This window comes from Halorhodospira halochloris, from assembly GCF_002356555.2.
GTDB classification, from domain to species: domain Bacteria; phylum Pseudomonadota; class Gammaproteobacteria; order Nitrococcales; family Halorhodospiraceae; genus Halorhodospira; species Halorhodospira halochloris.
On sequence record NZ_AP017372.2, the window covers coordinates 1,652,501 to 1,710,171 of the forward strand.

Annotated in this window: 47 protein-coding genes (1 of these 47 cut by a window edge); 17 read left to right on the top strand and 30 right to left on the bottom strand. The window is 55.3% G+C overall.

Annotated features, from left to right (window positions below; genetic code table 11):
- Both HH1059_RS07555 and HH1059_RS07560 read right to left on the bottom strand, forming a co-directional pair.
- On the bottom strand, window positions 1–1,701 hold the 5' portion of the coding sequence (locus tag HH1059_RS07555; protein ID WP_096409610.1) for a bifunctional acetate--CoA ligase family protein/GNAT family N-acetyltransferase. 936 nt of this gene lie to the left of the window's left edge; only the first 1,701 of its 2,637 coding nucleotides appear in the window; it begins with the start codon at window positions 1,699–1,701; its stop codon lies beyond the left edge, outside the window.
- A 42-nt stretch (window positions 1,702–1,743) separates the two neighbouring features.
- Window positions 1,744–2,457, bottom strand: coding sequence for a pseudouridine synthase (locus tag HH1059_RS07560; RefSeq protein ID WP_231901902.1), 714 nt, complete (start codon window positions 2,455–2,457; stop codon window positions 1,744–1,746).
- Between the two features lie 94 nt (window positions 2,458–2,551).
- On the opposite strand from HH1059_RS07560, the gene HH1059_RS07565 reads away from it, so the two are divergent.
- Window positions 2,552–3,904, top strand: a complete 1,353-nt coding sequence (locus HH1059_RS07565; RefSeq protein WP_096409612.1) for an MFS transporter — start codon at window positions 2,552–2,554, stop codon at window positions 3,902–3,904.
- Between the two features lie 60 nt (window positions 3,905–3,964).
- Here HH1059_RS07565 and nadA read toward each other — a convergent pair whose 3' ends face one another.
- The 9 genes from nadA to HH1059_RS07610 form a co-directional block, all read right to left on the bottom strand.
- The gene (nadA, locus tag HH1059_RS07570) at window positions 3,965–5,041 is read right to left on the bottom strand and encodes a quinolinate synthase NadA (protein ID WP_096409613.1); all 1,077 of its coding nucleotides are present in this window, start codon (window positions 5,039–5,041) and stop codon (window positions 3,965–3,967) included.
- 24 nt (window positions 5,042–5,065) lie between these two features.
- A complete protein-coding gene (locus HH1059_RS07575) occupies window positions 5,066–5,821 on the bottom strand; it encodes a competence/damage-inducible protein A (protein ID WP_231901903.1) in 756 nt (251 codons plus the stop codon).
- A gap of 1 nt (window position 5,822) precedes the next feature.
- Window positions 5,823–8,954: an efflux RND transporter permease subunit gene (locus HH1059_RS07580; RefSeq protein ID WP_096409614.1), complete on the bottom strand. Its 3,132-nt coding sequence runs from the start codon at window positions 8,952–8,954 to the stop codon at window positions 5,823–5,825.
- Window positions 8,955–8,957: 3 nt separating this feature from the next.
- A complete protein-coding gene (locus HH1059_RS07585) occupies window positions 8,958–10,235 on the bottom strand; it encodes an efflux RND transporter periplasmic adaptor subunit (RefSeq protein WP_096409615.1) in 1,278 nt (425 codons plus the stop codon).
- 27 nt (window positions 10,236–10,262) lie between these two features.
- The gene (locus tag HH1059_RS07590; protein ID WP_096409616.1) at window positions 10,263–11,240 is read right to left on the bottom strand and encodes a YbgA family protein; all 978 of its coding nucleotides are present in this window, start codon (window positions 11,238–11,240) and stop codon (window positions 10,263–10,265) included.
- Window positions 11,241–11,425: 185 nt separating this feature from the next.
- Window positions 11,426–12,145 carry an HAD family hydrolase gene (locus HH1059_RS07595; RefSeq protein WP_096409617.1) on the bottom strand — a complete coding sequence of 240 codons (720 nt, stop codon included), beginning with the start codon at window positions 12,143–12,145 and terminating at the stop codon, window positions 11,426–11,428.
- 1 nt (window position 12,146) lies between these two features.
- Complete coding sequence (gene dnaQ, locus HH1059_RS07600) at window positions 12,147–12,866, bottom strand: DNA polymerase III subunit epsilon (protein ID WP_096409618.1); 720 nt, start codon at window positions 12,864–12,866, stop codon at window positions 12,147–12,149.
- The gene (locus HH1059_RS07605) at window positions 12,866–13,711 is read right to left on the bottom strand and encodes a PHP domain-containing protein (protein ID WP_096409619.1); all 846 of its coding nucleotides are present in this window, start codon (window positions 13,709–13,711) and stop codon (window positions 12,866–12,868) included. Before HH1059_RS07605 ends, dnaQ begins: the two co-directional genes overlap by 1 nt.
- Before the next feature lie 18 nt (window positions 13,712–13,729).
- Window positions 13,730–15,520 carry an ABCB family ABC transporter ATP-binding protein/permease gene (locus HH1059_RS07610; RefSeq protein WP_096409620.1) on the bottom strand — a complete coding sequence of 597 codons (1,791 nt, stop codon included), beginning with the start codon at window positions 15,518–15,520 and terminating at the stop codon, window positions 13,730–13,732.
- A gap of 257 nt (window positions 15,521–15,777) precedes the next feature.
- On the opposite strand from HH1059_RS07610, the gene HH1059_RS07615 reads away from it, so the two are divergent.
- The 3 genes from HH1059_RS07615 to HH1059_RS07625 all read left to right on the top strand — a co-directional run bounded on the left by HH1059_RS07615 (window position 15,778) and on the right by HH1059_RS07625 (window position 19,920).
- Window positions 15,778–16,218: a VOC family protein gene (locus tag HH1059_RS07615; RefSeq protein ID WP_096409621.1), complete on the top strand. Its 441-nt coding sequence runs from the start codon at window positions 15,778–15,780 to the stop codon at window positions 16,216–16,218.
- A gap of 6 nt (window positions 16,219–16,224) precedes the next feature.
- A complete protein-coding gene (gene typA, locus HH1059_RS07620; RefSeq protein WP_096409622.1) occupies window positions 16,225–18,036 on the top strand; it encodes a translational GTPase TypA in 1,812 nt (603 codons plus the stop codon).
- Window positions 18,037–18,297: 261 nt separating this feature from the next.
- Entirely contained in the window at window positions 18,298–19,920 is a 1,623-nt protein-coding gene (locus HH1059_RS07625) for a methyl-accepting chemotaxis protein (protein ID WP_096409623.1), read from the top strand.
- Between the two features lie 105 nt (window positions 19,921–20,025).
- Here the strand turns inward: HH1059_RS07625 and HH1059_RS07630 are convergent, their stop codons facing one another.
- From HH1059_RS07630 to HH1059_RS07640, 3 genes are all read right to left on the bottom strand, one after another.
- Entirely contained in the window at window positions 20,026–20,499 is a 474-nt protein-coding gene (locus HH1059_RS07630) for an FKBP-type peptidyl-prolyl cis-trans isomerase (RefSeq protein WP_096409624.1), read from the bottom strand.
- A gap of 101 nt (window positions 20,500–20,600) precedes the next feature.
- A complete protein-coding gene (locus HH1059_RS07635; RefSeq protein ID WP_096409625.1) occupies window positions 20,601–20,981 on the bottom strand; it encodes a DUF6164 family protein in 381 nt (126 codons plus the stop codon).
- Between the two features lie 138 nt (window positions 20,982–21,119).
- Window positions 21,120–21,794, bottom strand: a complete 675-nt coding sequence (locus tag HH1059_RS07640; protein WP_096409626.1) for a haloacid dehalogenase type II — start codon at window positions 21,792–21,794, stop codon at window positions 21,120–21,122.
- Between the two features lie 46 nt (window positions 21,795–21,840).
- On the opposite strand from HH1059_RS07640, the gene HH1059_RS07645 reads away from it, so the two are divergent.
- Together HH1059_RS07645 and HH1059_RS07650 are read left to right on the top strand one after the other, a co-directional pair.
- Entirely contained in the window at window positions 21,841–22,644 is an 804-nt protein-coding gene (locus HH1059_RS07645; protein WP_096409627.1) for a TatD family hydrolase, read from the top strand.
- A gap of 1 nt (window position 22,645) precedes the next feature.
- Complete coding sequence (locus HH1059_RS07650) at window positions 22,646–23,299, top strand: hypothetical protein (protein WP_096409628.1); 654 nt, start codon at window positions 22,646–22,648, stop codon at window positions 23,297–23,299.
- Between the two features lie 167 nt (window positions 23,300–23,466).
- Here HH1059_RS07650 and HH1059_RS07655 read toward each other — a convergent pair whose 3' ends face one another.
- Entirely contained in the window at window positions 23,467–25,578 is a 2,112-nt protein-coding gene (locus HH1059_RS07655) for a putative bifunctional diguanylate cyclase/phosphodiesterase (RefSeq protein ID WP_096409629.1), read from the bottom strand.
- A 114-nt stretch (window positions 25,579–25,692) separates the two neighbouring features.
- Entirely contained in the window at window positions 25,693–26,361 is a 669-nt protein-coding gene (locus tag HH1059_RS07660) for a copper chaperone PCu(A)C (RefSeq protein WP_096409630.1), read from the bottom strand.
- Window positions 26,362–26,592: 231 nt separating this feature from the next.
- Between HH1059_RS07660 and HH1059_RS07665 the strand changes: the two genes are divergently transcribed.
- Window positions 26,593–26,940: a hypothetical protein gene (locus HH1059_RS07665; RefSeq protein ID WP_096409631.1), complete on the top strand. Its 348-nt coding sequence runs from the start codon at window positions 26,593–26,595 to the stop codon at window positions 26,938–26,940.
- Between the two features lie 51 nt (window positions 26,941–26,991).
- Here the strand turns inward: HH1059_RS07665 and HH1059_RS07670 are convergent, their stop codons facing one another.
- The 3 genes from HH1059_RS07670 to ilvD form a co-directional block, all read right to left on the bottom strand.
- On the bottom strand, window positions 26,992–27,807 hold the full coding sequence (locus HH1059_RS07670) for a DUF2189 domain-containing protein (RefSeq protein ID WP_096409632.1): 816 nt from the start codon (window positions 27,805–27,807) through the stop codon (window positions 26,992–26,994).
- 82 nt (window positions 27,808–27,889) lie between these two features.
- Window positions 27,890–28,327, bottom strand: a complete 438-nt coding sequence (locus tag HH1059_RS07675; RefSeq protein WP_096410372.1) for a CBS domain-containing protein — start codon at window positions 28,325–28,327, stop codon at window positions 27,890–27,892.
- A 48-nt stretch (window positions 28,328–28,375) separates the two neighbouring features.
- Window positions 28,376–30,064, bottom strand: coding sequence for a dihydroxy-acid dehydratase (gene ilvD / locus HH1059_RS07680; protein ID WP_096409633.1), 1,689 nt, complete (start codon window positions 30,062–30,064; stop codon window positions 28,376–28,378).
- A 115-nt stretch (window positions 30,065–30,179) separates the two neighbouring features.
- On the opposite strand from ilvD, the gene HH1059_RS07685 reads away from it, so the two are divergent.
- A complete protein-coding gene (locus HH1059_RS07685; RefSeq protein ID WP_096409634.1) occupies window positions 30,180–31,820 on the top strand; it encodes an AMP-binding protein in 1,641 nt (546 codons plus the stop codon).
- Window positions 31,821–31,831: 11 nt separating this feature from the next.
- Window positions 31,832–33,880 (top strand): mechanosensitive ion channel domain-containing protein, encoded by a 2,049-nt coding sequence (locus HH1059_RS07690; protein WP_420809700.1) that lies wholly within the window; start codon window positions 31,832–31,834, stop codon window positions 33,878–33,880.
- A gap of 179 nt (window positions 33,881–34,059) precedes the next feature.
- On the opposite strand, the gene HH1059_RS07695 is transcribed toward HH1059_RS07690, so the two are convergent.
- On the bottom strand, window positions 34,060–34,401 hold the full coding sequence (locus HH1059_RS07695) for an H-NS histone family protein (RefSeq protein ID WP_096409635.1): 342 nt from the start codon (window positions 34,399–34,401) through the stop codon (window positions 34,060–34,062).
- A gap of 172 nt (window positions 34,402–34,573) precedes the next feature.
- Here HH1059_RS07695 and HH1059_RS07700 point away from each other — a divergent pair, with 172 nt between their 5' ends.
- Entirely contained in the window at window positions 34,574–35,479 is a 906-nt protein-coding gene (locus HH1059_RS07700; RefSeq protein ID WP_096409636.1) for a TIGR01777 family oxidoreductase, read from the top strand.
- A 164-nt stretch (window positions 35,480–35,643) separates the two neighbouring features.
- Here HH1059_RS07700 and HH1059_RS07705 read toward each other — a convergent pair whose 3' ends face one another.
- From HH1059_RS07705 to HH1059_RS07730, 6 genes are all read right to left on the bottom strand, one after another.
- Window positions 35,644–36,249: a transglycosylase SLT domain-containing protein gene (locus HH1059_RS07705; RefSeq protein WP_207148217.1), complete on the bottom strand. Its 606-nt coding sequence runs from the start codon at window positions 36,247–36,249 to the stop codon at window positions 35,644–35,646.
- Window positions 36,250–36,428: 179 nt separating this feature from the next.
- Window positions 36,429–39,401, bottom strand: a complete 2,973-nt coding sequence (locus tag HH1059_RS07710; protein WP_109962875.1) for a response regulator — start codon at window positions 39,399–39,401, stop codon at window positions 36,429–36,431.
- A 255-nt stretch (window positions 39,402–39,656) separates the two neighbouring features.
- A complete protein-coding gene (locus HH1059_RS07715; RefSeq protein ID WP_096409638.1) occupies window positions 39,657–41,318 on the bottom strand; it encodes an electron transfer flavoprotein-ubiquinone oxidoreductase in 1,662 nt (553 codons plus the stop codon).
- Window positions 41,315–43,108 carry an acyl-CoA dehydrogenase C-terminal domain-containing protein gene (locus tag HH1059_RS07720; protein ID WP_096409639.1) on the bottom strand — a complete coding sequence of 598 codons (1,794 nt, stop codon included), beginning with the start codon at window positions 43,106–43,108 and terminating at the stop codon, window positions 41,315–41,317. Before HH1059_RS07720 ends, HH1059_RS07715 begins: the two co-directional genes overlap by 4 nt.
- 3 nt (window positions 43,109–43,111) lie before the next feature.
- On the bottom strand, window positions 43,112–44,053 hold the full coding sequence (locus HH1059_RS07725; protein ID WP_096409640.1) for an electron transfer flavoprotein subunit alpha/FixB family protein: 942 nt from the start codon (window positions 44,051–44,053) through the stop codon (window positions 43,112–43,114).
- Window positions 44,050–44,799, bottom strand: coding sequence for an electron transfer flavoprotein subunit beta/FixA family protein (locus tag HH1059_RS07730; protein ID WP_096409641.1), 750 nt, complete (start codon window positions 44,797–44,799; stop codon window positions 44,050–44,052). The genes HH1059_RS07725 and HH1059_RS07730 overlap by 4 nt, the downstream gene beginning before the upstream one ends.
- 142 nt (window positions 44,800–44,941) lie before the next feature.
- On the opposite strand from HH1059_RS07730, the gene HH1059_RS07735 reads away from it, so the two are divergent.
- The 6 genes from HH1059_RS07735 (at window position 44,942) to HH1059_RS07765 (ending at window position 52,448) form a co-directional block, all read left to right on the top strand.
- Complete coding sequence (locus HH1059_RS07735; protein ID WP_096409642.1) at window positions 44,942–45,967, top strand: DUF3108 domain-containing protein; 1,026 nt, start codon at window positions 44,942–44,944, stop codon at window positions 45,965–45,967.
- A 6-nt stretch (window positions 45,968–45,973) separates the two neighbouring features.
- The gene (locus HH1059_RS07740) at window positions 45,974–47,926 is read left to right on the top strand and encodes a hypothetical protein (protein WP_207148218.1); all 1,953 of its coding nucleotides are present in this window, start codon (window positions 45,974–45,976) and stop codon (window positions 47,924–47,926) included.
- A 496-nt stretch (window positions 47,927–48,422) separates the two neighbouring features.
- Window positions 48,423–49,664 carry an SAM-dependent methyltransferase gene (locus HH1059_RS07745; protein ID WP_231901905.1) on the top strand — a complete coding sequence of 414 codons (1,242 nt, stop codon included), beginning with the start codon at window positions 48,423–48,425 and terminating at the stop codon, window positions 49,662–49,664.
- A gap of 80 nt (window positions 49,665–49,744) precedes the next feature.
- Window positions 49,745–50,215, top strand: coding sequence for a Crp/Fnr family transcriptional regulator (locus HH1059_RS07750; RefSeq protein ID WP_096410377.1), 471 nt, complete (start codon window positions 49,745–49,747; stop codon window positions 50,213–50,215).
- Window positions 50,216–50,395: 180 nt separating this feature from the next.
- On the top strand, window positions 50,396–50,995 hold the full coding sequence (locus HH1059_RS13335) for a DUF4870 domain-containing protein (RefSeq protein WP_162549438.1): 600 nt from the start codon (window positions 50,396–50,398) through the stop codon (window positions 50,993–50,995).
- A 196-nt stretch (window positions 50,996–51,191) separates the two neighbouring features.
- On the top strand, window positions 51,192–52,448 hold the full coding sequence (locus HH1059_RS07765; protein WP_096409645.1) for a glycosyltransferase: 1,257 nt from the start codon (window positions 51,192–51,194) through the stop codon (window positions 52,446–52,448).
- Between the two features lie 256 nt (window positions 52,449–52,704).
- Here the strand turns inward: HH1059_RS07765 and HH1059_RS07770 are convergent, their stop codons facing one another.
- Window positions 52,705–54,150, bottom strand: coding sequence for a hypothetical protein (locus HH1059_RS07770; RefSeq protein WP_096409646.1), 1,446 nt, complete (start codon window positions 54,148–54,150; stop codon window positions 52,705–52,707).
- A gap of 182 nt (window positions 54,151–54,332) precedes the next feature.
- Here HH1059_RS07770 and HH1059_RS07775 point away from each other — a divergent pair, with 182 nt between their 5' ends.
- A complete protein-coding gene (locus HH1059_RS07775) occupies window positions 54,333–54,878 on the top strand; it encodes a porin family protein (RefSeq protein ID WP_096409647.1) in 546 nt (181 codons plus the stop codon).
- A 62-nt stretch (window positions 54,879–54,940) separates the two neighbouring features.
- Here HH1059_RS07775 and HH1059_RS07780 read toward each other — a convergent pair whose 3' ends face one another.
- From HH1059_RS07780 to HH1059_RS07790, 3 genes are all read right to left on the bottom strand, one after another.
- Window positions 54,941–55,414 (bottom strand): hypothetical protein, encoded by a 474-nt coding sequence (locus HH1059_RS07780; RefSeq protein ID WP_162549440.1) that lies wholly within the window; start codon window positions 55,412–55,414, stop codon window positions 54,941–54,943.
- Between the two features lie 173 nt (window positions 55,415–55,587).
- Window positions 55,588–56,031, bottom strand: a complete 444-nt coding sequence (csgH, locus tag HH1059_RS07785; RefSeq protein ID WP_096409649.1) for a curli-like amyloid fiber formation chaperone CsgH — start codon at window positions 56,029–56,031, stop codon at window positions 55,588–55,590.
- 196 nt (window positions 56,032–56,227) lie between these two features.
- Window positions 56,228–57,592, bottom strand: coding sequence for a hypothetical protein (locus HH1059_RS07790; protein ID WP_096409650.1), 1,365 nt, complete (start codon window positions 57,590–57,592; stop codon window positions 56,228–56,230).
- Window positions 57,593–57,671 lie beyond the last annotated feature (79 nt).

Genomic DNA, 57,671 nt, shown 5'->3' on the forward strand with positions numbered 1-57,671 from the left:
AAAACCGTCAAATGCCGCATTGTCACCGCTAACCTTATGCAGCCGCTCCAGCATGGCCTGGGCTTGGGCGTATACCGCCGCCCCCCCTTCTAAATCGAGCACGACACCACCGACTTGTGATTTTAATTCCACCTCCGGAGACATCAGCTTGAGCACTACCGGTTGATCAAACTCCTCGGCAACCTCCGCTGCCTGCTCTGGATCAGAAGCTCGCCGAGTCTCCACAGACGGTATGCCATAAGCACTCAGCAGACGCTGGGTCTGATATTCATTGAGTTGATCGCGTCCTGCGGTCAGAGCCGCGGAGAGGATAAGCCGGGCCTGTTCATAATCGGGAGTAAAATCTTCCGGCACTGAAGGTGGGGTCTGCATCAACAAAGTCTGGCTACGCCGGTATTGCAGCAGCCGGCTGAAGGCACGCACTGCCTCCTCAGGATACTCAAAAGCCGGCACCTTATCCTCTAGGAAGGCTTTGCCACTCTCTCCCGCCGAATTCCCCCATGCCGCCAGCAGCGGTTTGCGCAACCGCTTAGCGTGCTTAACAATGACCTCGGCAACCTCTTGGCCATCGTCGCTAGCGCCTGGCGACTTGATTGCCAAGATGCCGCTCACCTGACGATCTCCACCGAGGATATCCAGTGCCTTATCATATTCTGACGCCCCAGCATCGCCGCCAAGGTCGAGAGGATTATCACTAGCCTCAGGGTCGCGTGCTAAGCCGGCGAGCTTGTCACTACTTTCAGCGCTGATCCTCTGCGGGGAATTGTCATAACGACGCAGAGCGTTGCCGGCCAGCAAGCCCAGACTGCGGCTGTTGCCTATGATGCCGAGTGTTCCATCACGCCCTGGAGGGCGACTCGTCTCCAGGATCTCAACCGCGCTGAATAACTCCTCAAGATCATCTACCCGCACCACACCGGCTCGGCGGAAGGCGGCATCATAAACAAAATCATCTATCTCATCTGCTCCAACCTCGACTGGTTTAAGCACTATTACTGGCTTCATGCGCGCCAACCGGCGAAGCGCCGACATAAACTTGCGGGTTCGGCGCACCCGCTCCAGATAAACTATTACAGCTCGGGCGCGGTGATCGGTGGCGAGGTAATCGAAGCTATCACCAAGATCGACATCTACGGCACCGCCAATATGAATCACGTGAGACAGCCCAGCGCCATGTTCAGCGCACCACTGCAGCGCAGCGCCGGCCATGGCCGACGACTTGGTCACCAGAGCCGCCCGGCCCGGCTCCAGGGTGACCGGCATAGTTGAGGCGTGCAGACCTAGATGGGGCACACTCAGGCAGCTGCTACCTGGCCCAACAACCCTTATCATGTACGGCCGAGCTGCCTCCAATAGGGCCTGCTCCAACTCCTTACTGCGTTCATAGCTACAATCGGGCGATACAGAGCGCGCTACCATAACACCGCGAGTGCCTAATTCACCCAACCGTCTTATCCAGTCCGGGGCGTGCCCAACCGGCTGGGTGATTACTGCCAGATCGGGAATAGCCGGCAGCTGTTCGAGGCTGGAGTAAACTGGCACGGCGGCAAGTGAGCTAACGCCCTGCATTAGCGGCATCACCGGCCCTTGGAAGGGCTCACTGAGCAGATTGCGCAAGATCCGCCGATCGAGATCGCCACCTTCGCCGATCAGCACTACAGAGCGTGGCTGAAACAGCGCCTCAAGATTGCGTACCGTCATAGTTTTAAGATTCCGTAGTCGGAGAAACTTTTATGAGCCTTTTTAGCAAGCAATACCAAGCTGACGTAGCACATATTGCCACTCTTTATCAGGTTGTGCGGTTATCCGGATCGGCTGCGCATCCTCAGGATGCGGCAAGCATATCTCCGTTGCCATCAGCATCAGCCTCCAGACACCAAAAAGCTCGCGGAAGAGTGAGTTGTGGGCACTATCACCGTGTGTAGTGTCGCCAATGATGGGGTGGCTAAGCGACTTCAGATGGCGGCGCAACTGATGCCGTCTGCCACTGCGAGGCCATAGATCGATACAGGTATAACGAGCCGTCGAGTAGCGGGAGACCGGCGTAGGCAATTCAGCCCAAGCCAGGGGTTTAAACTCAGTGACCGCCGGCTGAGGATCGCCCCCCTCACCACGCCGCCCCCTGCCAAGTGGCTTATCGACACGACCGCCCTGCTCTATCCAACCACGGACAACGGCGCGGTATCGTTTAACAACCCTCTGCTCGCGAAACGCCGCGGCGATTTTGCCCGCCGCGTCAGGATCGAGAGCGAAGAGCAAAACCCCGGCAGTCGCCCGGTCTAAACGGTGAACTGGGTAGACCCACTGCCCGGCTAGCTGATCACGCACCAGTTGAACAGCTGCAACCCGATCACGGTCAATACCAGTCCTATGGACTAACAAATTATTTGGCTTATAGACCGCCACCATACGCTCATCCTTATAGAGGACTTGGAGCCTATGGCTATCGGTGATCACTGACTGGCAACCCAAAACTTAGCCCTGTCTTTTATACTAGCGTACAGGATAGTATCAGCATAACAAAAACCGCTTTTGGCTATAACCACAAATTATGTCAACTAGTCCGGCTGCAGTGCCAGTACATAACCGCACCGCCATTTTTGCCTACGCCATGCTTGGCCTACCGCCGGCAATCTGCCTGCCGGCATTTTACCTATACTTGGCGCCCCCTTTAATCGACACACCGCAGGTTTCAATACTATTCGTAGGGATAATTATCGCCATCCTGCGCATCGTCGATACAGTTACACCACTATTCTTTGGTTACTGGAGTGATCGTAACTCAATCCCCGCAGGGAGGCGAAAGCTCGGCTGGTTTTGCGGAGCAACGCTGATGATTATAGGACTTGCGGTGCCACTATTGATTGACGATCAATGGGGCAAGGCTCAGCTATTAGTTAGTGGCTGCGCTCTCACTTTTGGCTTGTCAATAATGCGCGTCAGTCAATTAGCTTGGCCTGCGGAACTGTCAGGTTATTATCATCAGCGCAGCAGATTTTATTTCGCCGGACAGACAACACTTACGATAGGGCTAATAGTTGGCTTGGCATTGCCATTTTTGGCTACGCAATCCGGAGTCCTAACCCAAGGGGTAGACCAAGCAATCTTTTGGTCTATAGTTTTGCTCAGCCTAGTCGCTAGCTTAATGATGCTAATCTACCTACCCGATCCTGGCTCAGCACCTGCACCGGAAAGATTTATGCAATCTTTTCGTAGGATCCGCGTCAGCCCCTCATGGCGCCGTCTTCTGATCGCCCACTCACTTAACATCTTCGCCAATAGCTTGCCGGTAATTCTGATATTCCATATAAGCATGGAAGTTGTCGGAACCAGCAACATAATCCTGCCAGTTGTCTTTACATATCTTGCGGCGGCGCTTGTAGGCTTGCCGATAGGGCTGGCACTGGCGCGCCGTTGCGGCAAGCATCAGAGCTGGTCAGCAGCACTTATCTACACTGCCGCAGTGTTGATTTGGATCCCCCTGCTCGCCGAGGGGGATACCCTGGTCATGCTGATTCTGACTGCACTGATTGGCTTCACTGCGGGCATGGACTGGGCCCTATCGGCCGCTATCCAAGCTGATACGGTAGACTCTGAGTCATTGCGAAACGACACAGCGCGCGCTGGTTTTCAGTTCGGGCTATGGCTATTTGCTGGCCGGTGCGCATTGGCCGTTGCTATCCTGTTCGCCGTTGGGGTCCTTGCCATAACCGGTGGCAGTGCCGCCATAACACCCGGAGCAGATAAGGCCTCTAATGAGCTTATCCTGATAACGGCAGGGCTGGGATCTGCCTTTGCCAAGCTGATAGCGGTAACTCAGATCTGGAACCTGCCCCTGGATGCGACCAAGCACAAAGAGATCCAGGAAAAACTCCGCGAGCGTCGGCAAAGCGCAGCGGAATGAACCATCTACCGTTGCAGCGCACAACTCACGCCATAGCCTGAAAGGCTAGGCGGGAGTAGTTCATGCATCACCAACACCGAGCACTTGAGCCGAACGCTGAGCAGCAAAATCGAGCATTCGCCCGAGTGAATGTTGTGCTTTGGCCACCACTTGCGGGTCAACATGGACCTCTGGAGCCCCCTGCTCCAAAGCGCTAGCCAGATTAACCAGGCCGTTCATAGCCATCCATGGGCAATGGGCACAGGAGCGACAGCTGGCACTATGCCCGGCAGTAGGGGCCGCGATTAGCTCCTTGCCGGGGGCGAGCTGCTGCATCTTGTGGAAAATACCGGCATCCGTGGCAACGATCAGCTGCGGCGCACTGCTATTTTGAGCTGCCTTAAGGAGCTGGGTTGTCGAGCCGACGACATCGGCCTGCTCAATAACCGCACCAGGTGATTCAGGGTGCACCAACACCTCAGCTTGCGGGTAATATTTACGCAGTTCAGTCAGCTCAAGAGCCCGGAACTCTTCATGGACGATACAGCTGCCCTGCCAAAGCAACATATCAGCACCGGTCTCCCGCTGCACGTACTCACCAAGATAACGATCCGGAGCCCAGAGTATCTTTTCACCTGACTCATGCAGGTGGCGCACAACATCTACAGCGATACTAGAAGTGACCACCCAGTCTGCCCGCGCCTTAACCTGCGCTGAGGTATTGGCGTAGACAACCACCGTGCGCTCTGGATGCTGATCACAAAAGGCGGCGAACTGCTCAGCGGGACAGCCGATATCCAACGAACAGGTAGCCTCAAGAGTAGGCATCAAAACACGCTTATGCGGGGTTAGTATCTTAGCGGTCTCGCCCATAAACCTCACGCCCGCCACTACAACAGTAGAGGCGGTATGCTCGGCACCGAACCTAGCCATCTCTAGAGAGTCAGAGACACACCCCCCGGTCTGATCGGCCATGCGCTGTATCTCACCATCGGTATAATAGTGGGCCACCAGTACCGCATCCTTCTCTTGCAACAGCCTAGGAATACGCTCGCGCAGCTCAGCGCGCTGCTCCTCACTCAACTGCTCAGCGGCGGTATAAGCCTGGGACCGAAAATACCGCGGGACAAACGGTGTTTTAATAGGAGAATCTGACATTAGCGACCTGCCCAAATAAATCTACTATTCCCAATTGTAGCCGTTCTCCGCCAACATATCAGTAAGCTGAGCAAAGGCCTGAGCTACCAATGGATTGGGACCACTTACTCCGAGCTCTACCTCAAAGCCACAGCCCTGTGCAGATGCGCTGGGTAAACAGGATATGCGCAGCTGCGGATAGGCCCCTTGCAGTCTTTCCAGGAGGGGGATCAAATCCCCCTCACGCGCCCCGATAACGCGCATGGTCCGCTGTTCTACATGTCCCGGCTGCTGTATATGGACATAATAGGTATCCATAACCCACTCAATCATAGGCCAGGCCATGCTCGGAAAACCGGGCACAAAGTGGTGGTCTTTGATGCTGAATCCAGCAACCTTATTGACCGGATTGGGGATCATAGCCGCACCCTGGGGAAAATCAACCATGCGCAGACGTTGCTCATCGGCCCTATCGCCAAAATGGTGCTGCATAGCCTGCTGTGCATCTATATGGCGCTGCAGTGGCACTGCTAGTGCTTTAGCACAGCATTGACGGGTACGATCGTCGGGGGTAGCCCCAATTCCGCCAAAACTTAAGACAATATCATCAGTAGCGAAAGTCTGCTGCAGGGTTTGAGTGAGCAATGCCGGATCATCCCCGAGTATGCGCACCCAAGCCAACTCCAGGCCGCGCTTGGCAAGTATTTCTATCAGCGCCGGTAGATGTTGATCTTGCCGCCTGCCGGTCAACAACTCATCGCCGATAATCAATGCACCAATGCGCACGCCAGTAAGCCCCACCCTACTCCATAATCCTTGCTCTACCACGGCCCTGAGCAATCCGCTCGGCAGCACCTTCGTATATGCTCAGCAGCGCCGGCATAAGGAAGAGCACGATAGCGGTTGCCCCAGCCAAACCGAATGCTATTGCTACCGCCATTGGTATCAGGAATTGTGCTTGCACTGAAGTCTCCGCTAGCAGCGGCAACAACCCACCAATGGTAGTAAGTGAGGTGAGAATCATGGCCCGCAAGCGCTGACAAGACGCCTGCACTAGGGCCTCGTCGACGGCAACCCCACTGGCCCTGATCTGGCGATAGAAGATGGTCAGGATTATAGCATTATTGACAGTGATGCCAGTCAGACCAAACAACCCAAACAACGAGAGCAGGGTAAGATCTATCCCCATCAGCCAGTGCCCCGCTAAGGCCCCGACAATCCCGAATGGGATGACCGCCATTACCAATAATGGCCAGCCGTAGGAAGCAAACACCCAAGCTAACACCAAATAGATAAGCCCCAGGGCCAAAAAGAGACCACTTTGCATATCGCCCAGGGTCTCCTCCTGCATATCAGCCCGGCCACCAAAGGAACTTTCAACACCGTAATCGTGCTCGAGCTGCGGTAGCACATTAGCGCTCAGATCGCGCCGGATATCACCAGCATTACCCATCTGGTCATCGACATCTGCGGTAATGCTAACTACTAAATCGCCGTTAAAGTGGCGCACAACTTCAAAACCGCGCCTGGAATCAAGATCGACTACGCTCTCTAGGGGCACCAACCCACCATCAGGTAGCCTGATCTGGGTATCTAGCAGAGCAGCTAGATTATCGCGCTCGGTCTTCGGCCGGCGCAGCCGAACCTCAACCTCATCGCGGCCCTGATGATAAATCTGCGCCAGATTGCCGGCGAAGGCATCCCGGATCTGGCGGCTGAGGTCATCAGTACTCAACCCTAGGGCGCGGCCTTCGGCATTGAGGCTATAGAGCAACTGCTCCTGACCATAAGGCAGGTCATCATCGACCCCTCTAACCCCCGAAAAGGTACTCAAGACCTCGCGCAGATCATCCGCAGCACTACGCAGAACTTCTGGCTCTGCACCACTAAGCCGGACATTGATATCCTCTCCTGGAGGGCCTGCCACCCGCTCGCGCATAACCAAGCGCTCGACTCCAGGATGGCGCTCAATGCTCTGCTCCCAGGCGGCGAGGATAGTCGAGTTGCGAACTTCGCGTAGTTCCGGAGAAATAAGCTCAACGACCACTCCGGCATAATGATCCCCGCGGCTGACCCTTTCCCCGCCGGCACTGTACGTCTCGCCTTGACGAACCACCCGCGAACGAACCAGCTCCTGTTCAGCAAGCTGCTCATCAACCTCGGTTAACTTGCGCTCTATATCGTGGATAAAGGCATCCACCCGCTCCGGCGGTGTCCCCGGGGCAAAACCGACATTGGCGTAAATGACCGTCCCTTCGGGCTCGGGGAAAAAGGTGAAATCTATCCGCCCTCCAGCCACCAAGCCGATCGCTGCAACCAACAAGGCACATGCGCTAGCCAGAGTACTCCAGCGCCAGCGTACCGCGGTGCTGACCCAGCGTCGGTAAACACCGTAACGGAAGTTGTCAAAACCACTTTCAACCGCCCGGCGCAGACGTGTCGGTGAGCGCCCGCGTTGCTGTCCCTCAAAGGAGCGGCGCAAGTGCCCAGGCAGAACTATAAAGGCCTCAATAAGCGAGGCGATAATCACGCAGATAACTACTAGCGGGATATCAAACATGATATTGCCCATAGTCCCGCCAATAGCCATTAAGGGAATAAAGGCCGCCACTGTGGTCAGCGATGACGCCATAACCGGCGCCAACATATCCCGCGCACCCCCCGCTGCTGCCTCACCGGGCGACTCGCCGCGCTCAAAGCGGGCCACTCCACGCTCACCAACCACAATGGCATCATCAACAATGATCCCCAAAGTCATAATGAGTGCAAACAGACTCATCATGTTGATCGTACCGCCCACCGCCCAGAGCACAGTCAAAGCGGCCAGAAAGGCCGCTGGGATACCCACAGTGACCCAGAAGGCAACTCGCGCGGTCAAAAACGTGAAGAGAATGGCCACCACCAGCAAAAGACCGGCAAGACCATTAACCAGCAGCAGCCCTATCCGCTCACTGACCAGCTCCCAGAACTGATCATAGAGAGTGATCTCCATGCTATCAGGCAGGCGTTGCTCGACATCCGCATACCATTCATCGAGGATGCGTGCCGCCTCCAGCGAATCCTGATCTTCGGCACGCTGGAGCAGCATCTCAATCGCCGGGAACTCACCGCGACGGACACTGACCTGCTGCTCCCGGGCGCGCAGCTCGATCTGCGCCAGATCTCCCAAGAGCAGTGGCAACCCATCATCTCCCACACTCACTTGAAGGTCGCGCAGCCCTTCGACACTGCGCCGCTGCTCTAGGCTGCGTAACTGCCGAGCGATATCCGCTGCGCCGACTTCACCGCCGGGCATGTCTAGGCTCTCGCTGGCGAGAAGATTGCCCAGCTCTCCGAAGGTCAGACCGCTATCAAGCAACCACCTTTGCTCTATCTCGACCGCCGCCTCCAGCTCGGCCATGCCGCTGATCTGCACATCTGCTACACCGCGACGCAGCAGCTCATCCTCCATATCCTGCGCCCACGCCCGCAGCGTCTGTGCTGAGACATCACCACTTATGGCTACCCTGGCTATAGGATCGAACCGTGGTGGGCGACGAATAGTAGGCTCCTCGGCCTCCTCGGGCAAGTTACGGATACCCGCCACACGATCCTTGACCGACTCCACGGCATCGGTCATATCCGTGCCCTCAGCAAACTCCAGGGTGATGCTCGCCAAGCCATCGGTTGAACTCGACTCCATCTCCCGCAGTCCCTGGACGTCACGCACCGCGTCTTCCAGTGGGCGGGTCAAAGATGCGGCAACATCCTCAGCAGTGGCACCGGTCCACGGCACCTCAACGGTCACCACCTCGAGCTCAAAGTTGGGGAAGAACTGGGTATTGAGCTGGGTTACCGCGTAGAAGCCGGAGACGAACATCAGTGCTAACACCAGATTCGCAGCAACTGGATGCTCGGCCAGCCAACGCATGGCATCACGGCGCGGTGCGGGCATGGCTTAATGCTCTTCCCGGACGCGCACCCGCAACCCGTCAGTGGCTTGGGGTATTTGAGTAGTAACTATCTCTGCTCCGGGCTCGAGCTGCGGCACACGAACCAGAGCACCTCTTTGTCGGCCTTCAGGAGAGCCTGCCAGCTTTGCCTCACCTAAACGTTGAACCTCTACTTCACGCAGTCTGTCATCTTCCCCTACAACAAAGATCCGATCCATGTCGTAGAGTGCTTCATAGGGTAGGACCAAGCTCTGCGGCTCGACCGGTAATTCCAGCTCAATTGTCGCAAAGCGGTCCAAGGCGACATCATCATGCCGCCCCTCAAGGGCAAATAGGGCCTCCACCCCGCCCTGATCACGCGGGCTTCGCCCAGCGAAACGATCCAATTCAACCTGTTTGGTGACTCCGTCTATATATGCTCGACCAGCTACCTCAACCCCGCCAGCAAGGGCGCGCTGCAACGAACCAAGGCGCGGCGAAGGAATCCGCGCTTGCACTTCAAGGTCGCCGGTATCGTAAATCTCTACCAGGCTCGAGCCGGGTGTTACCCGATCGCCAGCAGCTACCTCCACGCCACTTATCCGACCGCGGAACGGCGACTTTATCGAACTGCGCTCAACATCACGTCGAGCCTGATCGCGCGCAGCTTCAGCTGCATCCCGGCGCGCTTCGGCAGCTTGAATCCGGGCCTCACCATCATCAACCGCCTGTTGTGCCCTGGTAACCGCCTGGCGCCGTCGCTCCTTGGCCTCCTGCGCATCATCAAGCTCAGACGGCGATGCCGCTTCATCATCGACCAAACGCTCTAACCGCGACACCCGCCGCTTATCTATCTCCAGCAGCTTCTTTTCGGCACGCAGATCATCACCATCGGCTGCTACTGCACGCCGCTCCTGACGTAAAGCGGCCTCCAGCTCATCTAGCTCAGCCTGACGCTGGCGCAGGACATCGCGCAACTCGCCATCATCAAGCTCAACCAGCAACCCATCGCGCTTAATCAGACTCCCATCCCGGGCCGGAACATCCTTAACATCCGCTTCGACCGCCGATTTCACAGTCACCGCGCTGGGCGAAACGACATAGCCGTAGATACGAAGCAGTGGCTTGTGGGCCGCAGGCTCAGCGGTTGTAGTGGTAACCACCCAGTGCGGCTCTGCCGGCTCGCGTTCTACAGGCTGCGGGCGAGTTGCAACAAGTAAGACAAAGATAATTACCCCACCGGCAAGGACTATAACGGGCAACCCCCAGCCCAACCAGTAGCGCCAGCGCAATCCTTTTATCACTACAGCTAACCCTTATATTAGACTAGATCAAAGCTCATTTTGTAGAGCAAGCTCTGGTGGACTCCAGTAAAGGTAGAGCTGACGCTCAACGTAGGGCACTCTTATGCGGCGGAAATGGTGCCTCAAAAGGGTTATGGGCACAATCAGGGGGATCATGCCGAGGCGATACTGATCAATAACATTTAGTACCTCGCGTTTGTCATCAGGCGCTAGGTCCCGCTTAAGGTAGCCGAGTAAGTGCTGCAGAACATTGACATGCCGCTTGCGCGTTGCCGGCTGGGCTAATGCCGCCATGAATTCCTTGATATACTCCTGAGCCGCGGCATCCAGATCCTCCTTACCAAGGCTCCCCACCAACTTCCCTAAGCGGCGCATACGCTGCTCGTCGTGGGCCATAATCAGCAATTTGTGCTCGGCGTGAAACTGCACTATGTCATCGCGCTTTAGTCCCGCGGCACAGAGCTGACGCCAGCGGTGATAGGCAAATACTCGACAAATAAATGAATCGCGCAAGGCCGGGTCATTCAAGCGCCCGTCCTCTTCCACAGGCAGCAGCGGATAGCGCTCCAGTAACCGGCGAGCATACATGCCAGGGGAAGAAAAACCGGCCAGGTTGCCGTCCGGTTTATAGACCTTGACCCGCTCCATACCACAACTCGGTGACTTACTCTTAAGGATATAGCCACTTAGGTTGTCAATGGCAGAGGAGATAGCGCTGGAGTATTCGCCGATCGGCTCAGTGACATCGACGCAGCTATCGCGCACCCCCCTTAATCTGACCTCGCCCTCAACCAGCTCAAGGCGAATCGGTGGGCGCGGAATACTCATTCCAATCGCCACCTCCGGACAGATCGGCACAAACTCGAGATAGCTGCTCAACTTATCGGTTATGAAGCGGTCACGCTTATGGCTGCCGTCGTAACGCACTTCTTCGCCGAGCAGACAACTGCTCACGCCGACCGGAATTAAGGAATCCTGCGGAAGCGAACTTTGCGCTTGCGACATAGGCTTTAAACTACCTGCGAGAGACAACTTTCAAGATTCTACCAAGGGGAACCTCTAAAACTTCGCCGGCGCCACCATCCACCCCGGTGTGGAGGACGCCGTAAATCCATCCCTGGAGGCTTCATGGCGCCATCCCTGGCGCCAAGACCTCCACACCGGGGCGGATGGTGGCGCCGGCGAAGTTTTTAGAGGCACCCCAAGGCTCGATCAATCAAACGATTAAGGGCATTGAGATCGGGCACAATGGCACAATCAGGCAAGGTTGCGCTACCCCCCGGCACTCCGTCACGACAAATTAAAGCTGCCTGCATACCTGCACTCAGCGCCCCGGCAGCATCTATCCACGGGTCGTCACCGACATGCAGTACATGCTCCGGGGCCAAACCCGCCTGGCGGCAGGCGTAATGGAATATCTCCGGCTCCGGCTTGGGTATATCTATATCAACACCACGCACAACGAAGTCAATGAAGGGCCCTAATTCGGTCCGATAAACATCCGCATTGCCGTTGGTTATCACCCCTATGGAGAGGTGCTGCGCGAGATACCTTATGGCTTCCGGGACCTCCTCATAAGGCTTTACTTGTTGCCGAGCCTCAATGAAGATAGCAAAGCATAGCTCGGTAAACTGCTCGGCTGCAGACTCATCCAGCCCGCAGTCTTGGGCGACATAATAGAGCATAGCCCGGCGCAGCTTAGTTGCGTTACGGGCCAGATCGGCGCGCTCAGCTGCTAGACGGCGACGCAATTCACGCATATCGGCAATGGCAAAGCGCTCGGCGATCAGCGGATACTCGCAGCGCAAATATTCATACAAGACCTGCTCAGCCCGGGCGAGCACATCATCCACCGACCAGAGGGTATCATCCAAATCAAAAGTAACCGCATGCAGTGGAGATTTAATCATGTCAGTGCCCGCTTTGTGACCGCCACAGGGCCTGTCCTGAGGAACAGCTTTTATCAATCCGCTGCAGCAGCTGCTCGTGTGCCGCACAATCGCTGTCACTTAGCTCCGGGACCGGCAAGCGGGGGCGATCACTCGGCAACGCCCTCACCTGCTCCACCCCAGATTCGTCAGTGTCGCCACCGCCTCCTAGGGCGAGGGTGGCTTGCCCCCCGGTCATAGCCAGATAGACACCGGCCAGTAACTCAGCGTCGAGCAATGCCCCATGCAGCTCCCGGCGTGAGGAGTCGATGCTGTAGCGTTTACATAGCGCATCAAGGCTACAGCGCTGTCGCGGGTGCTTCTTACGGGCCAGCTCCAGGGAATCAGTAACAGTGCAGTAATCCTCAAGCTTACCCCAGCGTCTACCGAGCAGGCTCAGCTCATGGTCGATAAACCCCACATCGAACGGAGCGTTGTGGATGATGACCTCAGCATCACGAATGTAATCGATAAAATCTGCGGCTATCTCAGCAAAACGCGGCTTATCGGCAAGAAAGGAGTTACTCAGACCGTGGACACTCTGCGCCCCTTCGTCGACACCACGGCCCGGATTGATATAGCGATGGAAGGTATTCCTTGTGACCCGGCGTTTTATCAGCTCGACACAGCCAATCTCAATGATCCGGTGCCCATCGCTGGGCTCAAAACCGGTGGTCTCAGTATCTAGCAGGATTTGCCGCATCAGCTATTGACCTCCAACTCTTGCCAGATAACTGGTAAATCATCCGGCAGTTGCGGGGCAGAGCCCAAATCCCTGGCGTTATACCCAGGGGCGTGAAAGTCGGAGCCTACCGAGGCTAGCAATTCGTAACGACGGCACCAACCGCCGAGCTGCGCAACCTGACGCGGCAGAGGCGAGGTCCCACAACCAACCTCAAGACCGCGACCTCCTGCTGCGGTGAAGGCGTCAAGGACTCGGCGCAACCAGGCACCAGTGAGATCGTAACCGAGTGGATGGGCCAGAACCGCTATCCCGCCAGCGTTATTAATCCACTCTATCCCCTCTTCGAGTTCCACCCAGTCACCATGCACATACCCTACTCTGCCGCGGCGCAGATAGCGCTTAAATGCATCTTCATAACCCCGCACCTGTCCTGTATCTACCAGCCAGCGGGCATAATGGGCACGGGTCAGTTGCGCTGCTCCTGCCACCTCCCGGGCCCCGTCGAGAGCACCGGTCAAGCCGGCCCGTTCGAGGCGCTCACCGATGGCGACCCCCCTGGCATGGCGCGCCTGCTGCATGCGCTCGAGCCCGCCAAGCAGCCTCTCTTCAGCAGTATCAACGCCCAAACCGACAATGTGAAAAGTACGCCTTTGCCAAATCACCGAGAGTTCAACCCCGGTAATTAACTCAATACCACGCGCTTGTGCCGCCTGACGTGCACTTGCCACCCCATCGATAGTATCGTGATCGGTAAGCGCGAGGGTGGTCACGCCACGCCGAGCGGCCCTAGCAACCACTTCATGCGGGGCAAGTAGCCCGTCGGAGATATTTGAGTGGCAGTGCAAATCGTAGATCAAGCTCATTTATTTATTAGCAAGCCTTTAGCAACCACCCATGCCCTGCTGATAGCGCCACAGCCGGGCATAGCCACCATCCCGGGCGAGAAGCTCGCTGTGGGTTCCAGCCTCTTTAATACGACCATCTTCAAGCAACAGTATCTTGTCCGCATCTTGAATTGTTGATAAGCGATGAGCTATGGCCAAAGTTGTGCGCGCCTGAGACACCTCATCCAGAGTGGCGAGGATCGCCTGCTCAGCAGCCGAGTCGAGAGAAGATGTCGCCTCGTCAAGGACCAACAGCGGCGGGTCCTTAAGCAGCACCCGGGCAATGGCTATCCGCTGCTTCTCACCGCCGGAGACCTTCAGGCCTCGCTCACCAACTAGCGTATCCAGCCCCTCGGGCAAGGAGTTGATGAACCCCTCCAGGTGAGCACGCCGCACTGCTTGCCAAATCTGACTATCGCTAGCGCCTCGGTTGGCGTAGGCAATATTGTAGCGGATTGTATCATTGAACAGCACCGTATCCTGCGGCACCACACCTATAGCCGCGCGCAGACTGTGCTGGGTAACCGCACGAATATCCTCGCCATTGATTGTTATACGACCCGAGTCGACATCGTAGAAGCGGAATAACAGACGCGCCACGGTAGACTTACCGGCCCCACTAGGACCGACAATCGCCACCTTGGCCCCGACCGGCACCGTGAAACTGACATCGCGCAGGATGGGGCGATCACCCTGATATGCAAAACTGACACCCTCGAAGCAGACCTCGCCGCCATTGGGTTCGAGTACACGCGCCTGAGGCATATCGGCGACCTGCGGCGGCTGATCGGTAAGACCAAACAGGCGCTCAATATTTACCAGGGCTTCGCGCATCTCACGGTAGACAAAGCCAAGATTGTTCAGCGGTATAAACAGCTGCAGTAGGTAGGCATTTATCATGGTCAAGTCGCCCAGACTCATACTACCGTCCGCGACTTGCAAGGTTGCCATACCCATCATGACCGTTACCGCGACAGCTACAATGAAGGCTTGTCCAGTATTCAGTGTAGCCAGGGAGACCCGGTGTTTGATCCTGGCCTGCTCCCAAGCCGCCAGATCACGGTCGTAGGCATCGGCCTCTTGCTGCTCTGCGTTGAAGTATTTAACCGTCTCGTAGTTGAGCAGACTGTCTAGAGCCCGAGTATTTGAGCGGTTATCCATCTCATTGGCTTCGCGCACAAAACGGGTTCGCCATTCTGTAACCAGCAGTGAATAGACAACATAGAACAGCACTGCCACAGCCACAGTAATGACAAATGAAATGTCAAAGGCGATAGCCAAAACCAGTGCCACCAGACTCAGTTCTACTAATGTGGGGCCGATATTGAACACCAGGGTCCGCAACAGAAAAGCCATGCCGCTGGTGCCCCGTTCAATATCCCGGGCCAATGCACCGGTGCGCCGCGCCAAGTGAAACCCCAGATCGAGACGGTGCAAGTGCTCAAAGGCCTGCAGCGCGGCGCGACGCATGGTACGCTCTGCGACCCGGGCGAAGATAGCGTCACGCAGCTCCTGGAAGGCGGTCGACATAAATCGCAACAGCCCGTAGGCAACCACTAGCACTAGGGGAATAAACAAGATCATCTCGCCATCCCTACCCTCATCTAGGTGGTCGACGAGGAATTTAAGGGCGACCGGCACCAGGACGGTAGCTATCTTGGCTAAGACCAGAAAGCCGAGGGCCAACAAGGCGCGCTGGCGGAACTCGCGCAAATAGGGCAAGACGCTGAGCACGATGCGCCAATTAGGCCGCTGGCCACTATAGTCGTTGCTGCGCTTAATGCCCAAATTAATCTATCCCGCCTTAAGATGATCCGCTATAAGATGATAAGATGCCGCGGCTATTGCAAGGGTTCTCACTAACCTTTAGGGAGGCGGAGCCAGAGGTGGCGAGCATGCGCGGGGTCTCCGCCGCAAGGATGCGACCGTCAAGCCTCCAGGGAAGGATATACGGCGTCCGTATGGGCGCCACCTCTGGCTCTGCCTCCCTAAAGGTTAGTAAAGGTCTCTTGACGGCTCCCATAGAGCAACAAGGAGGATAAAGCATGCAGTTCCTGCATACCATGGTAAGAGTCAGCGATTTAGATCAGTCGCTCGACTTTTACTGCAACAAACTCGGCCTCATAGAGGTTAAACGTCACGAGAGCGAGAAGGGCCGCTTTACGCTGGTCTTCCTCGCTGCCCCAGATGATGCCGAGCGCGCTAAGGCTGATCAGGCCCCACTACTCGAGTTAACCTACAACTGGGATCCCGAGACCTACTCCGGAGGCCGCAACTTCGGCCACATCGCCTATCGCGTCAAGGACATATACGCCACTTGCCAACGCTTGATGGATGCCGGCATAACCATCAATCGCCCCCCTCGTGACGGCAACATGGCCTTTATCCGCTCTCCCGACGGCATCTCCATTGAGCTGCTTCAAGCCGGAGATGCCAAGCCCCCTCAAGAACCGTGGTCATCCATGGAAAACACAGGAACCTGGTAACCCTAAATGGCTGAAAATCTTCGCAACATAGCAATAATTGCCCACGTCGATCACGGCAAGACAACCCTCGTCGACCGCCTCTTACAACAATCTGGAACCCTCGACAGCCGCGATGATTCCGAACGGGTTATGGATACCGACGACCTGGAAAAGGAGCGCGGCATAACAATCCTTTCCAAGAACACCGCTATCGACTGGCAGGGCTACCGGATCAATATAATCGACACGCCCGGGCACGCCGACTTCGGCGGCGAAGTTGAGCGCGTGCTCTCCATGGCCGACTCGGTGCTGTTGCTTGTCGACGCCCAAGATGGGCCTATGCCGCAGACGCGCTTCGTTACTGAGAAGGCCTTCAAGCTCGGACTTAAGCCGATTGTCGTGGTCAACAAGATCGACCGCCCTGGCGCCCGAGTTAACTGGGTGATTGACCGTACTTTCGACCTTTTCGCCGATCTCGGTGCCACTGAAGAGCAGCTTGACTTTCCGGTGATATATGCCTCGGCTCTAGGCGGATATGCCGGCCATGACGCTAGCATAACCAGCGGTGACATGACCCCACTGTTCACAACCATAGTTGAGCAGGTGGCAGCACCGAAGGTTGATAGCAGCGGCCCGCTGCAGATGCAGATAACTTCGCTCGACTACTCCAAGTATCTTGGTCAGATCGGCATCGGTCGAATCAAGCGCGGCCGCATCACGCCCGGCACCAACGTCAGCGTCATTGATCGCCAGGGCAACACCCGCAACGGCCGTATCCAGACCTTACTCGGGTTTCTCGGCCTCAACCGCGTCGAGTCAGCAAGTGCCGAGGCCGGCGATATCGTGGCAATCACCGGCATAGACCCGCTCGACATCTCCGATACCGTCTGCGACCCGCAGCAGGTAGAGGCCCTGCCCGCGCTAAGCGTCGACGAGCCGACCGTCAGCATGGGCTTTGAAGTCAATAAATCGCCGTTTGCCGGGCGCGAGGGCCGCTATGTCACCGGCCGGCAGATCCGCGAACGCCTCGAGCGCGAACTTAAATCCAACGTCGCCCTGCGGGTGGAGCAGACAGATGATCCGGATCGCTTTCATGTTTCGGGGCGCGGCCTGCTCCATCTCTCCGTGGTGCTTGAGAATATGCGCCGTGAGGGCTATGAAATCGCGGTATCTCGCCCGGCGGTTATCGTGCGTAAGAATGACCAGGGCCAGCCCGAGGAGCCTTATGAAAACCTCGTAGCCGATATCGACAGCGATCACCAAGGGGCAGTCATAGATGCCCTCAATGAGCGTGGCGGGCGCTTACAAGACATGCAGGTCGATAGTAATGGCAGGGTTAGGCTTGATTACATCATCCCCGCCCGTGGGCTGATCGGTTTTCAAACCGATTTCCTAAGCCTTACCTCAGGCACCGGTATACTAACCCACGTCTTCGACCACTACGGCCCGCGAAGCGATAAAGATGTTGGCCAACGGCGCGCCGGTGCTATGATCTCTGGTAACGACGGCAAAGCGGTCGCCTACGCCCTATTCAATCTGCAAGAGCGGGGCCGCATGCTAATCGGCCCGAATGAACCGGTCTACGAGGGCATGATTATCGGCCTGCACAGCCGCGATAACGATCTGACTGTAAACCCCCTCAAAGCCAAAGAGCTGACCAATGTGCGGGCCGCCGGTAGCGACGAGAATGTCATACTGACTCCGCCCATGCGACCAACTCTAGAGCAAGCCTTGGAGCTGATCAACGACGATGAACTAGTCGAGATTACCCCGGAAAACATCCGCCTGCGCAAAAGCTATCTCAAAGAGAGCGAGAGACGGCGGCAAAAGCGCATATAAAATTGACAACGTTTTGGCTATCAAGAGAGTATCTGCCGGGGAGGGTCTAAAAACTTCCCCGACGCCATTAGCCGCCCCGGTGTGGGGGTCTTGGCGCCAGCGATGACGCCATGAATCCTCCAAGGAGGGATTCACGGCGTCCTTCACAGCAGGACAGCTAATGGCCCGGGTAGTTTTTGAGGCTACCAGTAGGGAATTCTTATACGACACCCACTCGCAGTCAACAATTGAGCCCAGACTACACTTTTTCAGGACTATTTTATGCTTGCAAACTGGCCGATCCGTTTTAAGCTCATTGGCGCCTTCGCCATCGTCCTTCTCCTCATGCTGGTTATGGCCATAATCTCTTACTATGGCCAACAGCGAATTGCAGCTGACAACCGTGCTGCCCTTGAGTACATGGAGCAGTCAACCGAACTTGTCGAACGTGAGGTCGACCACCTTGCCTGGATGAACGAGCTCGCTAATAGCTTCCTGGATGAGCGTGTTTTTGATGGCATGCTCGACTATGAGCAGTGCTCGTTCGGGGAATGGTACTACGACTTCCGCGACACCGAGTACTACGAACAGGCCAGCAGCGAGTTCCGAGCGGCATTCGATTCTCTCGAACAGCCACATATTGACCTCCACCACGCTGGGGCAGAGGTAATTGAACTTCAGGAGCAAGGCGAATTTAGCGCTGCTGAAGAGATCTACCACAATGATGCTCAGGATGCGCGCCTAGAATTTCAGCAAAATCTGGCTGAATTTCGCAGCATACTTGAGCGACAGCGCGACCAGAGAATCGACGCCGCTGCTGTTGCTGAACAAAGTGCCGGCATGCTCAATATCGTCGGCTTTGTGCTCTCTCTGTTTGCCGCACTTGGTCTAGCGATAGCCGTATCAAGACACATAACCAACAGGCTAGCCGCTGCTGTTCAAGGCATGAAGGAGATAGCCGCCGGGGATGGTGATCTGACCCAGCGCCTCAATGCCCAGGGCAAGGATGAGATAGCGCAACTGACCACCGCTTATAACAATTTTGTTGATAAGATTCAGGGTATGGTCAAGGTAAGTCTCGAATCGATAAGCGAGATTGCCTCGGCAACCCAGCAGATGCGTGATAGCGCTGAAAATGATCGAGGCAACGTCGCCGAACAACAGAGCCGCTCCTCTGAAGTGGCTACGGCGATGAATGAGATGAGCGCATCTATTCAGGAAATAACCCGCAACACCCAGGAGACCGCAGATGCCGCTCGCTCAACTAGCGATCAGGCGCGCCAAGGACAGCGCGGAGTCAGCGCGACCATTGATGCCATCCACAGCCTGTCGGATAACGTCAATCAATCCTCCGCAAGCATCCACGCCCTTGAGGAGCAAAGCGGCAAGATTGGCCAAGTACTGGAGGTTATTAGGGGTATTGCCGATCAAACCAATCTGCTTGCCCTTAACGCCGCTATAGAAGCAGCCCGGGCCGGTGAGAGTGGACGCGGTTTTACAGTTGTTGCCGAAGAGGTACGTAAACTGGCCCAAAAGACCCAGGACTCGATAGGCGATATTCAGGAGATGGTTGAGGGTATCCAGGAGGGCACCCGCCAGGCAGTTGAATCAATGGAGAGTAACCGCGACAAGGCGGATAACACTGTTAGCGAGGCTACCAACGCCGGGGCTACTCTGGACGAGATCACACAAATGGTGGCGAAGATTGAGGATATGACCAACCAAGTAGCCAGCGCCGTCGAGCAACAATCACAAGTCGCCGAAGAGGTAAACCAAAACATCACCTACATCAGCGACTCAGCCACCAACACCAACCAATCGGTCAGCGAGACAGCGGAGATCGCCGATCGCCTGAGCCAGCTTGCTGGAGAGCTACAAAAACATGTTGGTCAGTTCCGGGTTTGATATACAGGCCTAAATCAAAACGCCCCGAGCCGTGTGACCACGGCCCGGGGCTTACCTGGTGCCCATGTGGCTAATCGACATTCAGATTAGCCACATAGGTGGCGTTTAAGCAGCTCCAGGCTGGGGCTGGCCTTGCTCGATCTCACCGTCGGTGGCGTCACGAACATCGACAACCTTGACATCAAAGTTCAGCGTCTCGCCAGCGAGCGGGTGATTCGCGTCTACTTCGACTTCTTGTTCGCCAACATTAGTCACCACTAGCGGGATAGGCGCCCCGTCAGGGCCTTGGGCCTGAAACTGGCTACCTACGGTGACCTCAGTCCCCTCCGGGAACATGTCCATGGGGACTGACTGGATTAAACGGTCATCCCGTTCACCATAGGCATCCGCCGGATCGAGAGTCACACTAAGCTCCTCACCAGCCTCCTTACCTTCCAGGGCCTTTTCTAGACCGGGGATGATATTGCCTGAGCCGTGAAGATAGGCGAACTCGCCGCCCTGTGACTGATCGAGAACCTCGCCCTTGCTCTCGGTAAGGGTGTAATCGAGGGTGACGACCTTTTGATTATCTACTTGCATCTTTATGCTCTCTGTCGCAAAAACTAAATCGGTTAGTCCATGCTAACAGATAAGGCCAAGACTTTCCCAAGGGGGAAGGCAAACTTTTCAAAAGGAAGATCTCACAGTTTAGTCACACCGAGGGCCAAATAGACAAAAGGTATGGTCATGAAAGCCAGGATTATGAGCATCAGCACGGTATAGAGGGCGGCCTTAAGTGGCTCCCGGGCAACCCTCTGCAAGAGGGTGTCAATCTCGCCGCGCTGGCGCATGGCCTCATATTCGGCTCGTACCCGTTCACTGCGTTTGCGCTGATACTCATCGAGCAGGCGCTTTGCCTGTGGGTAGCAATCGGCATCCTTTAGCCATATGCCACCGCTGGTGATCCCCCAACGATTGGGAGGAGTCTCGTAGAAATCGATGTTGTATTGGTTCAGCAATTCCCTGACCTCATCCGCCTCGTCGTCAGGAACTCCGCGTAAGTTCATGATCAGCTTGGCCATGACTGTCTCCTGGGTAGTATGAACTAAGGTTATACGGGAAGCTTCTCAAAACCAGTCGAACGACGCCAAGCCCGCTGTGGAGTTAACCGCCGCTCCTCCCCTGAGGGGTGGGGCATGGCGGCAGCCTTAAGAAATTCTCTACGGTGCCGGCAAGACCCGCGGCAACTCAGTCAAGGTTGATACCGTGGCATTCGGCTCAAGCCCCCACGGATCATAGACCACATTAGGCAAACGGCGCACCCAAATGGCCTGCCAGCCAACAGAGCGCGCCCCTATGATATCGAATTGATTGCCGGAGATAAGCCATGTCTGCTCAGCCGGTGTACTCACGCGCGAGAGAAAGGCTGCATAGACCTGGGGACTGGGCTTAAAAGCAGCGACCGATTCTGCGCTGACCACATCCTCAAAGTATTGGCGCAGACTATTATCACCGAGCAGCTTACTAACCGTCTCACGGCTAGCATTAGAGAAAGCAAAGGCCCGATAACCAGCCTGTTGTAAATCCTCCATACCCGGTTCAGCATCGAGAAACGCAGGAAGACGCTGATAGGCCTCCAGTAAACGCTCTCTCTCTGCTGCACTCAAGCTGACGCTGTAAACTCGCAGGGTAAAGTCGAGGGCATCGCTGATACAATCGGCAAAGTCGGCAAAGTCTCCCATCACCGTGCGCCGAAACGCGTACTCAAGCTGCTTATCCCGCCAGGCTTTAGCAACCGCCGGCGCCCTATCCCCTACTCGCTTACGGAGGGTGTCGGTAATACCATTGGTGTCAACCAGGGTGCCGTATACATCGAAGGCTAGAGTTATGGCCATCCTAGCTCCTCTACTCGTTTAGTGTGCAATAGGTTACAATCTCTATATGGAATGGATAGATATCGGTGCCAACCTAACCCATCATACATTCAAAAAAGACCTGCATGGGGTTCTCGAAAGGGCCCACGAGGCCGCGGTGGTGCAGATGTTCATCACCGGCACGGATGAGCGAGAGTCTATCAAGGCGCAAGCGCTAGCCAGCCAGCATCCGGGGACCCTATATTCTACAGCAGGTTTCCACCCCCACATGGCCAGTCAATTCAGTTCCGAGTCGGAATCGGTGCTGCGTGAGCTTGCAGCCCAACCCGAAGTGGTGGCAATCGGCGAGACCGGCCTGGATTTTTACCGCAACCACTCGCCGCCGGAAGTCCAGCAGCGGGTATTCGAGCGCCACCTTGAACTCGCTGCCGAGCTCAAGTTGCCGGTCTTCCTGCACCAACGCGACGCTCACAAGCGTTTTGTCGAGATAGTCCGCGCCTACCGCGACGAGTTGGTTGACGGCGTCGCTCACTGCTTCACCGAAGGCCCAGAAGAGGCGCGTGACTACCTTGAACTAGGCTTGCATATCGGAGTTACCGGGTGGATTTGCGATGAACGCCGTGGCCAATCACTCCGCCGAGCGGTTGCTGAGATACCGCGGCAATCTCTTATGGTAGAGACTGACTGCCCTTACCTTTTGCCTCGTGACGTCGACCCCCAGCAAGCAGGCCTACCGGTTAAAAACAGGCGCAATGAGCCCTCGCTACTTCCCCACATAGGCCGAGCGGTGGCACACTACAGTGGACGTGATGTGGAGGAATTGGCCCTTACCTCAGCTCAGGTGGCGCGGAGGTTTTTCCGTGTAGACTAAGATGCTAACCAGGCTCACCTCAGCGCGCCACATAAGCGTAGCAGCGTGTGCCCCACTGCTGCTGACAGTGGGGGTGTTTTGTTACCCCACAGCGGCATCGACAGCAACTAAAGGGCAAAACAACCTTCCCAACCTGCCTTATGTTTCATTTTACGCCGCACAGCACGTCGACAACCGACTAGTCCACATTTTCACTCGAGGCCGCACCGAGTTCCAAAACTCTTATCTGACTTCAGTAAATTTTGGCCACCCTCTCGGCCTTAACTTGTGGGGATTTGATTTTTTCACCGAGGCTCAAGCAGTCAAGCACAGCGGTAAGCAGTCGCACTATGAACTCAACGCCGTACTCATAGCACGCTGGAGCAAAACCCCCTGGGATGCCTACCTCGATACCAGTTTTGCCTTCGGCGAAGGGCTGTCCTGGGCCAGCGAGCCTCCTCCCCTAGAACCGCGCGGCACCAGAGACGATTCTGAAGAGTCAGTTCAGCTGTTAAATTACTTGCTCTTTGAGCTGGAGGCAGGGCCGCCGCAGAGCAACTGGCGGGCCTTTACTAGAATCCATCATCGCTCGGGAGTCTTCGGGCTATTTGGCGGAATCAGAGGTGGTTCTAACTTTCTCGGTCTTGGGCTGCGCTACTATTTCGAAGGGCACTGATTGGAACCTCTAAAACTCCGCCGGCGCCACCATCTGCCCCGGTGCGGAGGACGCCGTGAATCCATCCCTGGAGGCTTCATGGCGCCATCCCTGGCGCCAAGACCTCCACACCGGGGCAGATGGTGGCGCCGGCGGAGTTTTTTTGAGGCGCCCTGATCTGCAGCCGGTTACTCATCAACCAACCACCCCTGAGCACTGCGCATCCTTGCTGTCAGCTCATCTGCCGGTTGAGGCCTGCCGAACAGAAACCCTTGGCCTTCATGACAGCCTATCTGCTGCAGATATGCGAGCTGCTCACGCGTCTCCACACCCTCCGCGATAACGCGCAAATTCAGGCCCACCGCCATACTCACTATGGTTCTGGTAATCACCGCGTCCTCAACATCATCTGGCAGGCTGAGAACAAATGACTTATCTATTTTGAGCTTGGCCAAGGGCAAGCGTTTGAGGTAACCGAGATTAGAGTAGCCAGTGCCAAAATCATCTACAGCCAGGCGCAATCCCCTGCGATTAAATGATTCCAGTGTCTCGGATAGCGATCCACTTTCATGCAAAAACATGCTTTCAGTCATTTCCAGCTGCAGCATAGGCGCAGAGATGTTACTCCGAGCCAGGATATTATCAACCTTTTCCGCCATCCCGCCCCTGATCAGTTGAGCTGCCGAAACATTGACTGCTACTGGTCCAGCTAGCAGCCCCTCAGAGTGCCACTGAGCGGCCTGAGCACACGCTTCGGCAATGGCCCAATCGCCAAGCTCAACAATAAGACCGCTCTCTTCGGCTATCGGAATAAATTCGCCAGGAGAGACCCAGCCTCGCTCCGGGTGGCACCAGCGCATAAGCGCCTCTACCCCGACCAACCGCATATCTTTAATATCTAGTTGGGGCTGATACCAAAGTTCTATCTCACCTCGTTCCAGAGCACCGCGCAGATTAGCCTCAAGAGCAAGGCGGTGCTGCACAACACTTTGCATCTCGACAGTAAAGTTGCAGAACCTGCTCCTGCCACCCCTTTTGGCAGCCTGCATAGCTATCTCGGCATTATTTATCAAAGCTGCCGAATCTGTGGCATCCTGAGGATATATCGCCACGCCGATACTGGGCGATACCGTATGCTCCAAGTCCATATAACGCAGCGGAAGCGAAAAACTATCAATAATCTGGGTGGCTAATGCAGCGCCCTCCTCACGACCAGAAACCTCGTTGATTAGCACCAAAAACTCGTCTGCACCATGACGAGACAGCTCCATGCCGGGCCCGAGCAGCGAACGCAGGCGTTGCGCGGCCTTATGCAGCAGAATATCACCGGTATGGTAACCGAAGGCATCGTTGATAAACCGAAACCTATCCAGATTGATAAACAGTAAGGCTGCAGACTTGCCGTCCCCTCTGCGAGCCCCTATCGCTTCATCAATCTTTACCGTCATGGTACTGCGATTTAACAGGCCAGTGATCAGGTCGTGCTGCGCCAAATATTCAATCCGCTCATTCTGCCGGCGTCGCTCTGTCTCGCGCTCCATGGCCTCAACTGCAAATCCGACATCAGCAGCCAAGTCTTCAATCAAAGCTATTACCTCTGCAGAAAAATAGCCCTCATCGCTGGCGTATACAGCTAAGCTGCCTATCACTTGTCCCGAATGGGATAAGGGGAAGGCGGCTACTGCTGCAAACCCGGCCTGGCGAGCTGCATAGTGCCATGGGGCAGCATCAGGATCTTCCAGGAAATCCTGAAATAGTACTGTTTGCTGAGTGGCCAGTGACCTGCCAACCGGCCCCCTACCCTCAGGCAGCTCGGGGTCAGAACTAACCTTTATCTGCTTTAAATACCACTTACCAAGTTCATCACCATCCCACGCCACAGGCACCACCCAGTGGCCATCTGGCTCAACTAACCCTATCCAGGCCATCCTCACGCCGCAGTAATGGACCACGATCTGGCAGATTTGGGTGAATAGATTGTATTTATCACCTTCCTTCATCATTGCGTGATTAGCCGCGCTCAACGCTGCATACGTATCCCGCATTTGCTGGGCGTGGAGTTGCGATTTGCGCAACTGCTGACTTTCACTGGAATAACGCTCAATGCGCGAGAGTAACCAAAAGAGCAGCATTGCAGTTACCAAGACGAAGACAACGCCTTTGGCTAGCTGCAGCACTACTGACCATTCAGGGGGGAATAGGAAAACTACTGCGGCATCGCTGCCAAATATCCAAGCTAGGGCTAAAACCACATAGGCCAGACTAATGTAGAGTGCTCGCCGGCTTGGGTTAACTAACACATACCCTCCAAAATCCCCGTTGATGGGGATCCATCAACTGCAGGCGGCCATCAAACCCAGTAAGGTTTAGTATGCCGCCCTTGGGAAGGCTATCTAGGCTGGATAGCAGGACAATCAGTAATAGCTGTGCACCGGGGCTTCAACCGTCTTGCGGCTGCCATCTGCAAACTGCAGGGTCACCGATACCACCTCGCCGCGGCTCAATGGCCTGCGTAGATCCACCAACAGCAGCCGAGGTCCTCCCGGGCGCAGCTCAACCCGTTGCTCAGGAGGCAGATGCAACTCTTCGAGTCGTTGCACATGCCTTACCCCTGCAATCCAATGGGTAATATGCAGGATAGCCTCTTCGGCTGCATCTGTATAAACATAAACTAAACTATGGGAACTCTCTGACCGGTTAGCTAAATCAAGCTCGGCCTGAATGGTGCCCTCTCCTGGACGACTCTCGGCAACCCAGAAGCCCTCCACCTCAACCGCCTCCGCTGCTTGCTCCTCCGGCTCTTCTGTTGGCTCTTCTACGAAATCAAAGGCGTCAGTTGGAATATCGGGCAGCGGTTGCAATGCCCTCGCTAAGGTAGGAGGTCTTAGCTCCTGTTCGCGCCGCTGCAACTCCCTCTCAACCTCTTCCGGGCGCATCTTCAGCATATCTATTGGTTCTCGATCCTGGCCTAAAATAGGCAGGCGCACCCCTTCCCGCGGCTGTCCGCCGCGATCCTGGCCCACAGCACTTGGAGTAGCCAGTAACGCCGCCGTTGCTATAGCGACCCAGTTGCGCAGGGACATTGCAGCCTCTTAATTGGCAATTTCCTTTCAGGAGCAGTCAAAGAGACTGAGAGGTGGCCAGCACCTAGCCCAGCCTGCACAGCAAGACTCCTTTTGCACTGCTTATCGGCTACTCACCAGCTTTCTTTAGACAAGCAAAATTATACATGATGAGTGGTTCACATTTCATGTTTAGGCGTTTAGAATATGTTGCAGGACAGCATAAGCAATCTTTTGCTTTAGGAGAGCACAATGTTCACAGCGCTAGTCAGCCCAGAGTACGCGGAAAGGCACAACCAGGAAAAGATATTTGCCGAAGGAGGCTTTATCGCCCACGGCATAGTACCCGCCAATCGCGACACAGACGCCTACACCGGGTGGTTTTACGCGCTTTTGCCAGGATCACCAGAAGAGGCCAACCGTGAGCAAGTCCGTCCACTCCCCGCAGAGGATGTAGCATCAATCCTCCGCGCCGAGCGGGATCGCTACAACGAGATGGCCCTAAGTGACGGTGATAGTGTCTGGGCGGATGCTGCGCGAAGGATTGATGACATGCTCTATCGCCTTGAGTGCGCAGCCGAACTAAGCGCAGAGACTTAACGATTAATGTTGACCAGTGCCTTATTTGGCACCTCTATAAAGTTCGCCCCCTTAAGCCTCAGAGTCGGTCAATACGGGCGGACCCGGGGGGTGATTGTAGTCTCGCTCGAGGAATACATCACGGTACGAGGTGTACAGCAATGCCCCGAGCACAGGCAGCATGAAAGGAGCCAACCACCCCAAAGAGACAATCACCAGGGCCAACATAACCAACAAAATGCCCAACAGACCGGTCATTGGTACCGGGTTAAGAGAGTAGGCTCGCAAGCTCGTCACCATACTCATACCCACGGGCGAAGCATGTAAAACAACCATCGGCAGGAGAAACCACTGCCCAAACGCCAGCAATCCTAAACCGGCTGAGAATGCTGCAACGCCCCACACACCCCCGGCCATGAACACCACCTCGACAAACAGTTGCGAAGCAGGTGGCGGTGCCGGGGCGCCTGTTTCAAGGCGGGTCTCATAGAGGCCCAAACCAACCAGCATCTGTTGTAAAGATTCGGCCAAGGGCTCAAAAAACCCCGGCAGGAAGGCACCATAGCCGGCGAACAGAGCAGCCCCCACCGTTATCGCTAAGGCGACATCGAGATTGCCCGGGATTATGTAGAGATACTTCGGCTCCCGATTATAATCGGCAACCAGAGCCAGGCGGATAAAGAGCACCAAGGAAATCACAACTAGAAGCAAAACTAGAAGTATTCGGGCAGGAGCCCAGGCGACGCTGTATGCAGCAAGCATCGCCATAACAACTGCGACCGAGTAAATACCAAACAGGCCAATGCGGCGCCAAATAAGCTCCAGCGCCGCACCTAGCCACCCCTGCCAGGATTCCGGTTCACGCCGGCGTGGTCCTAGGGCCTTCACTTCCTTTGTCTCACCAAGTCATTCCAATGGGCGCCTCTAGAAACTTCCCCAGAGCCATTATCCTGGAAAAACCGCAAGAGAATCAGTGCGCCTGCTTAGGGGAATCGATCCGATCAATCAGCTCTTCGAGCACATGGAGCATATCTACCGCCGAGACCATCCCGACCAAGCGCTGCTCCTTGTTCAGCACCGGCAACGCACCAAAGCGATTCTCACGCATGATCTGTGCAGCGCGCTGCACAGAATCATAGGTATGCACCAGAAGGGGATTGCGAGTCATGACGTCCTTGAGTGACATATTATCATCGAGATAGTAGATGTGGGCCAAATCCGGGGCCTCATCCACCCAGTCAGGTCGGCGCAGATCACGGTCCGTGACCATGCCCAAGAGCTGCATATCGGCATCCACCACCGGCAAATGGCGGATGTTGTTGTGGCGCATCTTAAAAAAGGCCTCCCGCAGCCCCTCTTCTGGATCCCCGGTAACCAACTTGGCACTCATAATGTCAGGTAGTTTCATAGCAATCTCCGCAAAATCATCTAATCGCTTCAAGTACCGCCGCATCTCTTAATCAAACAGGTCGGCGTCTGTTACCGCTCCCCGACTGGCGGATGAAGCTAAACGTGCATACTTGCCCAGCACCCCGCGCCGATAGCGCGGCTGAGGGATCTGCCAAGCAGCGCGACGCCGCTCGAGTTCATGCTCATCGACCTCGAGCTGCAACAGATTGCTGTCGGCATCAATTGTAACTCTATCCCCCTCACAGACTAGGGCAATTGTACCGCCATCATAGGCCTCCGGAGCAACATGCCCAACCACCATGCCGTAGGTGCCACCAGAAAAACGCCCATCAGTGATCAAGCCGACGCTATCACCCAACCCCTTGCCGATTATCGCCGAGGTTGGAGCCAGCATTTCGCGCATTCCAGGGCCGCCTTTAGGGCCCTCATACCTGACTATGATCACATCTCCAGCCTGCACACGGTCAGCCAAAATGGCCTCCAGGCACTCCTCCTCAGAGTCGAATACCCGCGCGGGGCCACTAATCTTGCGCTGTTTTATCCCTGTCACCTTGGCAACAGCGCCCTCTTCGGCAAGATTGCCCCGCAGCACTGCCAAATGGCCCTGCGGATATAGGGGTTTGTCGAACGGCATTATTATCTCTTGATTCGCCGGCGGTTCAGCTGGCAGGTGACTGATCAGTTGCTCAACCGTTTGACCGGTGACGGTCATACAATCGCCGTGCAGTAAGCCGTGCTCAAGCAGAATGCGCATAACCTGAGGGGTGCCCCCTACCTCATGGAACTGGCTAGTAACAAACCGCCCAGAAGGTTTGAGGTCGCACAAAACCGGCACCTTGCGCCGAATAGCCTCAACATCATCAAGATCGAAGGGAACCTCAGCGGTATTGGCAATGGCTAGCAAATGGAGCACAGCGTTGGTCGACCCGCCGACGGCCATTACCACCGCAAAGGCGTTCTCAAAGGCCTTACGGGTGAGCATCTGCGACGGTCTGCGATCATGGTGGACCGCATCCATAAGGGCCTTTGCTGCAGCCTCAGCAACCTCGCCTGCCTCATCATCCTCCGCCGATACGGTGGATGAACCCATAAGGCTCATGCCCATGGCCTCAAATGCACTCGACATGGTATTGGCGGTGAACATACCGCCACACGAGCCGGCCCCAGGACAGGCGTTACGCTCCACCCCCTGCAGGTCCTCGTCACTAAGGTTGCCCGCGTTATATTTGCCCACCGCCTCGAAGGCGCTCACCACAGTCAGATCTTCGCCCTGGTAATGGCCAGGCTTGATGGTGCCGCCGTAGACAAATATTGAGGGCACATCCAAGCGGGCAAGGGCGATCATGGCCCCAGGCATGTTCTTATCGCAGCCACCGGTTGCGAGCACCCCATCAAGGCGTTGGCCACCACCGACGGTCTCTATTGAATCGGCAATAACCTCGCGGGAGACCAGCGAGTATTTCATCCCCTCAGTCCCCATAGAGATGCCATCCGAGACGGTTATAGTGCCAAACATTACCGGCATAGCCCCCGCCTCACGCAGCGCCTTATCGGCCTTCCCGGCCATAGCGCCAATGCCTATATTGCATGGGGTAATGGTGCTGTGAGCATTGCCAACACCGATTATGGGCTTGTCGAAATCATCATCAGTAAAGCCTACCGCCCGCAACATGGCACGATTGGGCGTACGAGCCACTCCCTGGGTAATAACACGGCTGCGTCGATTATCTGCCATCTAGCACTCCTCTAACTATATCCAACACATATTCTTTGTCTGTAGCCCTTGCACTCGAGGACCAATAGGGATCAGGATAACGGAATTATCCTTAATCAGCAGCATCGAGGCGCCCATGGGCGCGCAAGCACCAACAATTTCCTGGCTCGAAGTAGAAAAAAACTGGCTGGATGAGCAGCCCGACGGCGGCTTAAACCTGGCCTATCAATGCCTGGAGCGCAACCTGGCGGCCGGCCGTGCGCACCAACCGGCGCTGATTTGGCGCAGCTCCACCAACCAACGCACCGTTTACACCTACGCCGAGCTCAGTGCCGAGGCGCAGCGCTTCGCTGCCGCCCTCAAACACCGCGGCATCCGCCTAGCGGAGCGGGTCTGCACCATAGCCCCGCGCCGCCCTGAATTGTATATCGCCGCCCTAGGTACCCTGCATCACGGGGCGGTCTATGCGCCCTTATTCTCTGTCTACGGCCCCGATCCGATCCGCCGCCGCCTTGAGGTCGGCGAGGCGCGAGTGGTAATCACCACCAAGCAACTATATGAGCAGCGCATAGCCCCCATCCGTGGAGCTTTGCCGAGCCTCGAGCATATTGTCCTCATCGACGGTGAAGCACCCGGCGCCGAATCGTGGCAACAATTCTGCACCGCACCCGCGGCGAATACTCCCAACGAAGGCTTAGTCACCGCCGCTGAATTCCCCGCTTTGTTGCTCTTCACCAGCGGCACAACCGGCCCGCCTAAAGGCGTTCTCCATGTCCATCGTGCCGCAGCGGCCCTGCTCACCTCGGGACGACTAGTGCTAGGCCTGGAACCGGGAACACGCTACTGGTGCACTGCAGATCCAGGCTGGGTCACGGGAGTTGCTTATGGACTCCTTGCCCCCCTGCTCTGTGGCGCAACCCTAGTAGTCGACGAGGGCAAGCTCGAGGCGGCTCGATGGTACGACATACTGGCCGAAGAAGCCATTCAATGTTGGCTTACCACGCCCACAGCTTTGCGCCTTCTGCGGCGTAGTGCAGTCGATACTTACCACCACGAGTTGAGCAACCTGGAGCGCATCTTCAGCACCGGCGAGCCACTCGACCCTGCCCTTACCGAGTGGACTCAGCAGCACCTAAATCTGCCTACCCGCGACGCTTGGTGGCAATCAGAAACGGGCTCCATAATAACCGCCCAATACGCTGATGACCCGCTGACTCCTGCTAGAATGGGGCGCTCGGCGCCTGGGATAGAGATGATTATTGCCGAGATCGACCACCAGCAGGTAAAGCCGATAACCCGGCCCGGGCAAACCGGTGAGATACTCATCAAGCGCGGCTGGCCGTCCATGTTCAGGGCCTACTTGGGGGCACCGGAGAGCTACCGCCAAGCCTTCATTGACGACTGGTATCGGTCGGGTGATCTGGCACAATGGGATAGAAATGGCGAGCTGCGCTTCATTGGCAGGGCCGATGACGTTATCAAAACCGCCGGACATATGGTCGGCCCCGCTGAGGTTGAAGCCGTATTAAACCACCATCCCGAGGTTGTAGAGTGCGGCGTTAGCGCAGTCCCAGATGCCGTGGCCGGGCACCTAGTAGCGGCATGGGTGGTACCCCGTAACCCTGTGCAAGACGCCGAAAAACTCCGCCACGACCTTATTGCCTATGCCCGCCAGCGCCTCGGTACCGCGGTAGCCCCGCGCGAACTTCACTTTATCGACGAACTGCCGAAAACCCCGAGTGGCAAGATACTCAGACGTGAACTAAGGAAACCATGAACGTGGCACATTTGCACATCGCTTACCTAATGACGCGCATCGTCTTGGGCGCGCTAGCCTTATTCCCCCTCGCCGCCCTGGCGGAAGCAGGAGAAGATGCCGCTGAACCGGCACGCCGTGTTGCCGAAATGACCCAAACGTTTGCCCATAACCTAGCCGAACAGCTGCGCCAAATAGGTACCGCTCTGAATGAACTGGAAGGTGAACAGCTAGGCACGCAGCTATGGCTGGCCACCATAGAGCTAAGCGATCTGTTGATCATCATCGGTGTAACTGTCGCACTTCTATTCGCCCTGCGACCTGTTGCCCGGCCCTTTTTTATAAAGGCCGAGAAATGGGCTCAGCAAGGCGATGAGCGTCTCCACACCCTGCGTCGGGCAATTGGCGTCAGTAGCGCCGCACTAGCGGATCTGGCGACAGTACTAATTGCCTGGCTCGGCGGCTACGCCTTAGCGCTATTTCTGCTTGGCGAGACCGGCTCAATAGAGATGCGCCAATCACTTTTCCTTAACGCCTTCCTGATTACCGAAGGGGTCAAGGCAATCCTGCGCATCCTCTTTGCCGTGCGCAACAGCGGCCTGCGGCTGCTACCTATTGAGACGGACTACGCCTCTTACTGGAACAGCCGGCTAGCGCGAATGGCTGGCCTCATAGGTTACGGTTTGCTCTTCCTGGTGCCACTGTTCTCGCGCACCATATCCGATCTGGTTGGACAGCTGGCAACCTTAATCATCATGGCCACAGCCTTTTTCTACGCCATGACGGTTGCCCTGAGAAACCGCAATGATATGCGCAAAAGGCTTGAGGCAAGTGCTGCTAAAGCCAAGGTTATGTTTACTCGAGTAACTCTTTCTACTCTAGCCTGGACTTGGCACTGGCTGGTTATCGCCTATTTTGGCGCACTTGCTGTAGTTACCGTTACCCAGCCGGAGAGCGCCCTACCCTATATGGCTCAAGCAACCGCACAAAGCCTTATTGTTGTAGTGCTGGGCGCCCTTATCGCAGTAGCCTTAACTCAAGCAACCTCACGCCGAATCCATCTGAGTGCAGAGAAACGTCAACACTTCCCGCTGCTGGAAGGCCGTCTTAACTCATATATCCCGATCGCCCTGAAGGCGGTTAGGGCATTAATAATAGTAACGGTACTAGCCCTTCTCCTAGACGCCTGGGGGCTTCTCGACTTTTTTGCTTGGATAAGCTCTGAGGCGGGCTTAAACATAATTGGCATAGTTGTTTCGGTCGGGCTGGTTTTAATCGCCGCCATCGCTGCCTGGATAGTTGCTGCGAGCTGGATCGAACACCGCCTGAATCCAGAGGTCGGCAAAGGCAAGCCGACGGCTCGCGAACAGACCCTGCTAACACTGTTTCGTAACGCCCTAGCAGTAGTTCTGGTCACCCTCACGACAATGATAGTGCTGGCCGAGATAGGGATAAATATCGGCCCATTGATAGCTGGTGCAGGTGTCCTTGGTCTGGCAATCGGCTTCGGCGCTCAAAAGATGGTGCAGGATATTATCACCGGCGTCTTTATTCAGCTGGAACATTCCATCGATGTAGGAGATATAATAACTGCCGCAGGAGTCACCGGAACAGTGGAAAAACTTACGGTAAGATCGGTCAACATCCGCGATCTAGCCGGCACATTCCACTTTATCCCATTCTCTTCGGTAGACAGCATTGCCAACTTTACCCGCCATTTTGCCTACCATGTCGGCAACTACGGCGTTGCTTACCGAGAAGATCTTGATGAGGTCAAACCCCACTTTGAGGCCGCTTACCGGGAGTTGAAAAACCACCCTGACCAGGAAATAGCCGACGCCGTCTATGACGAATTCTGGCTCGACGGTGTCTCATCGCTAGGGGACAGCTCAGTCAATATTCGCATCCGAATTAAAACGGCACCCGGCATGCAATGGGCAGTGGGCAGGGCCTATAACGAGCTGGTCAAGAAAGAGTTTGACAAGGCCGGAATTGAAATACCCTTCCCTCACCGTACTCTCTACTTTGGCCAAGACAAATATGGCAGAGCACCAGCTGCCCGTATTGAGAATGTTGGTTAACAGGAACAGAGAATCCTCAGCCTGGAGGCTTCATGGCGCCATCCCTGGCGCCATGACCTCCACACACCAGGGCAGCTAGTGGCATCGAGGACGCTTTTAGAGCCTACCTTGAGGCGGATGTATACGGCGTAATAACCGACGTATAAATAGGGAAGTACGCGGCGCGCGCAAGCCTTCAGCTAGCCGTCAACCCGCAGCTGATCGCGGCTACCACCAGATGCCTCCCACTGCTCGACCCACTTCGGCGTTCTGCCACGACCACTCCACGCCTTAGCAGGGTCCTCCGGGTGACGAAACTTTATTGGCACCTTTCTACCCGAAGAGCCTGTCTTTTCTTTGCCACCTAATAGATCCTCGGGCCTCACCCCGTATTTTGCAGCAACCAGCCTTAGCTCGCGCTGCGCTTCCTTAATACGGTCACGCTCACGCCGTGATTGCTCACGTTCTATACAACGTTCAAGCTCTTTGAGTTCGCTATCGGTAAACGCTTCTAAATTAATCGCATCCAGCTGACTACCCATTATCAATCTCCTAATCTTTATGCATCGGGGGGAAATGCACCGCAAGTTTAATGCTAAAACGCAATTCACTCAAGTACAAATATTGTTACAATCCGAATTACTGTTAAAATCTACGACAACGATCACACCAAGGTTTATATGCCTTATCTCCAACAGCCTTATGAGGGGCACCATGCGTATACTAATCACAGGTGGCAGCGGTTTTGTCGGCAGCCTGCTTTGCCAGCGTCTGCATGAAAAAGGCCACGAGTTGCTGGTTGTTTCCCGAAACCCCGGACGCGCTCAAGCAAAGCTACCCCCGCGCACTGAAATTCGCCCCGAGATCCATAATTTTGCGGAAAACCAGCCTGAGGCTATTGTAAATCTCGCCGGCGACTCAATCGCCGAGGGGCGCTGGAGCGAAGCCAAAAAACAGCGCCTTATTGACTCTCGGATAGAGACTACCAATGCTTTAGTAGAGCTATGCGGGCAACTTAAGCAACCGCCGCGTTGCTTAATCTCCGGCTCAGCCATGGGCTATTATGGTGACCGCGGTGATGAAGAAATCACCGAGCAAAGCCCTGCTGGCAATGAGTTCATTGCCGAACTTTGCCAACAGTGGGAATCAGCTGCCCAACAGGCTGAGGATTACGGCGTACGCGTCGCCCTCGTGCGCATAGGGCTAGTACTAGACCGCGACGGGGGATCCTTAGCCAAGATGCTACCGGCCTTCAAAATGGGACTGGGCGGCACCCTAGGCAGCGGCAAGCAATACATGCCGTGGATTCACCGCGAGGATCTCATTAGGCTTATAGTGTTCTTGCTTGAGAATGAAAAGCTCGGTGGGGCATTCAACGCCTCAGCCCCTAACCCGGTGACTAACGCCGAGTTTACCCGGGCCTTGGCTGCCAAACTCAGCCGACCAGCTATATTGCCGGTTCCAGAACTGGCACTGAAGCTTATCTTCGGTGAAATGTCGCGAGTACTGCTCACCGGGGCAAAAATGAAACCACAGCGCCTACAGGAGAGCGGCTTCGAATTCAAATACCCTGAATTGGAGCAAGCGCTGAGCGAAATTTTCGATAAACAGACTGCTTAGGAGAGACTCTAACCTCGCGGAGGTCTTGGCACCAGGGATGGCGCCAGTGATGGCGCCATGAAGCCTCCAGGGATGGATTCACGGCGTCCTACACACCAGGGCAGATGGTGGCGCCGGCGAAGTTTTAGAGGTCCTCTCCTAGGCCAAATCCGGGAGGCTCGGATTCAGCGGCAAAACGGCCAAAACTGATACCAGCGCCAGCACCTGAAATCGTCTTCGCACCCTTCGAGCTGCTCAGCATACTCCCGCGCACGCCTTTCAACATTACGCGAGACACGTTGCAAGAAAGGCTTCTGCTGATAGGAACCACGCTGATAGCCACCATGGCCTTCATGGTAGGCCAAATAGAGACGCCGCGCGTCATCTTTGGCTATACCGAGGCGTTGATGAGTCCTGTGGTTGTACCAGCCTATAAAATCGAGTGCGTCGATCATCTGGGTACGATGGGCGTCTCGACGTGCAGCATCTTCGCGATATTCACCCCAAACAGGATTCTGCGCCTGCGCGTAACCGAAGGCAGAAGACGAACGAAACCAGGGAATAAACCCTAATACGCGCGGTCGCGGTGGCCTGGCATCGGCGACAAAAGATGACTCTTGATGGACAAACGCCATCTGTATCTCGATCGGCGTTTGCCAACGCTCCTCACTGCGTTTGGCATAATCGTACCATTGCGGGTACTGGTCGAAGATATCACAGATATCATCAATATTGTCTGGCTGGGGCTTGTGCGCACATCCCGCAGCAAAAAGCAGCAACAGTACCAACAACCAGATGGGTGCCCCTAAAAACTTCCCCGACGCTCTTAGCTGCCCCGGTGTGGAGGTCTTGGCGCCAGGGATGGCGCCATGAAGCCTCCAGGGAAGGATTGACGACGTCCTCCACACCGGGGCAGCTAAGAGCGTCGGGGAAGTTTTTAGAGGCAGCCAGGTAGAACGAGGCGCCTTCCTTACAGCCGCTGATTGACGCACTGGCAAAACTCCTCCACTGCGCTGCGCACCCCCTCCACAGCACAAAGCAAATCATCATCCTCCCGCTCATCTGACTTGGCGAGCCTTTCGATCTGCGCTGCATTGTCTCTGACCTTATAGGCAGCCATATTATCGGCAAGGCCTTTCAGAGTGTGGGCATGCAAGGCCACTTGGCCAATATCCCTTTGCTGTAGGGCACTACCCAAATCCTTGCAGAGATCGACAAGGCTTTGCCGGGCCTGATCCAACAGGCTGGCCATAAGCCGCCTATCCCCTCCCACCCGCTCTAGCAACTCACTTTCACCGAATACTGAAAAATCCTCGGTTAAACCAGAGTTATTTGAATTTGTAGAATCCCCGGCTTGTTGCCGCTCAAATGCTTTGTCGCTGGGCAGATAGCGCTTCAAAACACGTTGCAGGACCTCCGGCTGGATCGGCTTGGAGAGGTATTCATCCATACCAACCTGCAAGCAGCGATCCTGATCGCCCTTCATAGCCCGGGCAGTCATTGCGATTATGGGGATTTTGCGGTTTTTCTGCCCTGCTCCACCAATACGAATAGCCAATGTCGCCTCAAAACCATCCATGTTGGGCATTTCACAGTCCATCAAAACTAGCTCATAGACCTGGTGGCGCAGCCTCTGTAAAGCAACAACTCCATCCGCAGCCACATCAACCTCAAGCCCCATCTTCTCCAACAGCGCGCTAGCCACTTGCTGATTTACCTGATTATCCTCAACCACCAATACCCGGCCGGCAAGGTTTTCTCCGCCGTGGGAGTTACGCAAACGTTCCCGCGCAACGTGGCGGGTAATGATAGAGCGAGTTGCATGATCATCCGTCTTATCTTCACTTAGCACGGCGCAAAGCGTCTCATAAAGCTCGGTTTTGCGGATCGGCTTATTCATATAAGCGGCAAAACCGAGCTCTTCCATGCGCCTAACATCGCCTGGCTGCCCCACAGAGGTCAGCATAACCAACGGCGTTTTTTGCAGGGATGGCTCTTTTGCCACCTCCATACCCATCTGCATGCCGTCCATCTCTGGCATCTGCATGTCGACAATCGCTAAATCGAACGGCCTGCCCTCTTGGCTCGCCCTGGACATGGCGGCCAAGCCCTCTTTGCCATCGACTACAGCCTGCGGATGCGCCCCCCATTGGGCGAGCTGGCGAGAGAGAATCTCGCGATTGGTAGCGTTATCATCTACTATGAGTACGTTAGACCTCTGCAGATCCGGGGGCAACTGGCCGGCGCGCTGCTCGTGAGCGACTACTTGGCGCACCAATTTGGCGGTAAACCAGAACTCCGCCCCCTGCCCGGGCGAGCTATTAACCCCGATCTCGCCACCCATCATCTCGGCAAGCTGTTTAGAGATGGCCAACCCCAGACCAGTACCACCAAACTTACGGCTTATTGATTTATCGATCTGAGTAAATTTCTTAAATAATAGTTGCTGTTTGTCGCTGGCAATCCCAGGGCCTGTATCTTGCACTGAAAAGCGAACTAATGCCCCATCATTGTCCTCGCTGACCAGACTGGTGCGGACAACAACCTCGCCCTGCTCAGTAAACTTTATGGCGTTACCAACCAGATTACTCAGGATTTGACGCAGCCTGCCCGGATCACCCTGCACCAAGCCGGGCAAATCACCCTCCGGGAAACAGATTAGCTCAAGCCCCTTTTCTTGAGCACGCAACGCCATGGGCAGCGAAAAATCCTCAAGGAGATAATCTAAATCGAAATCGATCTGTTCTAACTCTAGCCGGCCAGCCTCTATCTTGGAGAAATCGAGGATATCGTTAATGAGAGCCAATAATGTCTCGCCGCTGCTATGGATAGAGTTGACAAAACTACGCTGTTCATCGCTCAAGTCAGTATCCAGGAGCAAACCGGCCATGCCAATCACCCCGTTCATCGGGGTGCGTATCTCGTGGCTCATATTGGCAAGAAAATCACTCTTAGCAGCATTAGCTTGCTCAGCCTCCTTACGGGCTTCGAGCAGCTGCTCTTCCGAGCGGTTGCGGTGGATAGCAATCGCCAACAGGTCGGCTAGTGCCAAAACACCTTTCAAATCATCATAGGTGTAATCACGATCAGCGTTGGCAACGGCAACCTGACCGTAAAGCCGCCCATCATATAAGGCCGGGGCGGAGAGAAAACGGCGCAGCGGGACATGAGCCTTGGGCAGAGTATCCCCCCAAGCCGGGTGAGTAGTTGGGTCATTGGTATAAAAAGCCTGTAATGTATTAAGGCAGTAACCCCATAGGTGCTCATAGCCATCATCACCGCGCGGAAAAACTACATTGGCCTGCGCTATACCACACTCGCCACTTTCACTCATCGATGAAAAGGTGTGTATCACATTCTCCCAGCTGACAGGATCAATGGAGGAGACAAAACCGTGCGGGCTATCGGTTATCTGCAGTAAATGCTCATAGACAACATTGGCGATCTTTGGCACGGTGCAATCGATCCGCGTCAACTCCGTAGCTATCTCGCCCACGGCTCGATTCACCCTGGCATCATAGCTCATGCGCCGCTGTTTTTCGGCCAGTTCAAGGCGCGCCTGAGCTAGCTGCCGGGAGGCATCGACTACAGATAAAACCACGGATTTAGGTGACGGGCGAACCAGCCAAGAGCAAGCGCTATGCCCTACCTTACCGGCGCGGCTTGCCAAAAAGGTCGTCTGCGCGCTTTGATCATTTACAACCAGAACAAGCGACTGCGAAAAACTGCTAGCGAAAAAGTTAAGAAAGTGTGCCAACTGCCCATCATCGCCAAGCACCTCTCTCTCAGCGAGCACCAGAGTTACAACCGGTTCCTCGCCCAGGCGGGTAAACAAGCCGTGCTGGCTGTCGGCGTATTCAATCTCATATCCGTGACTGGCGAGAATTCCCTCCTCGGGGATTGGAGATCGACCAGTATAGGCTAAAAGCAAAGGCACGGTCATACTCCCATCGTTGGCCAAGACCCTACCCAACCACTATAGAACTTATGGTATCCGAATAATACTACCTTAGAAAAAACTGAAATTCTCAAATGGGGGCTCAAAATACTGCGCCTGAGCCAATTGCTTCACCCTGTGGAGGTCTTGGCGCCAGGGATGGCGCCATGAAGCCTCCAGGGATGGATTCACGGCGTCCTCCACAGGGTGAAGCAATTGGCTCAGGCGCAGTATTTAGGGGTCGGGTGAAAGCCAGGAAGTCTACATATTCGGATAATTGGGCCCGTTGCCGCCCTGCGGCACCCGCCACTCAATATTCTGACAGGGGTCCTTGATAGCACACGCCTTACAGTGCAGGCAGTTGATCGACTCAATATGCAAGCTCATCTCGCCAGTATGCTTATCCGGCTGATAGTCATAGACCCCGGCCGGACAGTAGCGCATCTCCGGGCCGGCGTAGCGGGGCCAGTTCACTTGCGCGGGCAAATCACTATCGGCGAGCACCAAGTGGCAAGGCTGGCCCTCGTCGTGATATGTGTTGCTCAAAAAGACCGAATCGAGCCGCGTGAAGGTTAACTTACCATCCGCTGCTGGGTAATCTCGGGGATTACGCAAATGTGCCGGCTTAAGCTGGGCATGGTCAGGGTGGTGCCGCAAAGTCCATGGCGTACGCCCACGCAGCAGATAGCTTTCCAGAGCCGAATATAACAAACCGGCACTAGCTCCCCAGCGAAAGGCCGGGCGAACATTACGCACCGCCTTAAGTTCGCTAGCAAGCCAGCTCGACTCGACCCGCTGCTGCAGATCGGCCGCCTCACTAGCAGAGCTGCCTAAGGCAGCATGCACCGCTTCGGCGGCCACCATTGCCGATTTCATGGCCAGGTGGATGCCCTTGACCTTAGGCACATTGATGAATCCGGCGCTATCACCGCACAGTACGCCGCCGGCGAAACTCAGCCGTGGCAGGCTCTGCCAACCCCCTTCGGGTAACGCCTTAGCCCCATAAGCTATGCGCTTGCCGCCCTCTAATATTGGCCTGACCGCGGCATGGGTCTTCCAGCGCTGAATCTCTTCAAAAGGAGACAGATAGGGATCGTCGTAATCCAGCCCGACAACCAGGCCTACTGCGACCTTCCCTTTCTCTTGCTGATAGACAAAACCACCTCCGTAGGTAAACTCATCCAGCGGCCAACCGAGTGTGTGCAGCAAACTGCCCGGCCGATGCTTATCATCAGCGACTTGCCAGAGTTCCTTGATGCCTAGGCCGTAGGTCTGCGGCTGCGCTCCCCGGCGCAGTTCAAAGCGTTCGATGACTTGCTCGCTGAGTGTGCCATGGACCCCCTCAGCGAATATGGTCTGCCGGGCAACGACCTCTACCCCTGGCTCGAAAGCCGGACCCGGACTACCGTCGGCATTACGCCCCATATCAACCGTAGCCACGCCGCGCACCGCACCGGTGCTAGAATCGTAAAGCACTTCGGCAGCGGGGAAGCCAGGGTAGATCTCAACCCCCAACTCCTCTGCCCGTTCGGCCAGCCAACGACACATATTTCCCAAACTGCCCAGGTAGCAGCCGGTATTATGCATGTGCTCGGGGGCAGGCAATTCGAAGGCGTGCCCGCTGGTGAGGTAGCAGAGGCTCTCAGCACCAGGCGCCGAGTCCACGGGCACGCCCAGCGGGGCTTGCTTCGCGCGCCAATCGGGAACTAGCTCATCTAGGGCGCGAGGATCAATAGCTGCTCCAGAAAGGGAGTGAGCACCTATCTCGGCCCCCTTTTCAAGGACACAGACATTGAGCTGATCCGGATCAGCTGACTGCGCCGCCAGCTGCTTTAAGCGGATCGCCGCCGCCAGCCCGGCGGGGCCACCACCAACTACTACTACGTCGTACTCAAGCTGCTCACGCTCGTATCCATCACTCACCAGTGCCGCTCCTCAATCGCCTCGAGCTCATCACTACCCCCGCAAACAGCCGGGGTATAGGCGTGGACCCTAGGCAGTATATGGCGCATGTAAAAGCGGGCGGTATGCAATTTGGCGGTATAGAAACCATCACCGTCACCCCCCCTTTCAATCACTGCTCTGGCCACTAAAGCGGCGCGGCCTAGTTGCCATGCGCCGAACAAACAGCCAGCTTGCATCATGTAGGGGGTTGCCGCACTCAATGAAACAAATGGATCTTCCTGGTTCTCGAGCAAATACCGGGTCGACTCGCGTACCGTCCCGACACCCTCCTTAAGACGAGCGCCTAAATCACTCACTACCGAGTCCGCACGCAACTCAGCAACGACTTGCTCGATCTCGCCGAGGACAGCCTCAAGGGTCTCCCCGGAGTCCTTTAGCACCTTGCGCAAGGTAAAATCCTGGGCTTGGATGCCGTTAGTGCCCTCATAAATCGGTGCGATGCGCACATCGCGCCACAGCTGCGCGGCCTCTAGTTCCTCGACAAACCCCATGCCGCCATGTACCTGAATCCCCAGGGAGGCACTATCAACCGCCCAATCACTGGCAACCGCTTTGACTACTGGCGTGAACAGATCCACCCGGCGCTGTGCCGCTGCACGCTCCTCACTGTCGCTAGCATGGAGCGCCTTATCCTGGTAGGCGGCACTGACCAATGCTAGGGCACGCATCGCCTCAGTCTGCGCACGGATAGTCATCAGCATCCGCCGCACATCGGGATGACCGAGGATGGGCACCGACTCCTTGCCACCGGGGCGGCGCCCCTGCACCCGTTCCCGAGCAAAGGCCAAAGCGCCCTGATAGACCCGCTCACCGATACCGATGCCTTGCACACCGACCTTATGGCGGGCCTCATTCATCATGGTAAACATGTGATTGAGGCCGCGGTTGAGCTCACCGACCAAGTACCCAACCGCCCCATTACCCTGATTATCGCCATACCGAATGGTACAAGTTGGCGAGGCGTGAATGCCGACCTTATGCTCTAAAGAGTCGCAGAAAACGGCATTGCGCTCTCCTAGAGAGCCGTCCGCATTAACCAAAAACTTGGGCACCAGAAAGAGCGAGATACCACGATGGCCGGCCGGGGCATCAGGGGTACGGGCGAGAACCAGATGGATAATATTCTCGGCGGCCTGGTGATCACCCCAGGTAATGAAGATTTTTTGGCCAAACAAGCGATAGCTATCGCCCGTCTCATCCGGCAGCGCCCGCGCAGCGACCTGACCAAGGTCGGAGCCAGCCTGGGGTTCACTCAGATCCATGGTGCCAGTCCACTCACCACTGACCAGCTTGTCGAGATAGCGCTGCTGCAGCTCGGTGTCGCCGTGCTGAGCGAGCAATTCGGTAGCTCCTGCGGAGAGCATTGGGGCTAACGCCAGGGCCATATTGGCCCCATGCCAAATCTCCTGGGTAGCGCTGGCAATGACCTCGGGCAACCCCTGTCCGCCATGCTCCACCGGGGCATTTATGCCGTTCCAACCAGCCTCTGTGAAGGACTTATAGGCCTCAATAAACCCATCGGGGAGCTTGACTTGACCATTTTCAAGGACACACCCCTGGCGATCACCACTGCTGTTAAGAGGCGCCCACTCCTCGCTGGCTAGGCGTCCTGCCTCCTCCAGAATGGCACTTACCAACTCGGCGTCGAGTTCCTCGACCCCCTCCATCCCGACATAATCCTGCAGACCTATGAGTTCCTCTATAACAAAACATAGATCACGCACCGGTGCCTTATAGTAAATTGACATATATTATGCCTCCACCAGTTGGCGCAGCTCGGCAAGCGCCTCGCGGGCATCCGCTACCCAAATGTAATCTGCTATCTCGAATATGGGCGCCTCAGGGTCGGAGTTGATCGCCACAATCACACTACTCTCTTTCATCCCAGATATATGATATATGGCCCCGGATATGCCAACAGCGATATACAGCTGCGGTGCAACTACTTTAGCGGTAAGCCCAACCTGAGCACCGCTCGGCAATAACCCAGCGTCTACCGCCCCGCGCGAGGCACCTATTGCTGCTCCGAGGCTATCTGCAACAGCCTCCAATTCCGCAACACCCTGCTCATCGATCAGGCCTCGCCCCCCTGCCACAACTATTTGCGCAGAAGCCAAATCGGGGCGCCCTGAGTCGCTACGTAGCTGCTCAATGAGCCTTACCAGGCCCGAGTCGGCGCCCGGCTCGATCTCCTCCACCGGTGCCGGATCCTGCTCTGCTGGACGCTTAAACGAGGTCGCCCGCACCGTCATGATCTTGACCGGCTCGGCGCAATGCAGCCGGGCCAAGACACTGCCGCCATACATCGGCCGGACAAATGTCTCGCTGTCCTCTATCTCCAGAACGTCGGAGAGCATCGCCACATCCAACTGTGCAGCCAATCGCGGCAGACTATCCCGGGACATGCTGCAGGCCGGGGCAACAACCGCGCTATACCCGCGTACCTCGACCAGTGCTGCCAGTCGCTGTGCCAGCGGCTCGGCCAGCTGATCGGCGTGCGCCGTCCCCGAGCAGAGCAGGACACTGCTCAGGCCACCGATGCGGGCAGCCTCGGCAGCCACCGCAGCCGCCTCATCACCGCCGGCCACCACTAGATCAACCTTATCGGCGAGCTGCTGAGCAGCACCGACTGCCCGCCAGGTCCCTTCACTAACCACCTGACCATTATGGTCGGCTACTACCAATATACTCATAACTGACCCTCATCTCTGAGCTTGGCGACCAATTCCTCAGCACTTTCGACCCTGATCCCCGCGCCTTGCCGCGGCTGCGGCTCAGCAAGCCCAAGCTGTTCGAGACGAGGGCTAACATCGACACCTAAATCATCGAGCTCAAGGCGCTCAATGGGCTTCTTCTTAGCCTTCATCAAGTTCGGCAATTTAATATAGCGCGGCTCATTAAGACCCAAATCGGCAGTAACCACCGCCGGCGGCTTAACCGCCAAGGTCTTCTTGCCACCATCAACTTCGCGGGTAACATGCAACTCGCCATCAACCAGACTCAGCCCACAGGCAAATGTCGCTTGACCCCAGCCAAGCCGCTGAGCAAGCATCTGCCCGGCCTGATTGCTATCATCATCACTGGCCTGCTTACCCATTAAGACCCAATCAGGCTCCTCGCGCTCGATTAACTCGGCTAGTACCCGGCTCACAGCCAGCGGTTCAAGATCATGCTCTGCGCCGATCAGCAGCGCCCGATCAACACCAAAGGCCAGCGCTGTACGCAGCACCTCCTCAGCACCTGCTGTGCCAATAGTTACGGCAATTATCTCACTGACATGGCCGGCCTCTTTCATGCGGACAGCCTGTTCAATGGCGACCTCATCGAATGGATTGAGCGTCTTCTTGGCATGATCCGCGGCTATAGCCGAACCATCGGGAAGAACCTGTACCCGGATGTTAGGGTCAATAACCCGTTTTGCTGTAACTAGAATTTTCATCTGTTTCAATCCTGCAGCGCACAAATTATATGACGCCAACTATGCGCTATTTCGGCCTGCTCAGTCAAAACCCAAAGGGCGTACCCAGAGCGCCTGTAAAAACTTCGCTGGCGCCATCATCTGCCCCGGTGTGGAGGACGGCGTGAATCCATCCCTGGAGGCTTCATGGCGCCATCCCTGGCACCAAGACCTCCACACCGGGGCAGATGATGGCGCCAGCGAAGTTTCTGAGGTCCCCCCAGGGATCTTCAGCTTTCCCAGACTGAAGCCGATATATATCATAGAGAACGGGTTGAGTACTCCCTTGGAGCTAGCCCTTGGCAAATCCTTTTGGGCCACACACCGGCAATCACCCCCTATGAAGCTGCGGCAATTAAAAAGAGTTTTAATCCTGGCTTCGCTGCCGACCCTCGGGCTTGGCTCAGCCCTTATCGGCGCCGCAGAGCTGCCCGAATCGGGCAGCGCCCGCTACTGGATTCAGGATGGCGGCGAGTGGCGCGGCTACGAAACACTAATTTGGGATTACCCAGAGGCCGACACCTTCCGCCTTGAGCGCGTCCGTGAGCTGCGTCAGCGTCCGGCTGTAGGTCGCGATTACGAGGGCGACCGGCGCATCATCATGACCCGTGAGATCAGTGAAGGCACCCTGGAAGGGGCAGTTGCCCAACCCCAAACCTATGAGATACGCCGCGCCACCGTTTTCCAGTCAGCTGATGAATACGACCCGGATACGGCCTTCGATGACGCCGAAGAGGAGGTTATACTCCAGGTTCGCTTCACTGCTGATGAAGGTGAGCTAGAGGAGAACGAGATAGCCGCTCCTCCCGATGCCCTCGACCCGATTTCACATCGCTGGCAGGTTATGCAGCAAGCCCTGGAAGGCTCCCGCCACGAACGAATAGCCCACGAGGTTGTCAACGAGGAAGGCGAGACTGAAGAGATAGTTTTTCATATCGAGGGCCGTCAAACCGTGCGCACCCACGCCGGAACCTTTCGTACCATCCGCTTGACGCGCAAAATGCCCGGACAGCAGCGGGCTGTGCGCTGGTATATGGCGGAAGGCTGGGCCGGCTTGCCGGTGCGCACTGTCGATGCCCGCACTGAACGTCGTGCTGAGCGAACTCGCCTAGAAAAGATCAACTCGGGCACTCCAGAACAGGAAGGGTAGCCCACTTTGCGCTCCGGAATAAGGGCCTTTTACCGGCGCATTAAATCATCGCCGCGCGCCGCAGAGACTCCCCACACGGAACATTCAGCCGGAGTTTCTTTAGGTCAAGACACTACTGATAGGCGCCTGCGTCAATGGCAGCGCTCCCTGCGCCGGGTCCGCATCTCGCGCAATCTGCTCGGCATCGCCTGGACTGCCGGGCCGGTAACCGGCCTCGGCCTTACCGGCGGCTATATAGTGGCATATGGGCATCTGCCCAGCACCCAGCTATTGATCTACTTTGGCACATTCACCCTGCTCTCCGGGGTCATCGGCCTGTTAGCCAAGATCTTCTACGACAGCACGTTAGGCTCAAACAAGGAGATGGCGCAAGCCAAAGTAGTTCAGGTTATCGATCAACTCGGTGAGCTCATACTGGCAACCCGTGATCTTGATGTCGATAGCCTCGAAGGCAATGCCCGCGGTTATGAGGCCGCCAGGCAACTGCTACTGCGCATCGACCTCTCCCCGCAGGGGGTCGCCCTAGCCTGCGAAGAGCTTACCAAGGACCGTCAGCTGGGCCGGATCTTAGCGCAGATCGACAACTACCGCCGCGCCGGTCTCTATTCGCGGATTCGCGATCTCAATAAATTGCACGGCGAATACTTCGAGGCGACCTTTCAACAAGTCCGCTCCGAGGCGCCGCTTGCTGCAAGCGCCCTGCGCGAGCGCTTCACCGGCAAAGTACCGCGTCTGCGAGCCGGCATTCCCCGCCATGAGGCCTTTGTTGAGAGGATACTCGCCGCTTTCGAAGAACAAAACGCCGCATTGCTCACAATGCAAGACGTCGAACAGATGTTCGGACTCGCCTTTGAGTTGCTTAACGGTAGAGAGATCACCACCCTCTGCTTTAGTTACTCTGGAAATTGGCGCTTAGCCAAGCACCTCGACCGTATAGAGGCAGCCCGCAGCCGTTTTCGCCTGAACCTGGCGGCGGTAGAGAATCGCCTCAGAGCACTAGCCTCCCACTTGATTGAAGCTGGCCTTCTTGCCCCTGCCAACGCACCTGAAGAACTCCCTAGCTCCACCCTGCTTGAACGGATAAATACCGCACTCGACGGCATGCAGGCTGAGCTTGACATCTTATACAAGCAACATAAGCGCTTCCCGCGCACCATCAGCCGTACACAGCGAGCCAGAGCCGACCATCTGAGCAGAACCTTGGCCACATCAATCGGCCTCTATCGGGCTGCGTACCAGGCCGTACAGTCAATAGGCTCCACTCATGCCGAGCTTATTAAGGCGACCCAGGATTGGGAGCAGCTAGTGTCAGAGATATCCACCGGCCGCGAGCAACAGCTTATGATAGGCCCGGGCAGCAAGGGGCTACGCATTGTTGAGCGCTCCATAGGACTGGACGAAGAGGCCCGTGAAAAGGTCTGTGCCAGTCTTAGTAAGCACCTCTTCGCCAGTGGGGACACGGACCCTGGCCGAGGCTACCACCAGTCTATAGCTGCTCACGAAGATCTCACCCCTGATAAGGCCAGGCGCTTAGCTATTGAAATAGCTGTAGCCCTGGAGCCCCATATAGGCATTACCCGCTCTGAAGTGCAGCGTGGCCTAGCGGCCACTAATGCGTGTTATCTCGGCGACCTTGAACCGGGCATGAGTGCGCTGGAGAAATGCCGCATCGGTGAGGCCATGGTCAGGGAGGTCAGTAATGATCTCAGTCGTGCTGCCGAAAAGCTCGCCCTAGCTCTAGTTCGTCACTACCGCGTCGACCTGACGGAGGAGGCGCAAAGCTTTCTGATAGAGGTCTACGGCGCTAGAGAAAATGTCCTTAACTCGATACTGCGCACTCAGATGGTAGATAAAGGGACTCAGGTCACCCTGCTCAGCCACCGACCACCGCCGGTGCCGCAACCTAAGCGGGAGTGGTACCGTAGCTTGGTTTATGCGCGGCGAATACTCGGGCAGTGAGCGGAGGACGCCGTGAATCCATCCCTGGAGGCTTCACGGCGACAATCCTGTCCTCAACCCTCCACACAGCGGCACCTCTTACCCCTCCCTGAGCCACTTGCTGCCCCGGTGTGGAGGACGCTGTGAATCCCTCCCTGGAGACTTCATGGCGCCTTCCATGGCGCCAAGACCTCCACACCGGGGCAGCAAGTGGCTCAGGGGGAATCTGAAAAGGCACGCAAGCCGTATCAAATCTGAACATGCGGCACGGCGCCCAGTTTTAAAAAATTGAGTCGATTAGGCATTATAATGATTTGGGTGAGGCATAAGATGTTATACGGACAGCTGCAGTATCATGAATTTGGCTACGATATATGGTGTAATTGAAGCCACGGAAACTGACCGCAAACAAACAAAGATCAAAAGGATAAACAGTTGAAGTTAGCTTTAATAATTAACAGTTCATCTTTTTATTGCCGCAGGCTGCAGATCGGCATGACCGATGGAGTACCAGCTGATGTGGATAGAGAAAAAACTAGCCGAGAAGATTCGCACGGGGACCCTGGAATTACACTTTGATGATGGCAAGAGGCGCATCTACGGCGACGGTCGGGAACCCCGCGCCACGATGCAAGTCCATCGGCGGCGTGTTTTTCGCCGTATCGCAATGGATCCAGAGTTCATGCTCGGGCAGACTTACATGGACGGTGACTGGAGCCCAGGTGAAGGCGGCCTGATAAGGCTGCTGGGAGTGCTACTAATAAATAATCCACCGCGCTACCGGTCTGGCTTGAAAAAGTGGTTATCGCTGGCCTGGCGCCCTATTCAACAGTGGAACCGCGCCCACAGTGCGCGGCGCAATGCATCTTCACATTACGATCTCGATGACTGGCTGTTTCAGGGGTTCTTGGACGAAGACCTGAATTATTCATGTGCCTATTTCGCCACCCCTGATATGACACTGGAGCAAGCCCAACAGGCTAAGCTTAACCATATCCGCCGCAAACTTTTGGTCCGAGATGGGGAACGGGTTCTCGATATAGGCTGCGGCTGGGGATCAATGGCCATCAATCTGGCCCATAATCACGACGTCGAAGTGGTCGGCCTGACTCTCTCCGAGGAGCAACAAGAACTGGCACGCGAGCGGGTGCGCCAGGCCGGCCTGGAGAACAGGGTCGATATCCGCCTGCAGGATTACCGGGATGTAACAGGCCGATTCAACCGGGTTGTCAGTATCGGCATGTTTGAGCATGTCGGCACCCCCTTCTATGACCAATATTTCGACCGCGTCTACGACCTGCTCACCGATGACGGTGTAGCGCTGATTCACACTATTGGTCGCTTCACCCCCCCCGGTGTGACTAACCCCTGGATCCGGCGCTATATATTCCCCGGAGGCTATATTCCTGCCACTTCCGAGGTTATGGCAGCAATAGAGAGGGTCGGCATCAGGGTCACGGACATAGAGGTGTTGCGACTGCACTATGCCAAGACCTTGTCATCCTGGCAGCAACGCTTCCAGGCCATGCGCGAGAGAGTAGCGGCCAATAAAAGCGAGTCGTTTTGTCGCATGTGGGAGTTTTATCTTGCCGTCAGTGAGGCCGCATTCCGCTGGCGCGGCATGATGGTGCTTCAGTTACAGATGGCGCGGCAGCAAGACGCAGTGCCTTTAACCCGTGATTACCTTTACAGTATGCAGGGTGCCGAACGGCCAGCAGAGTATCCAAGTGAGCAGTATGTACAGAGACAGGCAAGTTAATCCGGCAGGGAAAGCGATTGCACAGGCCGTAATGTTCGGTAGCGCATGCAGCCACGGTCCGGCCTACAGAGATGCGCAATATGACCGCGACTATAGCCAACTACCTGTCTGATCAGGACTTTTTCAAGGAACTCCCGCGCGAGTATATCGAGTTCCTGGCCAGCAAATCGGCATGGCAGCAGTTCGCAAAGGATACGGTTCTGTTTCGCATCGCAGATCCGGCGAGTAGCTTCTATGTTGTAGGCAGCGGGACCGTACACTTGGAGATACCGGCTATCAGCGGGCCAACACTTGAAGTGCAACACTTGGGCGCAGACCAAATCCTCGGTTGGTCGTGGCTAATCCCGCCTTACCGTTGGAATTTCAACGCCCGTGCCGAGACAGATTGTGAACTGCTGGTGATCGATGGCAGCTCGGTTCTAGAGCGCTGCGAGCAGGATGCCGAGTTTGGCTATCAGTTACTCAAGCGCTTCTCTGCGTTGATGTCAGAGCGGCTTAATGTCGCTCGCCAGAAAATGATTGACCAGTGGGACCCCCCCGGATTCGCTTAACTGGCGGGGGTGTTGGCTGAGCGGTTAAGCTAGCCGTATTGAAAAATTGCTACACCTAGATGTGCTACTACATGACTCAAAACCAGCGATTTGCGCAGGATAAGGCGAATCGGTATTGTACACCACGGACGGGGATAGAATGATTCGCCCTATTTGGGCTTTTTCACGGAGGTGTCCATAATGAGCGAGGACGTAAACGATAAATCCACCAAGAAGGCTGCGGAGTCGAGCTCCAGCTCCACTTCCAGCAGCTCAAGCAGCAAGTCGACCGGTACCAAATCAGCTGCAGCCAAGAGCAGCAGCACTGAGGGCAAGGCGAGCAGCACTCGCAGTGCTGCGGCATCTAGCAGCAAGAGTTCCAGCAGCTCTTCATCCAGCACCGGATCGTCGGCACAAAAATCGGCCGACAGCGGTGCCAGTAAAGGCAGCAGTGCCGGCGGCTCCGGGCAGCCGCAGCATGTAGCTTCCGGTCTGGCCTATGTGCTTGGGCCTATCACCGGGGCTATCTTCCTGTTTTTAGATCGCAATGATTCGGTAGTGCGCAAGCATGCCTGCCAAGCCCTGTTGCTATCCGCGGTAATCGCTGTAGCCTGGCTGGCAGTAGCGATCCTGAGCGTTAGCTTCATCGGCGTTCCGCTGGTGTTCTGGGCCGGTTTTGCCTTTCTGCTGTACATGGCATATCTGGCCAATCAGAAGAAGTCGTTCGAGATACCCTTCCTCAACGACTACGCTCAGCGTTTGGCTGATAAGATGGCACCCACAGACAGCCAGGGTAAATAATACGCTGGTCGGTGTGCCTATAAAAACTGTAGCTGTGCGATGCGGCAGGCCCGTGCTGGAGCATGGTGTTCTGCACATCTGACCATGGCTAGCAGGCGTGTGGCACGCGGTAAGACCGTAGGTCGGGCAATGCTTGAAGCAAACCCGGCTTGCGGTCTTTTTACTCTGAGACAGTATTATTAACAGGCCACTGCCGATGCGCACCCTGATCTGCGCTAGCGGAAGCCATGGCGACGTGCTCCCCTTCATCGCCCTGGGAAAGGCGCTGCAAGAGCGCAACTGCGAAGTATTCATTTACACCCATCGCTACTTTAAGCAGCGCATAGAGAGTGAGGGACTGAACTGCATAGGGGTTGGCGACTCTACAGATGAATACCAGCAGCTACTCAGCGACCCTAAGTTAACCGACTCTCACCAAGGCACAAAAATACTGGCCAAGGTCTTAACTGCAAACCTGGCACAAGACTGGCAAGCCCTCCGCAGATACATACTGCCAGGGCAGACTGTGGCAATAGGCTCGACACTCTCTTTGCTGCCGCGACTGCTCAAGGAGACTGACGGAGTCTTCTGCGTAACTACTCACCTAGCCCCCGTATTGCTCCGCTGTCGGCGCCGGTTGCCACGATTTGGTACCAGTCCAATATGGCCGCTCTTGCCCCGACCAGCCCCGCAAGTGCTCTGGTACATGCTTGATAGGCTAGTCTTTGACCCTGCCTTTGCGCCGAAGCTCAATGACCTGCTCTCTGATTTAGGATTACCCCCTGCCAAAAGGGTTCTCGGCGACTGGCTCCACAATGTCGACATGATCCTGGCGATGTTTCCGGACTGGCTGGCAAACCCGCAACCGCCTTGGGATACCCCGCTAAGCTTGGCCGGTTTTCCTAACGGCAGCTTGCAGCAAGGAACATACAACAACTTGCCCAGAGATATCCGCCTGTTCTTGGAACAAGGTACTGCACCAGTTGTTTTTACCCCGGGTACCGCAACCCGCTGTAGCGGCGATTTTTTCCTTGCTTCGATTCAGGCCTGCCAATCAAACGGCTACCGCGGCATACTGGTTGACGCCCACGGCGAGGCCCCGACTGATCTTCCCTCAGGCATGATAAGCAGCGGTTATGTGCCATTTCCCAACCTATTGCCTCACGCCGCGGCGCTTGTCCATCACGGCGGCATCGGCACCTTCAGCACTGCACTGACGGCAGGCATACCTCAACTAATTAGACCTATGGCCTATGATCAGTTCGATAACAGCGCCCACGCCCAGCGTCTCGGGGTAGGACTAGAGCTTTTGCCCCGCCACTACTCTGGCAAAAGCGCCGCTGAGGCCATTGATGCCCTACTCGGCTCAACGAGTCGCGTTGAGCGATGCCGCGAAATCGCGCAGTGGGCCAGAGAGGATGACGGGGCTGTGAATGCGGCGGAAAGGATTATTGCTGCGGTAGGAGGTGGTTGATGTTGACATTTGATCGGGGGCGCGCGAGCTATTTTTTCAGATGCTCCCGCTCTTCTAGGCATATATTGGAACCTCCACCTCCCCCCCTGGAGCCACTCAACCGCCCCGGCGTGGAGGACGCCGTAAATCCATCCCTGGAGGCTTCATGGCGCCATCCCTGGCGCCAAGACCTCCACACCGGGGCAGTTGACTGGCCCCCGAGGAGTTTTGGAGGTTCCTAGAGATAATAGGTACTTAACGGCAGGCTTTAGAGATACTAATCACCACCATTCTGATCTTCATCAGTCTCTTGTCGCTTCTTCAGTAGCAATTTTGGCAGATTACCGTCTTTTAGTGCGGTTGGACGGCCATTTTCATGGTTTCTCCAAGTGCTGCGCGAATCGCGTATTCCCAACACAACTTTGAGTTTCTCCTCTGGGCCAGAGGCATAGAGGTTAAGATCGTCGTGCGGGCGCCACTCCCACTCACAGCGGCCCTTTTCTGAGAAGCAGGTTTTATCACCAACCAACTCACCCTTATCCGCACCCTCTTCAACGTCAATGGCGATGCGCAAATCCTCTACACGAAATCTATCACCATTTTTATCTTCATAGTCGATATTAAGGCGGATCGGCACTTTAGCATCATCAATGAGTTCTCCGTCCTGATTAAAGATAAAGCGCTCAATTGCTTTGTCATCACTGTTTTCGCGGCCCACAGCATCCACAAAATCGAACTTTAGTTGGCCAGCACCACTGCCTTCTGCTAATTTATTAAACTTTAACGGGATCAGCGTAAAGTCATCATTCTTATCGCTGGAAGTAACATCCCAGGGATGCTGAATGTTCCCTACAACATTAAATTCTTTACCATGTATATCGTCAGAGATATCGCTATTTTTGGCAGAACGCCTTACCCTCGTTCTAACCTCAGCACCATCGATTATCTTGGGTGAATCTACTCTAAAGTATTCTTTCGGTAAACAATCATCGTCATCACCATTTGAACACTTCAGCTCGAAACTTACCGGTACTTTTTCTAATGCCTGCTCAAACTGAGTGATTACATTAAAAACCACTTCCAGGCCGGGGCGCGGCCCATCCGGATGCCACTCATCGATAATGGCCGCACGCCTTGGGTAGTATTGCAAAAGCTCTGCATAATGGGGTGGCTCGACTGTTACAGTCTTCTTCGCTGACCCTCTACCCCCTCTTTCCAAGCGAGCAGTTATTGTATCCTTGTCATTCTCTGGAAGGCAGCCAAGAAGATCATACGCTGCTGCAAATTTTATCTTGCCGTTATCTTCTTCTGTACGGTTTACCGAGGAGAAACGAGCTTTTGGGTCACTATCACCATTCTCATCATCACTCTCCTCCGCCGAACTCTGGCAATCGGAACTGAATGAGACTTGGTAAACACTTAAACCGTGGCCAGCCCCTGCATCTGTCAGGTCTTCACCGGGCTTGCGCAGATAGGCACTGACCCAGATGCTATCTTTAGGTCCGAGAACCTGCTCATCAACACAAACTTCACCAGAGATAAACACACCCTCATCAAAGCAGCCTAAATCGAGCGTCTCTTGCTCTTCGTCATTATCATGCTCATCATCGTCCGTGTCCCAGATGTCATCACATCCTGACAGTACTGCCACCACGAAAAGGACGATAAAAAAAATCCCGAGTACCTCTAAAAAAACTACTGGTAAGCCGCGAGTTAGCTTCACTGATAACACCTTTGCGCTTTGCGCAACACCAAGCCAGTCCTGCTACATGATCAGACTAGTTATTTTTAGGCCAATCCGTCGAAAAATAAAGAATGACGGAATTTTGTGTTATTCTTTAATCATACTCCATCAACCTGCACCGTCAAGTGCTACACGTTCATAAGTATCAGGAGTCCTTCTAAATGCGTTGCACCCGTCTTAAATTCATTGTCATTGGTAGCGCTTTAGCTATGAGCACTCCGGTCAGCAGCTTTCAAATTGTTCATGAAGTCTATATAGGTGTCGGAGCAATGCCTTGGAATTATGAAGGGGAACGTGACGAAACCTCGGCAACAGGGGGCCGCTTGATAGCCGGAACGTTACTTACCGATAGATTTGGTATAGAGGCCCATTTCGGTATGTATGGTGAAGATAAGGTAAGCTTACCTGCAAAAGTGAGGATAGAGCTTGATTCTCTGGATGGCGTTTTCTTGAGGCTTAACCAGCCCTTATTTGAATATTTTAATGTTTATACTCTAGCTGGGTTCTCGAGTGTGCAGATGATCGTCTCTCCCGAGGAGGCTGGCGCCGAAGAAGACGCCCCGACCGCTTCTGGATTTAGTTTAGGCGCAGGAGCAGAAATAAATCTCGGCGATCACTATGCGGTGGGTATTGATTATGTCCGCTATCTAGATGAGCCGGACTTCATGTTTCAGGCGGTAACTTCATCACTAAAATGGCGCTTCTGACTTTTGTGTTAAAATTAGACGAATATCCTCAACGAATTATGCCTGACAAACCATAAGCCATATTAATTAAATTCTTGCCTAACTGAGATATATGAACCTACTGCACCGTTCTGCCGAACATTTATCTGATTGCCATCGCCAATCTGATCTATTTCAACATTATGTGCAACTGCACCTACCTGTTCTAAGCTCGCCTTGTTATCATTGCCATACTGATTGACCGTAGCTCTATGCCCGCCGTTACCTGATTGAATTATCTCGCTCCAATTGTTGTTACCTTGCTGCACTAATGCTGCGTAATGCCCCTCGCCGCTTTGCTGAATGTAGGCGATATTATCCCGACCGTACTGCTCAATAGATACCCAGTGCTTTTCGCCAGTCTGTATTACACTTGCCCAGTTACCATCCATACTGCCGGGGGCTGGAGCATTGCTTGTACTATGATCAATATTACTGCCGATATACAACTCAGGGGCAGCTAGATCTCCTTCACCTATGCCCGAGAGTTCATAAGCCCAAACGGCTGCCGGGGCCAATAAGATCACCACTAACAACAGCACCAGGGTAATAGCGCCTGCCGATACACAAGGGCGCCTCGAAAAACTCCGCAGGCGCGGTTGGTTACCCCGCTGTTGAGGTCGGCACCCACAAGCTTGCTCAGAAAAGCCCAACAATAGGGCAATATTGTTGTCTTCATGCCAGGCACGCCTCACCTAACTTGCACCTCTTGCTGATAAGTCTCGCTAAGACGTAGCTCTTCCCCCTCCGGGGTAACTAATGTCAATTTAGCCTCGAAGCGCGCCTCCCCCTGTTGTCTCATGCTTACCGTTGAAAGAACGCGGTACGTAGAATCAAGTTGCTTCGATCCTCCCTGGCTAGTGCTGGACTCACCAGAAACACCGCTAGCAGATACCTTGATCCTGTACCTCACCTCAATCGGATCCTTCGCTCTGGCCTTAGGCTGAATGAGTAGGCCATAATCCTCGCTGCTTAGGAATTCTATTTTAGCCTCTATGGGATCGATATGGCTCATCTCCGCCGCAACCGTATTAGACAGTGCCTTACCAATTAAGGATGCGAATAGCATGATAGCTAGGGCGATTCTCTTATGAGCCTTGTTTTTAAGTAACGCGAAGGCTCTGATCCTGCTCATCTACGGTTAATCCCCATTTATGATCACAAAAACCCAGCTCCCCTAGCAGCTGTCTGAATGTAACAACCTTTACTACATATCTTCTACACTCCACCATCTTTATCCCTGACACCATGAAACCTGCCTCCTTGCAAGTTTCATGGCAAATACACAAACATTTATAAACTAGCTCTTGACTTGCTTCCCAAACCTGCTATCACTGCCGCTGCGTGAGGCTAGCTAGGTTTCCAGCACCATGCTGGGCTACTGTCATAAAACCATAGGAAGAATCGACAGTGGTCAAATGATCCGTATAACTGGCATCGTTGGAGGTTATTATAGCTGACATGCCATGGCTAGGATTACCGAGATCACCGGCATGAAACACTCCGTGAGAACCGTTGCCACCCTGAGTAATACTTATCATATCTCCTTCATAACCATCCAGATGGACCTCTGCATGCTTGTTAGCACCTAACTGCAAGATTTCCATGCCGCCATGTTCAGACCCTATAGTGGTAGTGTGATCAGTTTCTACACCGGCATTGGACTGAACTGAGCCCGTGACCATTTCTCCGTCGGCGAACAGATCAGCAAATGAACCCTTGCCTACCTGCTTCAGGAGATCAATACCAGCGCCATTGATCGTCGTAATATTAGCAACATGGCTGGAATTGCCATCTGCTGCCCTATCATCAGCAAGCTGCATTACAACAACTCTGCCTTTATCCGAGCTAACATGAGAGACGTTTTCATTCCCGTGCTGCTCTACGTAGATGTCTGCCCCTCTCCACGAGCCGCCGGTTCCAATTAAATCAACTAGATTATCATTGCCCAGCTGGAGAACATTCCCTTTAAATGAGAAGAGCTCCTCCGCAGTGCCTACATTAGCCTCATTGTTATTGCCAACCTGTTTGACATCTGCAGGATTGGCACTGTTTATATATAGGCGAGATATGTTGTCATCTCCCTCTTGAAAAATATTCACGATGTCATTGAAAGACCAGTGGGCACCAAGGAATGTTTGGTTTCCCGATCCAATCTGCTCTACTGTCACGTCGGCGTACTCCACGCCTGTGCTAGAGCCAACATCCAAATTCAGTTCTGCGCTATTATCTTGGCCATCCTGTCGAATTTCTCCACTGCCACCACGGCTAGCTATGATATCGGCGAAGTTACCAGAGCCGCTCTGCATGACATCCCAGGTGCTGTTTGAGTCGACTTCGATAGTGTTACCTTCACCGTGGGCGATGGTTGCTTGACCTCTAACTTCGGCCACTGCATCCCAACTCGAATCGTAGCCATCCTGGATAAGTTTGACAGTGCCACGCCATTGTTCAATGGTTGCTGTGGCGCCAGAGATATCTTTTTGGAGGATTGTGGCTACTGCGTTATTTGCACCCACTTGCTGAGTAATAGTTGCCTTAGAACCGTGTGCGTTTAACTGATCAACCGTAGCTGTCTGATCTTCCCCGTACTGATTGATAGTGGCTTCTTGAAGATCGCTATTCGCAAGAATCGATCCAGCTCCAAAGAGCAGAGCCGCGGTAACTGTTGAGATATATGTCTTCTTCATGCGCATGTCTATTTCTCCTTGCTGAGGTAGAGTCTTACCGCCTTACCAGCGAAAACCCGAGTTAACTCGCTCTGCCCTGTCTTGA

Bases quoted from the DNA above. Each gene is read 5' to 3' on its own strand.
- HH1059_RS07710 (WP_109962875.1), bottom strand. From the start codon at position 39,401: ATGACCGTGCCTTTGCTTTTAGCCTATACTGGTCGATCTCCAATCCCC.
- HH1059_RS07625 (WP_096409623.1), top strand. From the start codon at position 18,298: ATGCTTGCAAACTGGCCGATCCGTTTTAAGCTCATTGGCGCCTTCGCC.
- HH1059_RS07645 (WP_096409627.1), top strand. From the start codon at position 21,841: ATGGAATGGATAGATATCGGTGCCAACCTAACCCATCATACATTCAAA.
- HH1059_RS07675 (WP_096410372.1), bottom strand. From the start codon at position 28,327: ATGAAACTACCTGACATTATGAGTGCCAAGTTGGTTACCGGGGATCCA.
- HH1059_RS07590 (WP_096409616.1), bottom strand. From the start codon at position 11,240: ATGTCGCAAGCGCAAAGTTCGCTTCCGCAGGATTCCTTAATTCCGGTC.
- HH1059_RS07775 (WP_096409647.1), top strand. From the start codon at position 54,333: ATGCGTTGCACCCGTCTTAAATTCATTGTCATTGGTAGCGCTTTAGCT.
- HH1059_RS07700 (WP_096409636.1), top strand. From the start codon at position 34,574: ATGCGTATACTAATCACAGGTGGCAGCGGTTTTGTCGGCAGCCTGCTT.
- ilvD (WP_096409633.1), bottom strand. From the start codon at position 30,064: ATGGCAGATAATCGACGCAGCCGTGTTATTACCCAGGGAGTGGCTCGT.
- HH1059_RS07695 (WP_096409635.1), bottom strand. From the start codon at position 34,401: ATGGGTAGTCAGCTGGATGCGATTAATTTAGAAGCGTTTACCGATAGC.
- nadA (WP_096409613.1), bottom strand. From the start codon at position 5,041: ATGTCAGATTCTCCTATTAAAACACCGTTTGTCCCGCGGTATTTTCGG.
- typA (WP_096409622.1), top strand. From the start codon at position 16,225: ATGGCTGAAAATCTTCGCAACATAGCAATAATTGCCCACGTCGATCAC.
- HH1059_RS07565 (WP_096409612.1), top strand. From the start codon at position 2,552: ATGTCAACTAGTCCGGCTGCAGTGCCAGTACATAACCGCACCGCCATT.
- HH1059_RS07650 (WP_096409628.1), top strand. From the start codon at position 22,646: ATGCTAACCAGGCTCACCTCAGCGCGCCACATAAGCGTAGCAGCGTGT.
- HH1059_RS07630 (WP_096409624.1), bottom strand. From the start codon at position 20,499: ATGCAAGTAGATAATCAAAAGGTCGTCACCCTCGATTACACCCTTACC.
- HH1059_RS07725 (WP_096409640.1), bottom strand. From the start codon at position 44,053: ATGAGTATATTGGTAGTAGCCGACCATAATGGTCAGGTGGTTAGTGAA.
- HH1059_RS07720 (WP_096409639.1), bottom strand. From the start codon at position 43,108: ATGTCAATTTACTATAAGGCACCGGTGCGTGATCTATGTTTTGTTATA.
- csgH (WP_096409649.1), bottom strand. From the start codon at position 56,031: ATGAGCAGGATCAGAGCCTTCGCGTTACTTAAAAACAAGGCTCATAAG.
- HH1059_RS07580 (WP_096409614.1), bottom strand. From the start codon at position 8,954: ATGCCCGCACCGCGCCGTGATGCCATGCGTTGGCTGGCCGAGCATCCA.
- HH1059_RS07660 (WP_096409630.1), bottom strand. From the start codon at position 26,361: ATGTCCCTGCGCAACTGGGTCGCTATAGCAACGGCGGCGTTACTGGCT.
- HH1059_RS13335 (WP_162549438.1), top strand. From the start codon at position 50,396: ATGAGCGAGGACGTAAACGATAAATCCACCAAGAAGGCTGCGGAGTCG.
- HH1059_RS07790 (WP_096409650.1), bottom strand. From the start codon at position 57,592: ATGCGCATGAAGAAGACATATATCTCAACAGTTACCGCGGCTCTGCTC.
- HH1059_RS07635 (WP_096409625.1), bottom strand. From the start codon at position 20,981: ATGGCCAAGCTGATCATGAACTTACGCGGAGTTCCTGACGACGAGGCG.
- HH1059_RS07615 (WP_096409621.1), top strand. From the start codon at position 15,778: ATGCAGTTCCTGCATACCATGGTAAGAGTCAGCGATTTAGATCAGTCG.
- dnaQ (WP_096409618.1), bottom strand. From the start codon at position 12,866: ATGCGGCAAATCCTGCTAGATACTGAGACCACCGGTTTTGAGCCCAGC.
- HH1059_RS07605 (WP_096409619.1), bottom strand. From the start codon at position 13,711: ATGAGCTTGATCTACGATTTGCACTGCCACTCAAATATCTCCGACGGG.
- HH1059_RS07765 (WP_096409645.1), top strand. From the start codon at position 51,192: ATGCGCACCCTGATCTGCGCTAGCGGAAGCCATGGCGACGTGCTCCCC.
- HH1059_RS07665 (WP_096409631.1), top strand. From the start codon at position 26,593: ATGTTCACAGCGCTAGTCAGCCCAGAGTACGCGGAAAGGCACAACCAG.
- HH1059_RS07685 (WP_096409634.1), top strand. From the start codon at position 30,180: ATGGGCGCGCAAGCACCAACAATTTCCTGGCTCGAAGTAGAAAAAAAC.
- HH1059_RS07640 (WP_096409626.1), bottom strand. From the start codon at position 21,794: ATGGCCATAACTCTAGCCTTCGATGTATACGGCACCCTGGTTGACACC.
- HH1059_RS07745 (WP_231901905.1), top strand. From the start codon at position 48,423: ATGTGGATAGAGAAAAAACTAGCCGAGAAGATTCGCACGGGGACCCTG.
- HH1059_RS07595 (WP_096409617.1), bottom strand. From the start codon at position 12,145: ATGATTAAATCTCCACTGCATGCGGTTACTTTTGATTTGGATGATACC.
- HH1059_RS07730 (WP_096409641.1), bottom strand. From the start codon at position 44,799: ATGAAAATTCTAGTTACAGCAAAACGGGTTATTGACCCTAACATCCGG.
- HH1059_RS07750 (WP_096410377.1), top strand. From the start codon at position 49,745: ATGACCGCGACTATAGCCAACTACCTGTCTGATCAGGACTTTTTCAAG.